52 protein-coding genes, 1 rRNA gene and 1 pseudogene (1 of these 54 running past the window's edge) are annotated in these 57,671 nt (G+C 32.6%); 28 read left to right on the forward strand and 26 right to left on the reverse strand.

Annotation, left to right across the window (positions count from 1 at the left end):
- Both rrf and BUB42_RS06270 read left to right on the forward strand, forming a co-directional pair.
- Positions 1-96 (forward strand): 5S ribosomal RNA (gene rrf / locus BUB42_RS06260); the annotation flags it as partial.
- Between the two features lie 500 nt (positions 97-596).
- A complete protein-coding gene (locus tag BUB42_RS06270) occupies positions 597-2,222 on the forward strand; it encodes an amidase (RefSeq protein ID WP_073018765.1) in 1,626 nt (541 codons plus the stop codon).
- Positions 2,223-2,340: 118 nt separating this feature from the next.
- Here the strand turns inward: BUB42_RS06270 and msrB are convergent, their stop codons facing one another.
- Entirely contained in the window at positions 2,341-2,736 is a 396-nt protein-coding gene (gene msrB, locus BUB42_RS06275; RefSeq protein ID WP_073018257.1) for a peptide-methionine (R)-S-oxide reductase MsrB, read from the reverse strand.
- 74 nt (positions 2,737-2,810) lie between these two features.
- Positions 2,811-3,674, reverse strand: coding sequence for an alpha/beta hydrolase (locus BUB42_RS06280; protein WP_073018259.1), 864 nt, complete (start codon positions 3,672-3,674; stop codon positions 2,811-2,813).
- Between the two features lie 173 nt (positions 3,675-3,847).
- Between BUB42_RS06280 and BUB42_RS06285 the strand changes: the two genes are divergently transcribed.
- The 6 genes from BUB42_RS06285 (at position 3,848) to BUB42_RS06310 (ending at position 13,716) form a co-directional block, all read left to right on the forward strand.
- Positions 3,848-5,269 (forward strand): glycogen synthase, encoded by a 1,422-nt coding sequence (locus tag BUB42_RS06285; protein WP_073018261.1) that lies wholly within the window; start codon positions 3,848-3,850, stop codon positions 5,267-5,269.
- Positions 5,266-6,546, forward strand: a complete 1,281-nt coding sequence (locus tag BUB42_RS06290) for a glucose-1-phosphate adenylyltransferase (RefSeq protein ID WP_073018263.1) — start codon at positions 5,266-5,268, stop codon at positions 6,544-6,546. The genes BUB42_RS06285 and BUB42_RS06290 overlap by 4 nt, the downstream gene beginning before the upstream one ends.
- Before the next feature lie 70 nt (positions 6,547-6,616).
- Positions 6,617-8,524: a 1,4-alpha-glucan branching protein GlgB gene (gene glgB, locus BUB42_RS06295; protein WP_073018265.1), complete on the forward strand. Its 1,908-nt coding sequence runs from the start codon at positions 6,617-6,619 to the stop codon at positions 8,522-8,524.
- A gap of 375 nt (positions 8,525-8,899) precedes the next feature.
- Positions 8,900-11,299, forward strand: coding sequence for a glycoside hydrolase family 31 protein (locus BUB42_RS06300; protein ID WP_073018267.1), 2,400 nt, complete (start codon positions 8,900-8,902; stop codon positions 11,297-11,299).
- A gap of 86 nt (positions 11,300-11,385) precedes the next feature.
- Complete coding sequence (locus BUB42_RS06305; RefSeq protein WP_073018269.1) at positions 11,386-12,198, forward strand: M48 family metallopeptidase; 813 nt, start codon at positions 11,386-11,388, stop codon at positions 12,196-12,198.
- A gap of 192 nt (positions 12,199-12,390) precedes the next feature.
- Positions 12,391-13,716: an MFS transporter gene (locus tag BUB42_RS06310; protein WP_073018271.1), complete on the forward strand. Its 1,326-nt coding sequence runs from the start codon at positions 12,391-12,393 to the stop codon at positions 13,714-13,716.
- A 36-nt stretch (positions 13,717-13,752) separates the two neighbouring features.
- On the opposite strand, the gene BUB42_RS06315 is transcribed toward BUB42_RS06310, so the two are convergent.
- The 4 genes from BUB42_RS06315 to BUB42_RS06330 all read right to left on the reverse strand — a co-directional run bounded on the left by BUB42_RS06315 (position 13,753) and on the right by BUB42_RS06330 (position 16,739).
- On the reverse strand, positions 13,753-14,487 hold the full coding sequence (locus tag BUB42_RS06315; RefSeq protein WP_073018273.1) for a head GIN domain-containing protein: 735 nt from the start codon (positions 14,485-14,487) through the stop codon (positions 13,753-13,755).
- Between the two features lie 18 nt (positions 14,488-14,505).
- Positions 14,506-15,591, reverse strand: coding sequence for a hypothetical protein (locus tag BUB42_RS06320; RefSeq protein WP_244533891.1), 1,086 nt, complete (start codon positions 15,589-15,591; stop codon positions 14,506-14,508).
- Positions 15,551-16,087 (reverse strand): anti-sigma factor, encoded by a 537-nt coding sequence (locus tag BUB42_RS06325; protein WP_073018276.1) that lies wholly within the window; start codon positions 16,085-16,087, stop codon positions 15,551-15,553. The genes BUB42_RS06320 and BUB42_RS06325 overlap by 41 nt, the downstream gene beginning before the upstream one ends.
- 97 nt (positions 16,088-16,184) lie before the next feature.
- The gene (locus tag BUB42_RS06330) at positions 16,185-16,739 is read right to left on the reverse strand and encodes an RNA polymerase sigma factor (RefSeq protein ID WP_073018278.1); all 555 of its coding nucleotides are present in this window, start codon (positions 16,737-16,739) and stop codon (positions 16,185-16,187) included.
- A 298-nt stretch (positions 16,740-17,037) separates the two neighbouring features.
- Here BUB42_RS06330 and lon point away from each other — a divergent pair, with 298 nt between their 5' ends.
- The 5 genes from lon to acs all read left to right on the forward strand — a co-directional run bounded on the left by lon (position 17,038) and on the right by acs (position 24,972).
- Positions 17,038-19,488 (forward strand): endopeptidase La, encoded by a 2,451-nt coding sequence (gene lon, locus BUB42_RS06335; RefSeq protein ID WP_073018280.1) that lies wholly within the window; start codon positions 17,038-17,040, stop codon positions 19,486-19,488.
- 139 nt (positions 19,489-19,627) lie between these two features.
- Complete coding sequence (gene porQ / locus BUB42_RS06340) at positions 19,628-20,647, forward strand: type IX secretion system protein PorQ (protein ID WP_073018282.1); 1,020 nt, start codon at positions 19,628-19,630, stop codon at positions 20,645-20,647.
- 47 nt (positions 20,648-20,694) lie between these two features.
- Positions 20,695-21,390 carry a (d)CMP kinase gene (cmk, locus tag BUB42_RS06345; RefSeq protein WP_073018284.1) on the forward strand — a complete coding sequence of 232 codons (696 nt, stop codon included), beginning with the start codon at positions 20,695-20,697 and terminating at the stop codon, positions 21,388-21,390.
- Between the two features lie 69 nt (positions 21,391-21,459).
- Positions 21,460-22,836 (forward strand): nucleoside permease, encoded by a 1,377-nt coding sequence (locus BUB42_RS06350; RefSeq protein ID WP_073018286.1) that lies wholly within the window; start codon positions 21,460-21,462, stop codon positions 22,834-22,836.
- Between the two features lie 228 nt (positions 22,837-23,064).
- A complete protein-coding gene (gene acs, locus BUB42_RS06355; protein ID WP_073018288.1) occupies positions 23,065-24,972 on the forward strand; it encodes an acetate--CoA ligase in 1,908 nt (635 codons plus the stop codon).
- A gap of 9 nt (positions 24,973-24,981) precedes the next feature.
- Here the strand turns inward: acs and BUB42_RS06360 are convergent, their stop codons facing one another.
- Positions 24,982-25,704 carry a hypothetical protein gene (locus BUB42_RS06360; RefSeq protein WP_073018290.1) on the reverse strand — a complete coding sequence of 241 codons (723 nt, stop codon included), beginning with the start codon at positions 25,702-25,704 and terminating at the stop codon, positions 24,982-24,984.
- 105 nt (positions 25,705-25,809) lie between these two features.
- On the opposite strand from BUB42_RS06360, the gene BUB42_RS06365 reads away from it, so the two are divergent.
- The 7 genes from BUB42_RS06365 (at position 25,810) to BUB42_RS06395 (ending at position 31,621) form a co-directional block, all read left to right on the forward strand.
- On the forward strand, positions 25,810-26,940 hold the full coding sequence (locus BUB42_RS06365) for an NAD(P)/FAD-dependent oxidoreductase (protein ID WP_073018292.1): 1,131 nt from the start codon (positions 25,810-25,812) through the stop codon (positions 26,938-26,940).
- A complete protein-coding gene (locus BUB42_RS06370; RefSeq protein WP_073018294.1) occupies positions 26,941-27,654 on the forward strand; it encodes a methyltransferase domain-containing protein in 714 nt (237 codons plus the stop codon).
- Positions 27,651-28,703: a type III polyketide synthase gene (locus tag BUB42_RS06375; protein ID WP_073018296.1), complete on the forward strand. Its 1,053-nt coding sequence runs from the start codon at positions 27,651-27,653 to the stop codon at positions 28,701-28,703. Before BUB42_RS06370 ends, BUB42_RS06375 begins: the two co-directional genes overlap by 4 nt.
- Positions 28,704-28,746: 43 nt before the next feature.
- Positions 28,747-29,175, forward strand: a complete 429-nt coding sequence (locus BUB42_RS06380) for a 3-hydroxyacyl-ACP dehydratase FabZ family protein (protein ID WP_073018298.1) — start codon at positions 28,747-28,749, stop codon at positions 29,173-29,175.
- A gap of 276 nt (positions 29,176-29,451) precedes the next feature.
- Positions 29,452-30,726 carry a beta-ketoacyl-[acyl-carrier-protein] synthase family protein gene (locus BUB42_RS06385; RefSeq protein ID WP_073018299.1) on the forward strand — a complete coding sequence of 425 codons (1,275 nt, stop codon included), beginning with the start codon at positions 29,452-29,454 and terminating at the stop codon, positions 30,724-30,726.
- 125 nt (positions 30,727-30,851) lie between these two features.
- Entirely contained in the window at positions 30,852-31,109 is a 258-nt protein-coding gene (locus tag BUB42_RS06390) for an acyl carrier protein (RefSeq protein ID WP_073018767.1), read from the forward strand.
- 17 nt (positions 31,110-31,126) lie between these two features.
- Entirely contained in the window at positions 31,127-31,621 is a 495-nt protein-coding gene (locus BUB42_RS06395) for a 4'-phosphopantetheinyl transferase family protein (RefSeq protein WP_073018301.1), read from the forward strand.
- On the opposite strand, the gene BUB42_RS06400 is transcribed toward BUB42_RS06395, so the two are convergent.
- Together BUB42_RS06400 and BUB42_RS06405 are read right to left on the reverse strand one after the other, a co-directional pair.
- Entirely contained in the window at positions 31,622-32,218 is a 597-nt protein-coding gene (locus tag BUB42_RS06400) for a 3'-5' exonuclease (protein WP_073018303.1), read from the reverse strand.
- 2 nt (positions 32,219-32,220) lie between these two features.
- Entirely contained in the window at positions 32,221-34,137 is a 1,917-nt protein-coding gene (locus tag BUB42_RS06405) for a DUF294 nucleotidyltransferase-like domain-containing protein (protein ID WP_073018304.1), read from the reverse strand.
- Between the two features lie 182 nt (positions 34,138-34,319).
- On the opposite strand from BUB42_RS06405, the gene BUB42_RS06410 reads away from it, so the two are divergent.
- Entirely contained in the window at positions 34,320-34,826 is a 507-nt protein-coding gene (locus BUB42_RS06410) for a DUF2911 domain-containing protein (protein WP_073018306.1), read from the forward strand.
- A 151-nt stretch (positions 34,827-34,977) separates the two neighbouring features.
- On the opposite strand, the gene BUB42_RS06415 is transcribed toward BUB42_RS06410, so the two are convergent.
- Positions 34,978-35,415 carry an Lrp/AsnC family transcriptional regulator gene (locus BUB42_RS06415; RefSeq protein WP_073018308.1) on the reverse strand — a complete coding sequence of 146 codons (438 nt, stop codon included), beginning with the start codon at positions 35,413-35,415 and terminating at the stop codon, positions 34,978-34,980.
- Positions 35,416-35,521: 106 nt separating this feature from the next.
- On the opposite strand from BUB42_RS06415, the gene BUB42_RS06420 reads away from it, so the two are divergent.
- On the forward strand, positions 35,522-36,241 hold the full coding sequence (locus BUB42_RS06420) for a sulfite exporter TauE/SafE family protein (protein ID WP_073018310.1): 720 nt from the start codon (positions 35,522-35,524) through the stop codon (positions 36,239-36,241).
- Positions 36,242-36,258: 17 nt separating this feature from the next.
- On the opposite strand, the gene BUB42_RS06425 is transcribed toward BUB42_RS06420, so the two are convergent.
- From BUB42_RS06425 to BUB42_RS06500, 16 genes and pseudogenes are all read right to left on the reverse strand, one after another.
- Complete coding sequence (locus BUB42_RS06425) at positions 36,259-37,266, reverse strand: DNA topoisomerase IB (RefSeq protein ID WP_244533892.1); 1,008 nt, start codon at positions 37,264-37,266, stop codon at positions 36,259-36,261.
- Between the two features lie 81 nt (positions 37,267-37,347).
- A complete protein-coding gene (locus BUB42_RS06430) occupies positions 37,348-37,905 on the reverse strand; it encodes a DinB family protein (protein WP_073018312.1) in 558 nt (185 codons plus the stop codon).
- 72 nt (positions 37,906-37,977) lie between these two features.
- A pseudogene (locus BUB42_RS16905) lies at positions 37,978-38,480 on the reverse strand (Crp/Fnr family transcriptional regulator).
- Positions 38,481-38,839: 359 nt separating this feature from the next.
- Positions 38,840-41,197, reverse strand: coding sequence for a multicopper oxidase domain-containing protein (locus tag BUB42_RS06440; RefSeq protein ID WP_073018314.1), 2,358 nt, complete (start codon positions 41,195-41,197; stop codon positions 38,840-38,842).
- A complete protein-coding gene (locus tag BUB42_RS06445) occupies positions 41,187-41,669 on the reverse strand; it encodes a DUF305 domain-containing protein (RefSeq protein WP_073018316.1) in 483 nt (160 codons plus the stop codon). Before BUB42_RS06445 ends, BUB42_RS06440 begins: the two co-directional genes overlap by 11 nt.
- Positions 41,670-41,687: 18 nt before the next feature.
- On the reverse strand, positions 41,688-44,213 hold the full coding sequence (locus BUB42_RS06450; protein WP_073018318.1) for a heavy metal translocating P-type ATPase: 2,526 nt from the start codon (positions 44,211-44,213) through the stop codon (positions 41,688-41,690).
- A gap of 218 nt (positions 44,214-44,431) precedes the next feature.
- Positions 44,432-44,734 (reverse strand): heavy metal-binding domain-containing protein, encoded by a 303-nt coding sequence (locus tag BUB42_RS06455; RefSeq protein WP_073018320.1) that lies wholly within the window; start codon positions 44,732-44,734, stop codon positions 44,432-44,434.
- Between the two features lie 59 nt (positions 44,735-44,793).
- A complete protein-coding gene (locus tag BUB42_RS06460) occupies positions 44,794-45,111 on the reverse strand; it encodes a four-helix bundle copper-binding protein (RefSeq protein WP_073018322.1) in 318 nt (105 codons plus the stop codon).
- Positions 45,112-45,216: 105 nt separating this feature from the next.
- Positions 45,217-46,026, reverse strand: a complete 810-nt coding sequence (locus BUB42_RS06465; RefSeq protein ID WP_073018324.1) for a hypothetical protein — start codon at positions 46,024-46,026, stop codon at positions 45,217-45,219.
- Positions 46,026-46,523 carry a heavy-metal-associated domain-containing protein gene (locus BUB42_RS06470; RefSeq protein WP_073018326.1) on the reverse strand — a complete coding sequence of 166 codons (498 nt, stop codon included), beginning with the start codon at positions 46,521-46,523 and terminating at the stop codon, positions 46,026-46,028. The genes BUB42_RS06465 and BUB42_RS06470 overlap by 1 nt, the downstream gene beginning before the upstream one ends.
- 3 nt (positions 46,524-46,526) lie before the next feature.
- Positions 46,527-47,000 carry a TlpA family protein disulfide reductase gene (locus BUB42_RS06475; RefSeq protein WP_073018328.1) on the reverse strand — a complete coding sequence of 158 codons (474 nt, stop codon included), beginning with the start codon at positions 46,998-47,000 and terminating at the stop codon, positions 46,527-46,529.
- 63 nt (positions 47,001-47,063) lie between these two features.
- Positions 47,064-47,924, reverse strand: a complete 861-nt coding sequence (locus BUB42_RS06480) for a DUF3347 domain-containing protein (RefSeq protein WP_073018329.1) — start codon at positions 47,922-47,924, stop codon at positions 47,064-47,066.
- 184 nt (positions 47,925-48,108) lie between these two features.
- The gene (locus tag BUB42_RS06485) at positions 48,109-48,477 is read right to left on the reverse strand and encodes a hypothetical protein (protein ID WP_084118297.1); all 369 of its coding nucleotides are present in this window, start codon (positions 48,475-48,477) and stop codon (positions 48,109-48,111) included.
- A 148-nt stretch (positions 48,478-48,625) separates the two neighbouring features.
- Entirely contained in the window at positions 48,626-49,963 is a 1,338-nt protein-coding gene (locus tag BUB42_RS06490; RefSeq protein WP_073018331.1) for a DEAD/DEAH box helicase, read from the reverse strand.
- Positions 49,964-50,096: 133 nt separating this feature from the next.
- A complete protein-coding gene (locus BUB42_RS06495) occupies positions 50,097-51,641 on the reverse strand; it encodes a DEAD/DEAH box helicase (RefSeq protein WP_073018333.1) in 1,545 nt (514 codons plus the stop codon).
- Positions 51,642-52,015: 374 nt separating this feature from the next.
- Entirely contained in the window at positions 52,016-52,543 is a 528-nt protein-coding gene (locus BUB42_RS06500) for a DUF6155 family protein (RefSeq protein WP_073018335.1), read from the reverse strand.
- A gap of 102 nt (positions 52,544-52,645) precedes the next feature.
- On the opposite strand from BUB42_RS06500, the gene BUB42_RS06505 reads away from it, so the two are divergent.
- The 6 genes from BUB42_RS06505 to BUB42_RS06535 all read left to right on the forward strand — a co-directional run.
- The gene (locus BUB42_RS06505) at positions 52,646-52,924 is read left to right on the forward strand and encodes a DUF3817 domain-containing protein (protein WP_073018337.1); all 279 of its coding nucleotides are present in this window, start codon (positions 52,646-52,648) and stop codon (positions 52,922-52,924) included.
- Positions 52,917-54,176, forward strand: a complete 1,260-nt coding sequence (locus BUB42_RS06510; RefSeq protein ID WP_073018339.1) for a mechanosensitive ion channel family protein — start codon at positions 52,917-52,919, stop codon at positions 54,174-54,176. The genes BUB42_RS06505 and BUB42_RS06510 overlap by 8 nt, the downstream gene beginning before the upstream one ends.
- 460 nt (positions 54,177-54,636) lie before the next feature.
- Positions 54,637-55,023: a glyoxalase gene (locus BUB42_RS06520; RefSeq protein ID WP_073018343.1), complete on the forward strand. Its 387-nt coding sequence runs from the start codon at positions 54,637-54,639 to the stop codon at positions 55,021-55,023.
- 301 nt (positions 55,024-55,324) lie between these two features.
- A complete protein-coding gene (locus BUB42_RS06525) occupies positions 55,325-56,038 on the forward strand; it encodes an esterase family protein (protein ID WP_073018345.1) in 714 nt (237 codons plus the stop codon).
- Between the two features lie 18 nt (positions 56,039-56,056).
- Positions 56,057-57,004 carry an ATP-grasp domain-containing protein gene (locus tag BUB42_RS06530; protein ID WP_073018347.1) on the forward strand — a complete coding sequence of 316 codons (948 nt, stop codon included), beginning with the start codon at positions 56,057-56,059 and terminating at the stop codon, positions 57,002-57,004.
- Positions 57,005-57,107: 103 nt separating this feature from the next.
- Positions 57,108-57,671 carry the 5' portion of a carboxylate-amine ligase gene (locus BUB42_RS06535; protein WP_073018349.1) on the forward strand. Its footprint extends 543 nt past the window's final position, so only the first 564 of its 1,107 coding nucleotides appear in the window; the start codon lies at positions 57,108-57,110; its stop codon lies beyond the right edge, outside the window.

The following is a 57,671-nucleotide window of genomic DNA, read 5'->3' on the forward strand; positions in this document are numbered from 1 at the left end:
CGGCGGGGCTCACCTCTTCCCATCCCGAACAGAGTAGTTAAGCCCGCCTGCGCAGATGGTACTGCAGTTATGTGGGAGAGTATGTCGTCGCCTTTCTTTGAAAAACCCTTCATCTAACGATGAGGGGTTTTTTGTTTTATGCAGTGATATGGGAACCACGATAGCTATTTATCCAAAAGCTCTTCACTTGCGTGTGTTTACTGAAAAAGTTTTTTTAAAATTGTTGTCACTAAAAACGATGCTGAGCAATTATACTGTTTCTTCAAATCTTAGTAGATCAAAAAATACGGGATCGATCATTTATACAATATCTAAATCATTTTCCAATTTTTTTTAATCATGCCTTTGCGATCTACAAAGTTATTGACGAATTCAGATTTGTTTCCACATAGAATTAAGTAACAGGAAATTATCTTTAACTATATTTCATAAAAGTATCCATGCGACTTATAATTCAACTTACACACTACTAGAAAATGGAAAGCCTTTTTTGCTAATTTTTTTGATAGAATAAAATCTTGATGAATTAGGGAAAAATTCGTTTTTAAAAAGTACTTTAGTTGCAAGCTATTTTCCCAAAAAAAATTACTTTATTTATGAAAAGAAGATCTTTCTTAACCACTGCAACCTTAGCGTCTGCAGGTCTTACCACAATGTTAATTACAAGTTGCACCTCTAATTCTAAAAAAGACGAAGATGTAGTGCCTGGTACAGATTCAAATACAGTCTTTGAACTAGATGAAGAAACAATCAGTAGTCTGCGGAAGAAATTAAACTCTGGAGAATATACTTCACAACAATTAGTGCAATTATATTTAAAACGCATTGAGTCTATTGATCAAAACGGAGCGAAATTAAACTCAATTATTGAAATCAATCCTGAAGCAATTGCAATTGCTGTTGCAATGGATAAGGAATTAAAAGTAGGTACTAATCGAGGTCCTCTACACGGAATTCCAGTGCTAATAAAAGATAATATAGATACAGCCGATAAGATGCAAACTACTGCAGGATCTCTTGCTATGGTTGGTAATATTGCGTCAAAAGATGCATTTCTAGTCTCAAAACTTAGAGAGGCTGGAGCAATAATTATTGGAAAAACAAATTTGAGTGAATGGGCTAATTTTAGATCCACGCAATCGTCGTCTGGATGGAGTAGCAGGGGCGGACAGTCAAAAAATCCATATATTTTAGATCACAATCCATGTGGCTCTAGTGCAGGATCAGGTGTTGCAGTTTCGGCTAATCTTTGTGTAGTAGCTATTGGAACAGAAACAGATGGATCTATCGTTTGTCCGGCTTCAGTTAATGGAATAGTAGGCATAAAACCCACTGTAGGACTTGTCAGTCGGTCGGGAATCATTCCGATATCAAAAACACAAGATACCGCGGGGCCAATGGCAAGAACAGTTAGCGATGCGGCAATATTGCTAGGAATAATTGCTGGTGTTGATAAAGATGATGACGTCACTCTTGAAAGTGCGGATAAAGCAAAAAAAGATTACACGGTATTTTTAGATTTAAATGCCTTAAAAGGCAAACGCATTGGAATTGAAAAAAAACTACAAGGCACCAATAAAAATATTAATTTACTATTAGAAGATGCTATAAATTTATTAAAAAAACAAGGGGCAACTATCGTTGAGATTGAATACATCGAAAAAATTAATGCCTTAGGTCAAGCAGAATTTGAAGTACTGCAATATGAATTTAAAGATGGATTGAATAACTATCTTGCAATTAGTAATGCCAAAGTTAAAAATCTGTCCGAAGTTATCAACTTTAATAACGCTAACGAAGATAGTGCAATGCCATATTGTAAGCAAGAAACTTTAGAAAGTTCTAATGAGAAGAAAGGGCTTAATGATCCAAAATATGTGGAATCATTAATTGCTAGTTTTGAAGGTAGTAAAAGTATTCTAGACACTGTTTTTCAAGAGAATAAATTAGATGCTATCTGTGGAATCACGATGGGACCATCTTGCAGTATCGATGTAATTTATGGCGATAAATGGGGCAGTTATTCCTTAACATCGCCAGCAGCAATGAGCGGTTATCCGCACATTACTGTTCCATGCGGTCAAGTCTATGATTTACCTATCGGATTATCTTTTTTTGGAACACCTTATTCTGAAGGTGAGCTGATAGGTCTTGGATATGCTTATGAACAGGCTTCTCAGAAAAGGACAAAACCTTCCTTTAAAGCTTCGTTTTTGTCTTAGCTTCTATATAATTAAACTAGAATGGGTGAAAAGAATAATACTTTCACCCATTTTGATATTGTAGAAATTTATTTAAAATTTTTCAGCACTAAATGTCTGATAAACTTTTATTTTTAAATTATTCCTCTTCTTTAAAATCAACTGACAAAGAATTTACGCAGTACCTTTGCCCCGTTTTTGTCGGACCATCATCAAACACATGTCCTAAATGGCTTCCGCAGTTTGCACATAAAATTTCAGTTCGTTTCATTCCAAGAGTGACATCCGAGATGTATTCTACTTTTCCTGGAATTGAGTCATCAAATGAAGGCCAACCGCAGTGCGCATCAAATTTACTGTTACTTTCAAATAAATTTTCGCCACATGCTCCACAACAATAAGTTCCTTTTTCAAAATTGAGATTATATTTACCAGTATGCGGATATTCAGTTCCTTTCTTTCTAAGAATTCGGTATCGCTCTTCCCCTAATTCTGTTTTCCATTGCTCATCGGTTTTTGTGACAGGATATTTCATTTTTATTTTATTTTTAAGTTATGCTTTTACAGATAAAAGTACGAGCAGTTGCATTTAAATCAAAGTTTTAATTGTTATTTATTTGTAAACTGAACTATTTTTTTAATTACTGCGTCATTTCCTAATATTTTTCGGTGTCCTAACGCCTCGGTAAGCATGAGTTCACCATTTTTTAAATGCTTATGAATATTTATCCCAGCTTTTACCGGAACTTCAGGATCATTTTGATCGTGAATTACTAATACTGGAACAGTTGCTTGTGCAGCTGCTAAAAAAGCAGAATAATTGTTCATTTTTTCGTCATATTTTTTCTCGAAATGCAGACGCAAGAGAGTACCAATATTTGGATGTAATTCTAATTTTGCAACAAAATCATCAATTATATCTTCTACCACATCGCCACTTCCGATAACAATTGCTTTATTTACTTTTAAACCTTTTTTCATGGCGTTTAAAACCGACATACCTCCTAATGAATGACCAATCGCAACATCAAATGGCCCTGATTGTTTATTAATCTCTAAAATTATCGAAATAAAATCAGTCATAATACTCATTTTACCTGGTGACTTTCCATGGCCTGGAGCATCAAAGCTTATAGTTGAATATCCCATCTTGATCAGCTCATCGGCTATTTTATACAATTGCGTTCCTCGTCCTGACCAGCCATGCACTAGCAAAATTTTTTTTTCGCTAATTCCGTACTGATATATATTAATTTGTTTGTTTATTGCAGGAATATTGATCATTTTTTGAACGCTTTTGTGATCCATTCCCAATTCTCTTTTGGGAATTTTATGTCTTATGGGAGTAGTAAATAATTTTGCTGCAAAAAGAGTTACTAGCTTAGGCGAAATAAAAGAGATTAATTTACTAGTAATTATAATAATTTTCGGAATCTTTAATGATTGGGTGTGTATAGAGGTTTTTTTTGTCATTTTGATAATTTTTTTAACATGTATTTAAGTTGGATTTTTTTTACTAAATTTAGAAAACATAAAAGTAGTATTTTTTCGTAAAGATTTTTGTGAGCACTTGTATAATGTGCAAAATTTTAAAATTGAAAGAAAGAATACAATTGGAATTAATGATAAATAATATACTTTAGAAAATGGAAATATTTCATATTAGTGCCGAATGTTATCCAGTTGCTAAGGTAGGAGGTTTAGCAGATGTTGTAGGAGCCCTGCCTAAATATCAAAGCAATGCTGGACATCGAGTGCGGGTAATAATCCCTTGTTATGAAACGAAATTCAAAAAAGAAAATGAATTTGAATGTGTGCACTGGGGAGAAGTGAAATTAGGTAATTTTAATTTTCCTTTTAGCGTTTTAAAAGAGAAAACTGATAAATTAGGCTTTGAACTATACTTAATTGCAATTTCAGATTTATTTGATCGAAATGAAGTTTACGGTTATCAAGATGATATTGAGCGGTTCGTATCCTTCCAAATCGCAGCATTAGACTGGATCATTGGTCGAGAAGATAATCCAGATGTTATAAATTGTCATGATCATCATACAGGACTGATCCCTTTTATGATGTTGTACTGTAATAAATTTCGTAGATTAAAGAATGTACCATCCATGATTACAATTCACAATGGATTATATCAAGGACAATTTGGTTTTGATAAGTTGTATTATTTACCTGAATTTGATTTGGCTAATGTAAAAGTATTGGAGTGGGATAATTGCATTAATTCATTGGCTGTAGCTATCAAATGTGCTTGGGCAGTAACTACGGTTTCTCCTAGCTATTTAAATGAAATTAATTATTCTTCTAACGGTTTGGAATCATTATTTAATATGGTGCGCTACAAATCTAAAGGAATTTTAAACGGTATTGACATCGAAGTTTGGGATCCTGCAAATGACCAAATGCTGAAGAAGGGTTACTCAATTAAAAATTTTGAAAAGGGAAAACAAGAAAATAAAGAAAAATTGTGCAAGCTTTTTGATTTAGATCCTACCAAACCTCTTTTTAGTTTTATTGGCAGATTGTTAGAAGAAAAGGGAGCTGATTTATTACCACAAGCAGCTGCTTTGGCACTATCCGAGAATTATAAACAGATTAATATTTTAATTTTAGGTTCTGGTAATACTCCTATCGAAAATCAATTGAATAGTTTACTTCAAGATTATAAAGGCAATTACAATACGTTCATTGGTTATAATGAAGAATTAGCGCATGTAATTTATGCCGGTTCTGATTTTTTATTAATGCCATCAAGAGTGGAACCTTGTGGCTTAAATCAAATGTATTCCTTGCGTTATGGAACTATTCCTATTGTAAGAAGGACAGGCGGATTAAAAGACACTGTATTTGATTTTGGTGATGATGGTAATGGGATTTGTCATGACCAGGCAAGCGTGGGAGATATTTGCTACTCTATTCAACGGGCCACGAAGTTGTATGACGATAAAAAACTGCTTAGTACAATAAGAATAAAAGGAATGAAAACTGACCATTCATGGGAGCATGTATGCCAGGAATATATAGAAATGTATAAACTAATAATCAACAAAAAATGAAAGCTAAAAAGAAAAATGTAATTGCAATTATCCTTGGTGGTGGACAAGGATCAAGATTATATCCTTTAACCCAAACAAGGTCGAAACCTGCGGTGCCAATAGGGGGAAAATATAGATTAGTAGACATTCCTATTTCTAATTGCATGAATTCAGATATTTATAGGATGTTTGTTTTAACTCAGTTCAATTCAGCTTCTTTGAATGCTCATATAAAAAATACTTACAATTTCAGTATTTTTAGCCATGCTTTTGTTGATATTCTTGCTGCAGAACAAACTCCAGATGATCCAAGTTGGTTTCAGGGCACTGCCGACGCGGTAAGGCAATGCATGCCACACTTCCTTAATCATGATTTTGATTATGCTTTGATTCTTTCTGGAGATCAATTGTATCAAATGGATTTTAACGACATGTTAGAAGAACACATTAAAAGAGAGGCCGATATTACTATTGCGACTTTGCCAGTTAATGCAAAAGATGCTCCTGAATTTGGGATTCTAAAAACAGACTCAGATAGCTGTGTTAAATCGTTTATTGAAAAACCCAAAAAAGAATTACTGCCAGATTGGGAATCAGATGTTAGCGAGCAGATGAAAAGTGAAGGGAAACACTATTTAGCTTCAATGGGAATATATATATTCAACAAAAAACTATTGATAGATATTATGTCCAATAAAGACACCAAAGATTTTGGTAAAGAAATTATTCCGCAAGCCGTTGGTCATAAAAAAATCTTGAGCTATCAATATGAAGGATATTGGACCGATATCGGAAATATTGAATCCTTTTTTGAGGCAAATATTGGACTTACAGAGGATTTACCTAAATTCAATTTATTTGATAACGACAATAAAATATTTACCAGACCACGATTATTACCCCCGTCCAAATTTCAAAAAACAATCATTGATAAATCGTTAATTTCTGAAGGTTGTATCCTAAATGCCAAAGAAATAAATAACTCTGTAATTGGGATTCGATCGAGAATAGGTGAGGGAACTATTATCCAGAATTGTTACATAATGGGTAATGATTTGTATCAAAATATCGATGAAATGACCGAAGATATTAAAAATGGACGCTATTTAGTAGGTATTGGTGAACGTTGCTTTATAAATAATGCGTTGGTAGATAAAAATTGCAGAATTGGTAATGATGTGTACATTGATGGAGGAAATCATTTGGAAGACTTTTCAAATGAATTGTATGCTATTAAAGATGGTATCGTGGTCATCAAAAAAGGAGCCATAATTCCAGATAATTACATGATAAAATAAATTTCTAAACTATTTTCTCATCAATTACTATTTTGTTTATTAAATAAGAATATAATTATACGATTGTTATATGGCTACAGTTATCCCTCATTCCTTATTTACCAACTTTGATATTGATTTATTTAAGTCGGGAAAACATTTCCGACTATATGAAAAGCTGGGAGCGCATCTTATTACCGTTGATGGAGTAGAGGGCGTTTACTTTGCGGTTTGGGCTCCTACAGCACAGTCGGTTTCTGTGGTTGGAGATTTTAATTTTTGGACTTTTGGCGATCATCAATTGGAAGTTCGATGGGATTCCTCAGGAATATGGGAAGGTTTTATTCCAAATATAAAAAAAGGAACTATCTACAAGTATAAAATTCAGTCAAATAACGACGGAATTATCACTGAAAAAGCAGATCCATTTGCTTTTTATTGCGAAAAGCCGCCGTATACGGCATCAGTGGTTTGGGATTTAGAGTACAAATGGAAAGATTCTAAATGGATGGAAAAGCGACAAGATCAAAACGGACTTGGTAAACCTTTTTCTGTTTACGAGATACATTTAGGGTCTTGGAAACGCCATGGGGAAGACAATCGGTTTTTAACGTATTTAGAATTTGCTGAAGATTTAGTAAATTATATTACGGAGACTGGTTTTACACATGTTGAGTTTATGCCTATTATGGAATATCCTTACGATCCTTCCTGGGGTTATCAACTAGTAGGTTATTTTGCACCCACATCACGTTTTGGCAATCCACAGGAATTTATGTTTTTAGTAGATCAATTGCATAAGGCAGGAATTGGAGTAATTTTAGATTGGGTTCCTTCCCATTTTCCCGATGACGCACATGGTTTAGGATTTTTTGATGGCTCTAATTTATATGAACATCCAGATAGAAGAAAGGGTTATCATCCTGATTGGAAAAGTTTAGTTTTTAATTATGGACGAAATGAAGTTCGGTCATTTTTGATTAGTAATGCTCTTTTTTGGTTGGATTATTACCATGCTGATGCATTGCGTGTAGATGCTGTTGCATCAATGCTATATTTAGATTATTCTCGAAAGGAAGGAGAATGGGAACCAAATATTTATGGCGGAAGAGAGAATCTAGAAACGATTAGTTTTTTGAAGGACTTTAATGAAGCTGTTTACTCTAATTATGAAGGGGTGCAAACTATTGCCGAAGAAAGTACTTCTTTCCCGATGGTTTCGCGGCCTACCTCTATTGGGGGTTTAGGTTTTGGAATGAAATGGATGATGGGCTGGATGCACGACACTTTAGAATATTTTCAGAAGGACACGGTTTACAGAAAGTATCATCAAAACGATCTAACCTTCTCGATGACCTACATGTTCTCAGAAAATTTTATGTTACCACTTTCTCATGATGAAGTTGTTTATGGAAAAAAATCAATTGCTGGTAGAATGCCAGGCGACGAATGGCAGAAATTTGCCAATTTAAGATTACTGTATGGCTATATGTTTATGCATCCTGGGACAAAATTATTGTTTATGGGAAGTGAATTTGGTCAAAGTAGCGAATGGAATTTTGAAGGTAGTTTGGACTGGCATTTATTACAATACCCTATTCACGAAGGTGTTAAAAAATTAATTACTGATCTCAATTATTTGTATAAAAACCAGCCTGCGCTTTATGAAAAACAGTTTAGTCCCGAAGGTTTTGAATGGATCAATTATTCTGATCATCAAAATGCAGTAATTTCATTTATTAGAAAGGGAAATAATTCTAAAGAGGATATTATTGTAGTTTGCAACTTTACGCAAATTACTCGAGAAAATTATAGAATCGGAGTACCTAGAAACGGAAAACTGACTGAAATTTTAAATAGTGATGCAAAGGTTTACGGCGGAAGCGGCGTTTTCAATGTTAATGAAATTTTGATCGAAGCATTGCCTTACGACGGAAGAGATTATTCAGCGGCATTGATTTTAGCACCTTTAAGTGTAAGCGTTTTTAGAATTAAATAATTTCTTCAGGAAGATATTTTTTTTAAATAAAGAGATTCTAAGCTTAGAGATTTTTAGTAAATAAAAAGGTTTGGGTTTTTTGAGGATTGTTTCAATGCTATTAAAGTAAATGTAATCTCTTAAAATTGATATTAATTGCTCATATCATTTAAATCTCAATGTTATAAAAACAAAACAATTTGTTACAAGGCTAAATCTTCTTCTTTCCAGATAACTACTATTGACAGTAATGACATAAATAAAACAATTTTATTATTGATTTTGTCTTATAAGCTGCTAAAACGTTTTCGTTAATTAAATACTGTTAAACCACTGTGCACGAAGTATTTTTGTATTTTTGACAACTTAAATTTAATAAAAATAACATCAATAATAATGATCACAAATACTGAATTAGAATATAAAGGTGATTTATATCCCTCAAAAATAGTTTCATTTGAGCATGACTCCGATTCCATTAGTTTTTACACCAATAAAAGCGTAATATTAAAAGTGACTGTACTAAGAGATAGTTTGATACGATTCAGGTTTACAACTAAAGGCTATTTCAGCAAAGATTTTTCTTATGCTATTGATAAGGGCCACAGTCATGGTTACAATTTTTTAGAAGTAACAGAAGAGGACGATTATTATCAGATCCAAACAAGTAAAGTAAAGTGCAAAATTCAAAAGGCAGATATGAGACTCTGTATTTATGATTTGGAGGAGAATATTATTTTAGAAGATGAACTGGGTTTTCACTGGGAAGAAAGTTACGAATATGGTGGGAATATTGTAAAAATGAGTAAAGCTTCAAAAGAAGGCGAGTGCTTTTACGGACTTGGTGATAAAGCAACTCAACTAAATCTAAAAGGAAAACGACTAGAAAATTTTGCGACTGATCAATATGCGTATCAAAAGGATCAAGAACCGTTGTATAAAGTAGTTCCGTTTTATATTGGTCTGCGTAACAAAAAGTCTTATGGGATTTTCTTTGATAACACCTTTAGAACCTATTTTGATTTTTGTCATGAAAGACGAAATGTAACAAGCTTCTGGGCTGAAGGTGGTGAAATGAATTACTATTTTATTTACGGTCCTCAAATGGAAGATGTTGTTACAACCTATACTCACCTTACTGGAAAACCAGAGCTACCGCCACTTTGGGCTTTAGGTTATCACCAATGTAAATGGAGCTACTATCCAGAAAGTAATTTAAAGGAAGTTGCAGCTAAATTTAGAGAACTAAAAATTCCTTGCGATGCACTGTATTTAGACATTGATTATATGGAAGGTTTTCGATGTTTTACATGGAACAAAGAATATTTTCCAGATCCAAAAAGAATGGTAACTGAATTAGCCGAGGATGGCTTTAAAACCGTGGTTATTATTGATCCAGGAATAAAAATTGACAAGGGATATTCAATTTATAAAGAAGCTTTAGAAAAAGATTACTTCTGTAAAAGAGCTGATGGACCTTACATGAAAGGAAAAGTATGGCCTGGAGAATGTAATTTTCCTGATTACACAAATCCAGAGGTTAGAGAATGGTGGGCTGGATTATTTAAGGAATTAATTTCAGATATTGGTGTAAAAGGAGTTTGGAATGATATGAATGAACCAGCTGTAATGGAGGTTCCAAATAAAACATTCCCTATGGATGTGCGACATGATTATGATGGAAACCCTTGTAGTCATAGAAAAGCGCATAACATTTATGGGACTCAAATGGCAAGAGCTACGTATCATGGTGTTAAAAGATTTGCTTATCCAAAAAGACCTTTTGTAATTACAAGATCAGCGTATGCGGGTGCTCAACGTTACACATCCTCTTGGACAGGTGATAATGTGGCCACTTGGGAACATTTATGGATAGCAAATATTCAAGTGCAACGTCTGTCAATCTCAGGAATGGGTTTCACTGGCTCCGATATAGGTGGATTTGCGGAGCAGCCTTCCGGCGAATTATACGCGCGATGGATTCAATTAGGTGTTTTCCATCCCTTTTGTCGAACGCATTCTTCCGGCGATCATGGTGATCAAGAACCTTGGGCCTTTGATGAAGAAGTAATTGATATCACTAGAAAATTTGTCAATTTGAGATATCAATTATTACCCTATTTATACACTATGTTTTGGCAATATATTGAAAAAGGAATTCCGATGCTAAAACCGTTGGTTTATTTTGACCAGGACGACATACAAACTCATTATCGAAATGACGAGTTTATTTTTGGAAACCAAATTTTAGTTTGTCCTATTTTAGAACCTAACTCACTAGGACGTAGAATGTATATTCCAAGGGGCGAATGGTATAACTATTGGACAAATGAAGCTGTAAAAGGTGGGAAAGAAATTTGGGTAGACACGAAATTTGATGAAATTCCAATTTTTATAAAAGCGGGAGCGATCATTCCAAAATATCCCGTTCAACAATATGTAGGCGAATTGGAATTTGAAGAATTAACATTAGATTTATATTACAAACACGGTCAAGAAAAGTCAGAGGTTTACGAAGATGCCCAAGATGGTTACGATTATAAAAAGGGACGATATAGTTTTTTATCATTTAAAACGACAGGGAAAGAAAACGAACTTTTTATCCAGTTGCATAAAGACGGAAAATTTGATACTAATTATTCGAAATATAAAATTAATCTGATTGGATTACCCTTTAAAATACAAACGATTGAAATTGATAATGTTGAAGTTGCTTTTGATAAAAATACTTTAGAAAATGAAAATTATTTGTTAGTTAATAAAGACTTTAATGCCTTACACTTCATGGGAGAATAACAATAAAGTTTAAACATTTACTTGTAATTATGTAAAATGTTAGGTTTTTAAAACTTGTATATTTGTTCTTAATTTAAATTAAAATCATGAAAAAACAGATACTATTGGGAATAGTTACAATTAGTGTACTATTCTCTTGCGCAACAAATCCGATAACAGGTAAAAAAAGTTTGAATTTTGTTTCAAATAACGAATTGTTTCCATCAGCATTTCAGCAGTATGGTGCCTTCTTAAAAGAAAATAAAGTTGTTACAGGAACTGCCGATGCTAAGAAAGTTGAGATTATTGGTATAAAGATTAAGAACGCTGCTGAAAAATACTTAACTTATTTAGGACAGGCAGAATATTTAAAAGATTATCGCTGGGAATATAAATTAATTGATAGTAAAGAAGTAAACGCTTGGTGTATGCCAGGAGGAAAAATAGTAGTATATTCTGGTATTTTGCCTATCACTCAAAATGATGCAGGATTAGCAACTGTAATGGGACATGAAGTTTCTCATGCATTGGCAAACCATGGAGCACAAAGAATGAGTGCCGCGCAATTACAGCAATTAGGTGCAGTGGGAGTTGCTGCTGCTACCGGAGGTAAAAGTGCGCAGACACAACAAATTTGGAATCAAGCTTACGGATTGACTTCGCAATATGGTGCGATGCTACCTTTTAGTAGAGGTCACGAGACAGAGGCTGATAAAATAGGTTTGACATTAATGGCAATTGCAGGATATAACGTAGATGAATCTATTAATTTTTGGTCAAGAATGTCTTCACAATCAGGTGGTCAAGCACCGCCAGAATTTATGAGTACGCACCCATCTGATGCTACAAGAATTGCAAATTTAAAATCATTAATTCCAGAAGCTAAGGCAATGGCTGCTAAAGTTGGTATACTCAGATAATACTTTCCTGTTTTAAGATTTACAAAGGACTATTTTCGAAAAGAAATAGTCCTTTTTCCGTAAACAGAATAAAATATAATTATTGTAATTCATAAAACGTACAATTATTTATTATAACGTTGTCTTTTAGCTAACAAAAAGATCTAATTATTTAGATTAATTTAGATAAATTCGCACCATAAAAAATAACTTATGGCTGATTTACCGAAAGGGAGTAAAAAATTATTAAATGCATGGGCCTTTTATGATTGGGCTAATTCTGTTTATACACTTACAATAGCATCAGCAATTTTCCCAATTTTTTATGAAGCATTATTTTCAGATAGAAGTCATTACATTGCTGTTTTTGGTTTTAATTTAAAAAACTCCGCATTAATCAGTTTTGTTACCGCAGCAGCATTCCTACTAGTTTCAATTTTATCTCCTTTACTATCAGGAATTGCCGATTATGTTGGTAACAAAAAATCATTCATGAAATTTTTCTGTTACATAGGTGCATTATCATGTGTGGCTCTATACTGGTTTAATCTTGAAAATATATATGTTGGCTTGTCTTTCTATTTCTTTGGATTGATTGGATATTGGGGAAGTTTAGTATTTTATAATTCCTATTTACCTGATATAGCTTTTGTAGAACAGCAAGATAAAATTAGTGCCAAAGGATATTCAATGGGATATATTGGAAGTGTTCTACTTTTGCTTATTAACTTATCGATGATAATGAAACCAAAACTCTTTGGAATCACAGGTACAGACGGAGAAGCTGCCATGAAAGCCATGCGATATTCATTTATAATGGTAGGTGTCTGGTGGGTTCTTTTTAGTCAATATTCTTACTACTTTTTACCAAAAGGAAATAAAAAAACCGATAATAAAGTAACGCATCATGTCATTTTTAATGGATTTAATGAATTAAAGAAAGTTTGGACTTTGCTTAAAGCAAATATTCCTCTTAAACGTTATTTAGGAAGTTTTTTTGTTTCAACCATGGCGGTACAAACTGCGATGCTCGTTGCGACCTACTTTGGAGCTCAAGAAATTTCATGGTCGTCAAAAGAGGAAAGCACAATTGGTCTAATCGTATGTATTTTATTAATACAACTAGTTGCAGTTTTAGGAGCTTTTTTGACGTCTAGAGCTTCCGCAAAATTTGGAAATATACCAACCTTGATTTTCATAAATAGTTTTTGGATCATACTTTGTGCTGGATCATTTTTTATTACTAAACCTATTGAGTTTTACATTATGGCAAGTTTAGTAGGTCTTGTGATGGGAGGAATTCAATCGTTGTCTCGTTCCACTTATTCTAAACTTTTACCTGAAACTAACGATACTGCGTCCTTTTTTAGTTTTTATGACGTAGCCGAAAAAATAGGAATTGTTATAGGAATGATGGTTTACGGAATAATTGACCAAGTGACGGGCAGTCCTAGATTTGGAATCGCATCTTTAGCGTTATTTTTTATCGTAGCAGTGATCCTTTTAAATAGAATACCAAAAAAAGCTGTTTTAAATTAATAAAACAGCTTTTCTAAATTATAAATGTTTGAATATTTACGATTTTGTAATACTACCTGAACCAGTGACTTTAGTGTCTTTTTTTTGTGGTTCCCCATTGTATTTAATTCCACCAGAACCAGTAACTCTAGCATAAAGACTTTCAGAGCACGAAACTGCATTATCTCCTGATCCAGACACACTCGCATTAGCATTTTTGGACATCAACTTTGAAGCATCTATATCTCCTGAACCGCCGACCTCACTTGAAATATTTTCTGTTTTTCCAGAAAGATTAATATCTCCAGATCCAGTCAAATTTGCATTCACATCAGTTGCTTCTATTTCTAAATCCATATTACCTGAGCCAGTTAATTTAGCAGTGAAGCTTTTAGACCTTATTGCGTTTTTTGTAATCACATCACCTGATCCGGTCAATGAAACTTGATTAATACTTTCAAACGGGACAACTATTACAATACCTTTTCCTATACTTGTGCTGATGGACTTGTTTTTTTCGGTGTAGATTTTTAGAATCTGATCAATAACTTCGATTTTGATAAAAGGTAATAAATTTTCTTCTCCTTTTACAGTTATTGATCCTTCAGTTCCAGCAATTAGCTCTACATCAAAAAAACCAGTAACAGCAATTTTTTCATAAGTTGCCGTAACTCTTTTTTCAGAAATAACATTTCCATTTCCCTTGATCTTTTGATTTGAAGACCATTGCGCCCGAGTAATATTTGATACCAATAAAGTACAAATAATAATTAATTGAATTGATTTTTTCATGATGAAATTAATTAATGATTAGTGATTTTTAGTTAATGTTACATTGCCGTAGTCTGAAACGATAGTAAGATTGTTAAGACCTTTCTTTTTATAAAATCCGTTGTATTTTTTAGAGTTTGAAACTTCTTCTTTTGAATAAAAGTCTAATTCATTATCAAATTTAAAATTCGCATATTTCAACGATATATTGAAATCAAAAGCGAAATTGGGAGCAAATCCTATAGTAATTCCTGTATATTCTGAAGTAATTGCTACTTTGTTTGCGCGCGTATTGATTGAATCAATTTTTAACGAACTGTATTTTGTATTTAGTTTTAAAGAATTAAAAATTTCTCCTAATCGAATGGTCAGATAATTTCCAGATGCATCTAAAGTTTTAATATTTTTAATATTAATTTTGCCATACTTGCTGTTATATTTAAGGAAATCACATTCCATTATTTCTACATCTGTATAATCGGAAATTAAATCAAGCTTATCGATTTCGATGATCTTTAAATTTGAATATTTGGCATTGATTATTCCAGTTTTTATAAATGCAATGACCGAATTAGAACAATAATCCATTTGGATACTGCTACTATTCCATAATTTACCTAAAGTCACTTTTCCATATTTACATTTTATATCGACATTTCCATAAAGATCAGTTGTAATTATATTGCCATATTTATTGCTGAGTTGAACACTCCCATTTTTTGGGATTTTAAGAATATAATTGATCTCGAAGCTATTATTTCGACCTTGATTTTGATATCCCGAATTTCCTAAAATAGTGGTTGCAGAAATCATTGCTTTCAGTGCATTGATATCAACATCAATATCATCTAAACGTTGATTGACCCACTTTTCATTATTACCACTAACTTTAATAATAATGTCAAGCTCTATTTTATCTTCGTTCCATGTTGTAACAGTAATGCTACCATAAGAATTGTTTACAGCAACGGTCGCATCCGAATTAACTATGTAAGCTTTATTGATACTTTTTTGCTTTGAATAATTAAAATCATTTTCAACTGAAAATCCTAAAATTGGAATTAACAGAAACAAAATCAGGTCTTTATATTGTCTTTTCATCAGGTAAATGCATTGATTGTTCATTTTTTTCAATATGTTGCAGCACGGTTTGCAAGAAAGATATTCGAGTTTGAAGATTACTTAGCATTGCAAAAATGATTTGTTTGTTTTCCCCATTAGTTTCCAATTCTTTTATTATTTTTTCATAATCTTGATCCAAGACCTTCATTTGCTTTAAAGCGTCAACAATTATTCTTTTGTTTTCCGGACTTTTTTTACCGTTTAATTTTTCTAATTCTTTATTGATTATAACTGTAAAAATTGAATCGGTTTGCTTTGTTTCTTTGGAAGCAAATTGAAGTTCGCTTGATTTATCATCTTCATTGTAAATCAATGAAATTCCTAACAAAAGTACTATTGAAGCCGCAATTGCCAATGGTAATAACTTTGAAATGGATCGCTTTTTAACTATTAATTTACTTTGAAAACGTTGCTTATGACCGGTACTAAGTTCTTCAATGTCCCACTGCTGGTTAAACTTTTCAAATAAAGTATCTAATTTTTCATTGTCTTTTTTCATCTGTAAATAATATTTGTTTTTTATTGGTCCCGGAGGATTCGGGAGGAATTCGCATATCTTCATCGGTGTTTGCGACCAAATTTAGGTGATACTCATTTCATAATTCCTCTAATTTTTTTCGTAACGATTCTTTAGCTCTGCTCAATGTTGTTCGACAATTTGCATAGCTAATATTCAAAATTTCACTAATTTCTTGTGAGTCGTAGCCTTCGATGTAAAACAATGTCAAAACCATTCGATAATTGTATTTTAGTGCATTTATGCTCTCTAAAATTTGTTTAATTTTTAATTCATTAAACGAATTACTTTCTGTTACATCAGCAGTCACTTCTTCAATTTTATAAACTGCAGATTCAAAGTCTTCTGACTTAAATCGGTTGTTTCTTTTGTAAAAATCAATACTACAGTTCACAATAATTCGTTTTAACCATGCTCCAAAAACTACTTCTTGTTTGTAATCATTGATCTTAGTAAATGCTTTCAAAAAACCTTCCTGCATGACATCCTCAGCAAAATGGGCGTCTTTTACAATTCTAAATGAAACATTGTACATTGATTTTGCATAGCGATTGTAAATCTCGCCTTGCGCTTTTTGATTTTTCTGCTTGCAAAGCAAAATCAGTTCGTCGATATTATAATGGTTTGGATTCAAGCAGTTATTACTAGTTTATTTTAAAGACTGGGTTTTATTTCTTTTGTTACAGTTTTTAAAATTAAACTTTATTTTCTGCAATAAGTAAATCTTTAAATCTATTGTATTTGAAGTTAATACTGTACGATTTTCTTACTGCCAATTATTAAAGCTCGTATTTTGGCACAGTGATTGAATCTTTCACAAAACAGTAAATATTCAATTTTAATCAAAGAGTTTGTAGTCAACAATTACTTTGAAACCTTATATTTGCTCCACTATTTATAATTTTTAATGACAAAAAGACCTAATACAATATATGTCAAATCATAAAATACTTACCCTTGACAATCTGTCACTTCAAGAATTTGATTCAGAAGCAGATTTAATTCCACTTTTGACTCCTGAAGATGAAGAGGAAATGAATAATGAAGAATTACCTGAATTATTAGCAATTTTGCCTTTACGAAACATGGTTTTATTTCCAGGTGTCGTAATTCCTATTACCGCGGGGCGTGATAAATCAATAAAACTGATCAATGATGCTAATGCTGCTGGTAAAAATATAGGTGTTGTAGCTCAAATCAATGAGGAAGAGGAAGATCCAACTAAAAAAGACATCCACAATATAGGAACTATTGCGCGAATTTTACGTGTTTTAAAAATGCCTGACGGAAATATTACCGTAATTCTTCAAGGCAAAAAACGTTTTGAAATTGATGCTGTTATTGAAGAAACGCCCTATATCACTGCGAAGATCAAAGAAGTAGCTGAAAAAAGACCAAAGAAAAATGATACTGAGTTTTTAGCAATTCTTGATTCAGTAAAAGAACTTGCAATCCAAATTATTAAGGAAAGTCCAAACATTCCTAGTGAAGCCACTTTTGCTATAAAAAATATTGAAAGTCAGTCTTTCTTGATAAATTTTGTCACTTCAAATATGAATTTGTCGGTGAAAGAGAAACAAGATTTATTAGCAATCAATGAATTAAAAGTTAGAGCACTAGAAACACTGCGCTACATGAATATCGAGTTACAAAAACTCGAATTAAAAAATGACATTCAGTCAAAAGTTCGTTTTGATCTCGATCAACAACAACGGGAATATTTCTTGCAACAGCAAATGAAAACGATCCAAGAAGAACTTGGTGGCGTTTCTCAGGAAGAGGAAATGGACGAAATGTTGCAAAAGTCTTTAAAAAAGAAATGGGACGATAAAACCAAAAAGCATTTTGACAAAGAGCTTGCAAAAATGCGTCGCATGAATCCACAAGCTCCTGATTTTGGTATTCAAAGAAATTACTTAGAACTTTTTTTAGAATTACCGTGGAACGAATATTCTAAAGATAATTTTGATTTAAAACGCGCTCAAAAAATTCTTGACAAAGATCATTTTGGTCTGGAAGAGGTAAAGAAAAGAATGATAGAACATTTAGCAGTTTTAAAATTGCGGAATGATATGAAATCGCCAATTATTTGTTTGACAGGACCTCCAGGTGTTGGAAAAACTTCTATTGGTCGCTCTGTAGCGGAAGCATTAGGTCGAGAATATGTGCGCATTTCTCTTGGTGGTTTGCGTGATGAGGCAGAAATTCGCGGACATAGAAAAACCTACATTGGAGCAATGCCAGGGAGAATTATTCAAAGTTTAAAAAAAGCTGGAACTTCAAATCCAGTTTTTGTATTGGACGAAATAGATAAATTATCAAGTAGCAATAGCGGTGATCCTTCATCAGCCTTGTTGGAAGTTTTAGATCCAGAGCAGAACAATGCTTTTTATGATAATTTCCTGGAAATGGGATATGATTTGTCTAAAGTGATGTTTATTGCCACTTCTAATACGATGGCTTCGATCCAGCCAGCTTTGCAAGACCGAATGGAAATTATCAGAATGTCTGGTTATACAATCGAAGAAAAAGTTGAGATTGCACGTCAACATTTATTTCCACGCCAATTGAAAGAGCACGGAATGACTTCCAAGCATTTAATCATTGGAAAAAAACAATTAGAAAAAATTGTAGAAGGGTACACCCGGGAATCTGGAGTTCGTGGTTTAGAAGCTAAAATTGCTCAAGTGATTCGGCACGCAGCCAAATCAGTTGCAATGGAAGAAGAATATAATAAAAAAGTTACTGATGACGATATTATAAAAGTGCTTGGTGCTCCCAGATTAGGCAGAGATAAATATGAAAGTAATGATGTTGCTGGTGTTGTAACAGGATTAGCTTGGACATCTGTAGGTGGCGATATACTTTTTATAGAATCGCTACTTTCTCCAGGTAAAGGAACTATGACTATTACTGGAAACTTGGGAACTGTGATGAAAGAATCGGCAACAATTGCATTAGAATACATAAAAGCTAATACCGTACTTTTAGGATTAAATCCTGAGATTATTTCAAAATACAACATTCATTTACACGTTCCAGAAGGTGCTACTCCTAAGGATGGTCCAAGTGCAGGAATAGCAATGTTGACTTCCTTAGTTTCTTTGTTTACTCAAAAACGAGTTAAAAATAACTTGGCCATGACTGGCGAAATCACTTTACGTGGAAAAGTTTTGCCTGTGGGCGGAATCAAAGAAAAAATTCTAGCAGCAAAAAGAGCTAATATCAAAGAAATTATTTTGTGCCAACAAAATAAAAGTGATATCGATGAAATAAAACCCGAATATTTAGAAGGTCTTGCTTTTCATTATGTAAAAGAGATGAGCGATGTATTAAAATTTGCATTAACAGATCAAAAAGTTAAAAACGCAAAAGATTTATAGATAAATAGGTTTTCAATATAAAAATCCGATTTCCAAAGCTTACTTTTTAAGACTTGGAATTTGGATTTTTTTTGATTTATATTAAATTTATAATTTTATCTTCGCATCTTCGTTTTCCTTACAAACTTTCCTTTAAAACATGCTTAAAAAACTTTTATTTATCTTTCTGTTTTTTATTTGTGCTGTTTCTCACAGCCAAATAGGAGGAAGGTACACTTATCAGTTTTTGAACTTAGTTACTTCCCCACGGCAGGCAGCACTTGGTGGAAAAGTAATTACAATCTATGACAATGATGTCAATCAGGCTCATTTTAATCCAGCAACTATAAACGCAGAAATGGATAATCAGTTAGCTCTCAATTATGGAAGTTATTTTGGAGAAGTGACTTATGGAACAGCTTCGTATGCTTATACCTATGATCGTCATCTTCAAACTTTTCAGGCTGGAGTCAATTATGTTAACTATGGCAATTTTGATGGATTTGATGAAAATGGTCAAGCAACAGCATCATTTACTGGTAGCGAGATAGCAGTCAATCTAGGCTACTCTTATAATGTTCCTTTTACGGATCTTCATATTGGGGCTTCTGCAAAACTGATTTCTTCAACATTAGAATCGTATCAATCTTTTGGTGGAGCAGTAGATATTGGAGCATTATATATTGATGAACGAAATGATGTAAACTGGGCATTATCAATTCGAAATATTGGAACTCAGTTTTCAACTTACAATGGAATTCGGGAAAAATTACCACTAGAAATCATTGCAGGTGTTTCTCAGGAATTAGAAAACGTACCTATTCGGTGGCATCTTACTCTCGAAAACTTGCAGCAATGGAATATTAGTTTTTCAAATCCTACAAGAGCACAATCTTCATTTAATGGAGAATCGACTGAGGAAAAAGTCTCATTTGTGAACAATGCTTTGCGACATGTAATCATGGGCGTGGAGCTTTTCCCTAAAAAAGCTATAAATTTGCGGGTTGGTTATAATTTTAGAAGAGCTGAGGAATTGCGAATTGAAGAACAACGTAATTTTTCGGGAATTTCATTGGGTTTTGGGCTTAAAATGAATAAACTCAAATTTAACTATTCCTATTCAAGATACACCTTAGCAGCAAATACGAGTCTTTTTGGCTTGACGGTCAATCTACAATAATAATAATAATAATAATAATATTTTTAGACAAACTTTAACTTTACATTTTGAACAAAAAAATCACTATCGCAATTGATGGATTTTCATCAACCGGAAAAAGCACTTTGGCAAAGCAACTAGCCAAACATTTAGGATATGTATTTGTAGATACGGGAGCAATGTACCGTGCAGTGACATTATTTGCTATGCAAAACGACTTTATTGCAATTGATTTTTTTGATAAACAAAAACTGATAAAAAGTATGTCATATATTAAATTACAATTCCAATTTAATGCTGATTTAGGTTTTGCCGAAATGTATCTAAATGATATAAATGTTGAAAATGAAATTAGAAAAATAGAAGTCTCTAATTTAGTCAGTAAAGTTGCAGAAATTTCTGAGGTTCGGGTCAAATTAGTTGAACAACAGCAAGCGATGGGAGAAGATAAAGGAATTGTAATGGACGGTAGAGATATAGGTACAGTGGTTTTTCCTGATGCTGAACTCAAAATTTTTATGACTTCAAGTCTGCTTACAAGGGCGCAAAGACGATATGATGAACTGATTGCAAAGGGAGATAAGATCACATTCGAGGAAGTTCTTAAAAATGTGCAAGACCGCGATTTTATTGATTCGCACCGCGAAAATTCCCCGCTAAAAATGGCTGATGATGCTATTGAAATTGATAATTCGGACTTGAATAGGGAAGAGCAATTTCAACTCGTTTTAGATTTAGTAAAAGAGCATACTAAATCGATGTAAAAGGTTGCAGATGTCATTTTAAATAGTAGTTTTACGCTTGTTATTTTTTAAAATAAAACAATTCATCACATGGGAATTAAGAATAGATTGATCATAATGAGTTTTCTTCAATTTTTTGTTTGGGGAGCTTGGTTGATTACAATTGCAAATTACTGGTTTGGTACTAAAAATTGGGACGGAACTCAATTTGGATTGGTGTTTGGAACTATGGGAATTGCGTCATTATTTATGCCAACACTAACTGGAATAATGGCCGACAGATGGATTAACGCAGAGAAATTATATGGATTTCTTCATATTTTATATGCTGGAGTTTTGTTCTACATCCCACAAGTTACAACTCCTGAAAACTTTATTTACATTATGCTTTTAGCAATGTGTTTTTATATGCCAACGATTGCTTTGAGCAATTCTATTTCTTTTTCGGCTTTAAAATTAAATAATAAAGACGTTGTAAAAAACTTTCCACCCATACGTGTTTGGGGAACTATAGGCTTTATTGTTGCCATGTGGATCACTAATTTGACTGGAAATAAAGCTACAGAATATCAATTTTATATTGCTGGCATAGCTGCATTGCTACTTGGAATCTACGCTTTTACATTACCAAAATGTGAACCACAACGTTTGTCAAAAAAGAACGCTTCCTTAATGGAAACCTTAGGTTTAGAATCTTTTAAGTTGTTTGCTGATTATAAAATGGCGTTGTTCTTTATATTTTCTATGTTTTTAGGTGGAGCTTTACAGCTGACAAACGCTTATGGCGATGTTTTCTTAGATGAATTTAAACATTTTCCCAAATATGCCGATTCTTTTGTTGTTGAATATTCTACAATTATAATGTCTATTTCACAAGTTTCAGAGACTTTATTCATTCTCGCAATTCCCTTTTTCTTAAAGCGTTTCGGGATTAAGCAAGTGATGTTGATTAGCATGCTTGCCTGGGTACTACGATTCGGATTATTTGCTTACGGAAATCCAACAACGGGTTTATGGATGATTATTATGTCTTGCGTTGTTTACGGAATGGCATTTGATTTCTTTAATATTTCAGGCTCTCTATTTGTAGAAACGAATACAGATCCTAAAAATAGATCCTCAGCGCAAGGATTATTTATGATGATGACCAACGGTTTTGGAGCAGTCTTAGGAAGTTTTACCTCAGGATGGGCGATTGATAAGTACTTTACAAAATCATTTAGCAATACATCAGAACTTGCAGGTTTTTTAGAAACAGAAACCACAAATCCTAAAATGTTAGAATTTATTACTAGCCAAGGAAATTCAATTGCTACTGACGGTCTATTTAGCAAAGCGGTTTTGATGAAAGACTGGCATACCATCTGGCTGGCTTTTGCGACTTACGCTTTAGTCATTGCAATAGCTTTTGCACTGTTGTTCAAACATAAACATGATCCATTAGAGGTTGAAAAAATAAGTCATTAAAATAATTTTTTAAATTAAGCCCGATAAATTTGTAATTCATCGGGCTTTTTTATGGGTTTTTATTATTCGAATTAAGAATTCTAAAACCTTTTACAAGTTTTAGAATTTTATATATAATCCGATTTAAATGGCATCTTTATTGCCGAGTTTATTTTTTGACTACTGATTATTAATTTAAATAATTTTAAGAATAGCTTGAGATTTAATACTTTTATAAAAAAAATAATCATGAGCTATTATAAAATTGAAAATTTAGAACAATATTTCAAACACTACAATAAATCAGTTCGTGAACCTAGGAAGTTCTGGGGAAAAATTGCAGAAGAAAATTTCACTTGGTATCAACAATGGGACAAAGTTGTCGAGTTTGATATGGTTGAAGCCAATATAAAATGGTTTGCTGAAGCTAAAGTTAATATTGTTAAAAATTGTATCGATAGACATTTAGCGAAAAGAGGTGAAAAAACTGCAATAATTTTTGAGCCAAATAATCCATCTGAAACAGCATTACATATCACTTATAATGAGCTGCATCAACGTGTTTGCAAAATGGCAAATGTACTGCGAGAGCAAGGTATAAAAAAAGGGGACCGTGTTTGTATTTATTTACCAATGATTCCTGAGTTAGCGATTACAACTTTAGCTTGTGCCCGTATTGGTGTAATCCATTCTGTTGTATTTGCTGGATTTTCCGCATCGGCGGTTGCTAGTCGAATAAATGATAGCGAATGTAAGATGGTCATCACATCCGATGGTGGATTTAGAGGGAGTAAAACGATAGATTTAAAAGGAATTATAGATGAAGCATTAGAAAAATGTTCCTGTGTAGAGAGCGTTCTCGTTGTTAAAAGAATTAATTCAGAGATAACAATGAAAGAAGGTCGCGACCATTGGTTACAGCCACTTTTAGACGAAGTTTCAGATAATAACGTTGCTGAAATAATGGATGCCGAAGATCCTCTTTTTATATTGTATACTTCGGGCTCAACTGGAAAACCAAAAGGAATGGTTCATACCACTGCTGGATATATGGTTTACACAGCGTATACTTTTAAAAACGTATTCAATTATCAAGAGAATGACGTTTTCTGGTGCACCGCCGATATCGGTTGGATTACCGGTCATTCTTACATTTTATATGGTCCTTTATTGAACGGAGCCACAACGGTTATCTTTGAAGGAGTTCCTTCTTACCCAGATTTTAGTCGTTTTTGGGAAATAATTGAAAAACACCATGTCACACAATTTTATACAGCACCTACCGCTATTCGGGCTTTGGCCAAAGAAAATATAGAATACGTCCAAAAATATGAATTAAAGTCTCTTAAAGTTATTGGCTCGGTGGGAGAGCCTATAAACGAAGAAGCTTGGCATTGGTACAATGATCATGTTGGAGCAAAAAAATGTCCGGTAGTTGATACTTGGTGGCAAACAGAAACTGGAGGAATTATGATTTCTCCAATTGCATTCGTAACTCCAACAAAACCCACTTACGCATCTTTACCCTTACCAGGAATTCAGCCCGTGCTTATGGATGAAAAGCGCAACGAAATTGAAGGGAATCAAGTTGCCGGAAATCTATGTATAAAGTTTCCATGGCCAGGAATTGCGAGAACTATTTGGGGTGATCATCAGCGCTATAAAGACACTTATTTCTCCGCATTTCCGGGTAAGTATTTTACTGGTGATGGAGCTTTAAGAGACGAAGTTGGCTATTATAGAATTACCGGCAGAGTTGATGATATTGTAATTGTGTCTGGTCATAATTTAGGGACAGCTCCCATTGAAGACGCGATCAATGAACACCCTGCAGTTGCCGAGTCCGCTATTGTGGGATTCCCGCATGATGTAAAAGGAAATGCATTATACGGTTTTGTTATTTTGAAGGAAGCTGGAGAATATCGTGACAGAGAAAATCTTATAAAAGAGATTAACCAACATATTTCTGATCACATTGGACCGATAGCCAAATTAGACAAAATTCAGTTTGTTTCAGGTTTACCAAAAACACGTTCAGGAAAAATCATGCGCAGAATACTACGGAAAATTGCTGAAGGAGATTATTCTAATTTTGGTGATATTTCAACGTTGCTCAATCCTGAAATTGTAGATGAAATAAAGGATCAAAAAGTATAGTTAATCAGTTTAAATTTGAGTGATCACTATAGTTTTATCCTCCTTCTTTCTTTTAGTAATGACAAACAGAAAAATAAGATAAAAACAAGCAAAATGCAGAACTCTATCTAAGGTGTTTAAGAAAATATTCCCTACAAAGTAAGTTCCGATAGCAGCAAACACATCATTAAATATTAATGCAAAAGCACCAAAGAAGTAATAGTATGCTTTACTATCACCAAATTTACCAAGATAAAGAACTGCCGTAGCACCTAGGACAATAGTACTGATGGCATTAAAAATAATTATAATATTTATATAGTCATCGGTAATAACAGATGCTAAAAGATAAATTATCGCAAATAAAAAAACACAATTTAGAGCTAAAATAAAAAGTGTATAACCGCTTGGTATTGTTTGAACATCTGCATTTTTAATAGACTTGTAACCTAAAAACGCAAGTGTAAAGTAGCCGCAAAAAGAGGCTATCAATGCCGCTCTATAAAGTTGTAAGGAATGCTCCCAAAGCAAAAGAAGAGCCTCATTTAAATAAAAGAAAAAAACAAACAGCAAATAATATTTAGATAATTTTTGACTGTTGCTTTTTATCGCATAAATCATAAATGATGGAATGATAAAAGGTTTTATATAAACAACTAGAACCGGTTCGAAAAGAATTCCCGCACAAAAATAAACTGCCAGCAATATCCCAGGCAGAAACAATAGTGATTTTGTTTGATTAATTTTTTCCATACGTTAAACAAAACTAGTTCTTTAAATTTTTTATTACAAAAATTTCGTAAAAAATTTATGAAATGTTGAAAGTGACTATTAAACTAAATTATTAAATTTACATAAATGATACAAAAACCTATAGTTATCGTTGGTGGAGGTTTAGCAGGTTTAACTGCCGCTATACATTTGTCAAAAGTTGGATTGAGAGTTATCGTAATCGAAAAAAATGAATATCCTAAACATAAAGTTTGTGGTGAGTACATATCTAATGAAGTTTTACCGTATTTTAATTATCTTGATATAAATATTTCAGATTTGCTTCCGACAGCAATTACCGATCTCGAGTTTTCAACAGTTTCTGGGAAGCTCATTGAGAGTTCTTTACCGTTGGGTGGTTTTGGCGTAAGCCGCTATACTCTAGATGAATACTTGTATAAAAAAGCAATTGCAAATGGATGCGAAATAATTAAAAACAGTGTTGAGTCGATCGTTTTTAAAAATGATGAATTTATAATAACTACGATAAATAATCTTGTATTTAATGCTAAAACCGTTATTGGTGCCTTTGGGAAACGCTCGAATATTGATCAGAAACTGAATCGGAATTTTATAGAAAAAAAATCACCCTGGTTAGCAATTAAAGCGCATTATTCTGGAAATTTTCCAAAAGATTTAGTCGGTTTGCATAATTTTAAGGGCGGTTATTGCGGCGTTTCTAAGGTAGAGAATAACAGCATTAATATTTGCTATTTAGCTGATTATAAAACATTTAAAAAATATAAGAACATTGATGAATATCAGCAAAATGTCCTTTATAAAAATCCCTATCTAAAATCTCTCTTTCTAAATTCTAAACTTATTTTTGAAAAACATTTGACGATAAGCCAAATTTCATTCGAAAAGAAAGATGCTGTAGAAAATCATATTTTAATGATCGGTGATACTGCTGGATTGATTCATCCTTTATGTGGTAACGGAATGGCAATGGCTATTCACAGCGCAAAAATTGTATCCGAATTAATAGTAAAGTTTTACAACAAGGAAATTATTTCAAGAAATGAATTAGAAAATAAGTATATTGAGCAATGGAATTTTAATTTTAAAGACCGCCTCAAAATGGGCAGATTTTTATCTAATATTATGCAAAAGCAAAAATTGTCGGCTTTAATGATGCATATATTAATTACATTTCCATCTTTATTGCCATTAATAATTAAAAAAACGCACGGCAAACCAATAACTATAAATTCATAAATGGCATTAAATACCGATTATAGAACAGACAAGCCCGAAATAATGGACGATTTCGAAATGGAAGGTGAATTGTTGCGAAATGCATTAGATAAAATTGCCAAAATTAATCAGCTTTTAGGAGGAAATAAGCTTACGTTACAAGGTGTTCAATATTTGCTAAAATCATTTTCTAAAACGGATGAAATCGTGATTGTAGACGTAGGTTGCGGTAACGGCGACATGTTACGCAATTTAGCAGACTTTGCATTGGAAAATAAATTAAATTTTCGTTTGATAGGAATTGATGCAAATAATTTTACTGTTTCACATGCAAAAAATTTATCAAGTAATTATTCTAACATCAGTTATAATTGTCAAGATATTTTTAGTGAATCTTTTCGAGAACTAAATTACGATATTGTTCTTTGCACCTTGACTTTGCATCATTTTAAAGAGGAAGAAATTAATGAGTTATTGCAAATTTTTTATTCGAATGCAGCAATTGGAATTGTTATAAATGATTTGCAAAGAAGCGCGCTTGCTTACCGTTTATTTCAAGGTTTATGTTTTGTTTTTCAATTGAATGAAATGTCAAGAGAAGACGGATTAACTTCTATATTAAGAGGTTTTAAAAGAAATGAATTAGAAAGCTTTTCCAAAAAATTAAAATTTAATAATTATAAAATTCACTGGAAATGGGCTTTTCGATATCAGTGGATAATTTCAAAAATATGAGTGTAAAAATTAAAACGGTAACTAAACAGTTACCCAAATATTCCAGAGCGACTGACGAAATCATTCCTTTTTTAGATTCGTGGTTAGTCGGACAAGACGAGCGGTTCATAAGAAAAGTTAAAAAGATTTTTGAAGGTGCATTGGTTGATAAACGCTACTCGATAATGGATCCTATAGAGGTTTTTACAAAAACATCCTTTGAGGAACGAAACGATATTTATGTTCGTGAAGTCATCGATTTAGGCGAAAAAGTATTAGAGAAAGCACTGGAAAAAGCCAACTGGAATCCGCAAGACTTGGATTATATCATTACTGTGAGTTGTACCGGAATTATGATTCCATCTCTTGATGCTTATTTAATCAATAAATTGAAACTGCGTCAAGATATTGTCAGACTTCCAGTTACGGAAATGGGTTGTGCCGCAGGAATATCGGGTATTATTTATGCTAAAAATTTCTTGCAAGCCAATCCTGGAAAACGTGCGGCTGTGATTGCTGTCGAAAGTCCAACTGCAACATTCCAATTAGATGATTTCTCGATGTCCAATATCGTTAGCGCAGCAATTTTTGGCGATGGAGCGGCATGCGTATTACTTTCCTCCCATGAAGATGATGATGGACCAGAGATTGTAGCTGAAGAAATGTATCATTTTTATGATAATATTCACATGATGGGTTTTAAGTTGACTAACTCAGGGTTACAAATGGTGTTGGATATTGAAGTTCCAGAGACTATTGCTTCCCATTTTCCAGATATTATTCATCCTTTTTTAGAAAAAAATAATTTGAAAATGGAGGATATAGATCATTTGATTTTTCATCCTGGCGGCAAGAAAATAGTTCAAACTGTAGAAAGTTTATTTTCTGATTTAGGAAAAAATATAAAAGATACAAAAGAGGTTTTGCGTCTTTATGGTAATATGTCGAGCGCAACAGTTTTATATGTTTTAGAGCGAATTATGGATGACAGTCCTAAAAAAGGAAGCAGAGGATTAATGCTAAGCTTTGGACCAGGATTTTCAGCTCAAAGGGTTTTATTGCAATTTTAGAACAAAAAATTATTGACCGGTGCTTAATCATAATATTTCATGAATGAAGTTTGAAGAAATTATATCAAAATTACCGTATTTGAAACCATTTTTATTTGTGGATGAAATCATTCATATTGATGAAAATGGAGTAGAAGGAATTTTTACTTTCGATGAAAATCTAGAGTTTTACAAAGGACATTTTAAAGATAATCCAGTAACTCCAGGTGTTATTTTAACAGAAACGATGGCGCAAATTGGTTTAGTTTGTCTGGGTATTTTTTTATTAGATACTACATATAAAAACGAAACGGTAATAGCTTTAACATCAAATGAAATAGAATTTTTAAAACCTGTTTTTCCGACGGAAAAAGTAACTGTTGTATCAGAAAAAATGTATTTTAGATTTGGAAAATTGAAGTGTAAAGTTTTAATGAAAAATCAAAAAGGCGAGGTAGTTTGTTCCGGTACAATTGCGGGAATGATAGTGTAATAATTTATTGAAAGTGTAAAGTTTGTGAATCAATTTTTAATTTTAACGGCAAATTTTTCAACTTAATAGATTGAATTACAGATAATTGAAGGGCAAATAATATTTTAGAAAAAAGTTTACAAAATAAATAGTTACTATTATAAATTTGATTGTTTATTCATCAGTCGTCCCTTTGAATGTTTTTGGCCTTCTTTGGTTGTAATTGTGAAAAGATTAGCCCGATGCTAAAAATTTAATGAAAATTTTTAATTTATCTCAATGCTTTAAAGAGTTTAAATGAATAAAAGAGTAGTAATAACGGGTCTTGGCGTAGTTGCACCAAATGGAGTAGGGCTCAATGCATTTACTCATGCCATTAAAAATGGAATCTCAGGAATAAAGCATGATGCCGAATTAGAACGACTGCAATTCTCTTGTCAAATTGCAGGGAAACCGGAAATTTCAAATGAATTATCGTTAAATTATTTTTCCGAATTAGAACTTCGAAATTTCAATTCATCTGGAATTTTATACGGTGTTATTGCGGGAATGGATGCTTGGAAAGATGCGGGTTTAACTGTGGAACAAAACAAAAATCCAGATTGGGACAGCGGAACTATTTTTGGTTCGGGAACTTCTGGAATTGACAAGTTTCGTGAAAGCATTTATAAAATTGATGATTTTCAAACGCGTCGTTTGGGAAGCAGTGCTGTAGCGCAAACAATGAATAGTGGTGTTAGCGCATATCTTGGTGGAAAATTAGGATTAGGCAATCAGGTTAGCACAAATTCTTCCGCATGTACCACAGGTACCGAAAGCATTATGATGGCTTTTGAACGAATCAAATCGGGGCATGCCAATCGAATTTTAGCTGGAAGCACAAGCGATTCCGGTCCTTATATTTGGGGTGGATTTGATGCTATGCGAGTTTGTACTTTCAAACACAATAACTCGCCTGAACAAGGTTCAAGACCTATGAGTGCAACAGCATCAGGTTTTGTTCCTGGAAGTGGAGCGGGAGCGCTGGTAATTGAAGAATTAGAAACGGCTTTGGCCCGAGGAGCAAGGATTTATGCTGAAATTTTGGGAGGAAATATTAATTCTGGTGGACAAAGGGGATTAGGAACAATGACAGCTCCAAATCCAGTTGCTGTTCAAAAATGCATAATTGATGCTGTAGCAAGTTCGGGAATTCACTCAAACGATATTGACGTCATTAATGGACATTTGACCGCTACATCCAAAGATAGTTTAGAAATTCAAAATTGGAGTGAAGCTTTAAAGCGAAAAGGCGATAATTTTCCATATATAAATTCACTTAAATCAATGGTTGGGCATTGTTTATCAGGAGCCGGAAGCATTGAAAGTGTCGCATCAGTTTTGCAGGTGCATCATGGATTTATTTTTCCAAATATTAATTGTACTGATGTGCATCCAGAAATAAGTAGTATCATTGATGAAGCTAGAATTCCACAAAAATTAGTTGCAAATGACATTCAAATCTTGGCGAAAGCCAGTTTTGGCTTTGGAGATGTAAACGGTTGCGTGATTTTTAGGAAATTTAACCAATAAAAAAATATGATTAAAGTGATTTATTAAAATAAATTTTATCTCTAGAAATTAAAATCCTTAATTTAAAAATCAAAATTTGTCAAAAAATTTCTAAAAAATAAGTTACAATAAAATAAAATTAAATGATACAAAAACAAGAAATAATTGAGCAGTTAAAAGAAATTATTAAACCGTATGTAAATGATAAGTTAGCGCTAAATTCGCTGACAGAAACAACAGATTTTATTAATGATTTGAAAATAAATTCGGCTAATTTAGTTGACGTTGTTTTAGATATTGAGGAAAAATATAATATTGTAATTGATAATGAATCGATGGAACGCATGGTTAATGTTCAAGCTGCTATCGAAATTATTGAAACTAAAGTAGGCGAAAAAAACTAACTTTTTTGTAACAGAAGATGATTGGGAATGACATTGTGGATTTAGCCCTAGCAAAAAAAGAAAGCAATTGGCAACGTAAAGGTTTTTTAGAAAAAATTTTTACGCAAAAAGAGCAATTGCTAATTAAAAATGCCAAAAACTCAGAGGAGATGGTTTGGAATTTATGGACTCGAAAGGAAGCAGCGTACAAAATTTACAATAGAGAAACGGGTTTTCGGGGATTCAATCCAGTTAAATTAGTTTGCTTTTATGAAGATCAAAGTAAAGGCACCGTAAGTTGTGAGGGTTTTTTGTATTACACGCAAACCTTTGTTTCGAAGGAATTTATATATACGATCGCAGTTCTTGAAAAAGAGTATTTTAAGTATTTAGAAAAGATAGACGTAGCCACTAAAATCAGTAAAATAAACGGAATTCCTTCTATTTTTGATAATGTATCATTAGTTGTAAAACCTGTTTCTATTTCGCACCATGGACGATTTTGGGAGGCTGTGACAATGTTGCCCTTTTAATTATCTAAGATTTAATTTCGACTTTAATTTCAAGAATAAGATCGCAGTTTTGTACGCATCAGTCGCCGCAGAATTTCGGTCGCTTACTGGAACATTATAAATTTTGCAAAGTTCATCTAGCGAAAATTGTTTCTCGCTGATATCATGCAGTTTACGGTGCATAACGTCAATATCTAAAGCTTCATTTTTTAACCGACCGCAATTTAATCTTTCTAATGCGGCGTTAATGATTTCTACGTCAAAGTTTACATGATGTCCAACCAAAGTGGAACTACCTATAAACTCAATAAAAGATTTAATTGCTTCTGGCTCGCTTTGTTTTTTCAACTTACTTTCAACCATAAATTCATTGGTTAATCCATTATCATGAAAATATTTATATTGCAGTAAATTAGCTTCAAAACTATCGCCTATTAAAATACTATTGTTTACCACGGCAAAAGAGCCAACAGATAAAATAACATCCTTTAATGGACTCAAACCTGATGTTTCTGTTGATATAATTACATATCGCGAAGATTTATTTTCAAATGTAGAAATGTAATTTTTCCAAAATTCAGGATAATCTTTATTAATATATTTTAACCAGTCCATCATATTTATGAAAATTGAGTTAGTTGAAATTTGCTTTTAATTAAATCTTCTAGTTCTTTCATAGGTAAAAGCGCATTTTTTAGCTTTTCACGATCAGTTTTAGTAAGTTCTTCTAAATTAATATATTGACCTGAATTATCATTTTTTAAGCCTTCTAAAGTTCTAAATTTTGATAAAGTTAAAAAGGCTTCAGCACATTTCAGGTACACCTCAGAATGTTTAGGATCGGTGATGGCAAATTGTTTAAACCGCTGGAAAGTATTGTTAATTCCTCTTATTTCGAAATATAAAGCAAACAATCTCGCACCGTCAATTAGTGGTAACAATGCTCGGGTTTTTATATCGAATTTATTTTTATTGGGTTCATCATCTTCCACATTAAAATTTTTGAAAAAACTCAGTGGTGAATTTTTTCTAAGGGCGTCATTTCCCAGAAAATCAAACAACAGTGTATTGTTTTTAGCATTTTTAAAAATAATGTTTGTAATGGCATCTTCAATTTTTTGTTCACCAAAAGCAATCTCATAGTCAAAGAAAATACTACTAATTTCGTTACTGTTTTCACCTGGGGTATTCATCCAACTATCGTATTGCTTAGTCCAATCAGTTAGTGATTTACACCAAATTAGATTGCTTCCCATGTGACCATTTGGACAAAATTCATATCCAATTTTCTCTAAAATGGAAGTTGTTTTTTTTGCTAATTTTAGAAAATAGTCTTTTACATCACGATATTTATCTGCAGCTACATCTTCAAAAATCAAAATACTGTCTTGATCTGTCAAAAGCAATTGTTCCTTTCTACCTTGACTTCCTATACTGAGCCATGCAAAACGAGCGGGAGGAGAGCCTAATTCAAAAATTGACAGCTCAACAGAGCGCTTGATAATTGCTAAATTAATTTCGCTGGCAATATTAAAAATATGAGAAATAGGAATGTTTTTGGTAATCGATGTTTGAATCAAATCGGTTAGTCGATCCCGAATTAGTTTTATTTCCTTAGATGTTTGACAACGTTTAATTTCTTTAATTAAAACGCCTGGATTATTGGCTTGAGCGATAATCAAATCGTGCTCATTAATAACTCCCTTAATGGCCGATTTATCTGTTCCATCAAGGGTAACACATAAATGAGTAACATTGTGCTTCAACATTAGCAATTGAGCCTCTGCAAGAGAGATGTTTTCCATAACGGTGATAACCGGTGAAGACATTATTTTATCTACTAAAACAGTTAGTGGATAACGACCGGTGGCGATTTTTGAGCGCATATCAGTGTCAGTAATTATGCCAACAGGTAAATCATTTTCGATGATAAGAATGTTGTTTTTTAAGCTTTCGGTCATTAACAAAGAAGCTTCTTGAGCAGTAGTACTTTTTTTAGTTATTAAAGGACTAACGGTATATGACAAGGATTGAAAATATTGCATTTCTGACTGCTGATCAGAATAATAAACGGTGTCAGATATTAGTTTTCCAAATAAATTCGCTTTGTCTTTTGGATTTCTGGTGTTTATTGCAAAGCTCTCTAACAAATAATTTAATACTTGTGAATTGTTTGCAACAAATGGACGAAACGTAACAATTGGAATCGCGTAAATGATAGTTTCCTCTCGAGCCTTAGCCGTCATCATGTAATTGTTTTTGGCAAAAAACGGACGTAAACCAAAAATATCACCTGCATTACATTTATTAAGCAACGTTTCTTCGGCATCAGCAATAACAGATAAATTAATAACTCCCGAAGCAACCACATAAAAACTGTCATGTAAAATATCATTTACCTGAAATAGCTCCTTATTTTTATCAAGATTAATAACGCGAATGCTATTAGCAATTTCTGACAATTCTTCAAATGTCAAATGATTGAAAGGTGAATATTCCTTTAAGAAATCAGCGATTTGTTCGGCAATTGTATTCATAATTTATTACAAAATAAGTATAGTCTGTAAAAATAAGAATTTTAAAAATATTATTGTCACCAATGTGATTTCAAAATTATGAAATTACAAAATACTTAATTTATTCATAAAATAAGTGCGATATTCAGTTGATTTTGTACAAGTTGTGTTACTTTTATTAGATAACTTAAAATATTTTAATCATGAATTTAAGAAAAAAAATACTTTTATCATTTATCACGTTATTTATCGTAGCTATCTCAACAGCTCAAGAAAAGCCTAAAAGCACAAAAGAAGTTGCTACAGGTAAAATTAATGATGCAACAATTACCATTAATTATGGCAGTCCATCTGTGAATGGAAGAGAAATTTGGGGAGGATTGGTCCCTTTTAACCAAGTTTGGCGTGCTGGTGCAAATGAAGCGACAACATTTCAAACAAATAAGGATTTAATGATTGAAGGTTCGAAATTACCTGCAGGAACATATTCATTTTTTGTGATTCCATCTGAAAAAGAATGTACAATCATTTTTAATAAAGAAACCAAATTATGGGGTTCTGGAAAATACAAAGAAAAAGAGGATCAACTAAGGGTAACTGTAAAACCAGAAGCTACTAAGACGATTACTGAAAAATTAGTTTATAAGGTAGAGAAAAGTAAAGTTGTTCTAGATTGGGCAAACTGGAATATTCCAATGTCAGTAAAATAAAAGAGAATATAATTTTTTACTTATAAGCATTGCCAGTAGGTAATGCTTTTTTTATGTTTAAATTTCTAGGTGTTACAAAAACTCTATTTTACATAATATAAATTATAGTTCAAAATGATAATAGCATATTCATGTACTTTTTATTAGCGTCCTAACGATTTCCATTTAGTTTATCATCTTTTAGATTCGATAGTATTAAGTGCGTTGTTGGTTCACCATAAATTAAGAGCTGGTCTATAAATTGTTGCAAATGCAATTGATCTGTCAAAATTACTTTCATAAAAATATTATGTGCCCCAGTAATGCGATAAATTTCAAGTATTTCTGGAAAATCTTGTAGTACATCACAAAACAAGTTTAACTTTCCACTATATAGTTTAAAGAGTATTACAACTTCTAGCCCGTAACCCAATTTTTTACTATTGAGTTCAATACTGTAGCCTGTTATCACTTCTAAATCTTCCAACTTTTGTACACGTTCTCTAACACTTGATGGCGAAAGTCCAATATGTTTACCGAGTTCTACAAACGAAATTCTAGAATTTATTTTCAATTTTTCAATAATCTTCAAATCAATTGTATCAGCCATGAATAAAGTTTTAATATGGCCAAATTTACTTTTTTAATTTGGTAAATAACACATTACACCGCTATATAAATTTTAGTTTTACTTGATGCAACATTACTTTTGCATTATGGATTTAATGCTTGTTTTGCTAATTTTAGGAATATTTTTTGGATTTTTTGTTCAAACTATCACCGGTTTTGCTGGAGCCCTAGTCGCGTTGCCCTTTCTACTTTTCGTAATGCCTTTAGTTGAGGCAGTTTGTTATATTTCAATATTTTATTCGATTTCCACGCCAGTGTATTTTTATCGAGAATGGAAAAATATGGATAAATTATTGTTACGAAAACTTTTAGTAACTTCAGTTATAGGATTAATTATTGGCTCAATTATTCTGGTGTTTGGTCAACCAACAATTTTAAAAAAAGCACTTGGTTTATTTATAATTTTTTTTGTTTTAAATACGTTGATAAATAAAAATCCAAAACAATTAAGCTCAAATATTCAATTTGTTTTAGGCATTTTTGGCGGTTTTTTCTCTGGAGTTTTTTCAACTGGCGGTCCGCTGTATGCCATTATTATTAGAAACGAAACAAATGACGTTAAGGTATTTCGCGCCACCATGTTTGGAATTTTAGGCGTCGTATCTATAATGAGAATTTCAGTATTGATTGCTGAAGGCGCTCTAACAACTATTGAATTGCACAATTCATTATATGTATTGCCCTTCTTTGTCGCGGCACTGTATTTAGGAAAAAAGGCTTATTTAAAATTAGACGAAAAAATTTTAAGAAAATTAATTTTATCGCTTTTATTTATCTCTGGTATCATTTTGATCGTTAAAAATTAATTCATTACAATACTATTTTACAAATGCTTCATTACTTCCCTCTCTGATGCTGTGAGTTTGTATTGCGAAATTCCAGAGTCTATATATGTTGTATTAGGTAAGCTTTTTGATTCTATTTTTTGTAGTATGTTAGGATGCACGTAATAAGATCGGCAAACCATTGGTGTGTTGCCAAGTTCGTCAGCAACCATCCGGATAAGAGCATTACTAAATTTTCCTTTTTTGGACTTTCCTATGGCTTCAATGGCAAACGGATATAGTTCGACCGCTAATCTGCTTGCGACCCAAGTCCTGAAATCTTTACTACTAAATTTTTTGCCCATAAAAGCATGAATATATTGATTTACGTCTTCGCTATCAACAGCTTGAAACTGCCCATTGCTATCTTTATATCTAAAAATTTCAAATCCTGGCAGTTCAGCTGACTTCTTAATTAATTTGGCCAACTGAGAATCATCAATTTCTACATGGAGCATTTTACTACTTTTACCTTTATATTCAAGTACAACTTGATTATTCTCAAAAGTCAAATGTTTTCGCCTTAGTGTGGTCAAGCCAAAAGTTCCATTTTGATTCGCATATTGCTTATTTCCAATTCGGATTCCAGTTTCATCTAAAAGGAGAATGATCAATGCTAATATTTTATTTTTACTCCATTCTTTTAATGCAATATCTTCAGCGACTTTTTTTCTAAATTTAGGTAATGCTTTTCCAAAATCTTTCATTTTTGCAAACTTCTCCTCCTGCCTAGCCTTCTCAAATATAGAATGATAAATATATTGTTTTCTACCCTTCGCATCCCTACCAATAGCTTGTATGTGACCATCGTCCCATTTGCAAATATAAACATCACTCCACATTGGCGGAATAACTATTCTTCGGAATCTACGCAAGATTAATTTATCATTAATTTTATTACCTTCCTCATCAAAATATTGATAGCCTTTGCCTCTCTTCCGCTTATGAATTGACATAGCTTCATCATCGACATGCTTAATTTCAGTGGAAGTTTTGGTATCTTTCATATCGCTTTAAATATACTGAATAAAAGTAAAGTAAATATCAATTTTTGTATTTTAGAATTTTCGAAGAGCGTTATATATTCATTATGTGTTGACGTTTTTCATTTCAAACTCAATTTTTTCAATTTGATTAATATGCCTAATAATATGGTTACAGTAGAATTGTAGTGTATCGCCCAATTTTAATCGTATAAATCTGGAAATTGAAATTTTAACTTTCGTTTTATTTAAACTTACATATCGTGCTTGATTTAACAACTCTAAAAAAATAATTTGCTGGTTGATAAAGTTATCAATAACTATTTTATCAAGCTTCAAATCAATTGGATTCTTGCCCTTGAAAGTCTTCATTTTATTAATTTTGCCTTTCGGTAACATAGTGATAGAAAAATAATTACCTAGATATCCACTTTTAAAATATTCATCATTTTTATTTTTAGAATTTTTTATGCAATATCCAAATTCAGGTAGATAATATTCACCATATAAATTCAAATGTTCTAAACATTCGAGAATAGTCCATGAATCACGATTTTCTCTCCACGTCAAAGTTTGTAAATCATATTCTTTAAGCGGTTCAACTTTTGTAATGATTTGTTTTGTCTTCTCCATCAAGGATTCTAAAATTTTTTCTGATTGCATTTTTTTTTTTTCTATTTAAGCTAAATTCAGTAAAATTTAATTTCTAAACATTGATTTAAATCAAGAATTTTTTCAACGTGATAAAGTTTCTGGACTCATTCGCAAATAATTAGCTATGTGTCGATCTGGAATTTCTTGAAAAGTTGCGGACTACGTTTTAGTACTCTGTGGAATCTATCTTTAGGTGAACGTGTCAATATATCTATTTCTCGTTCCATTTGTTCAATAACTAATTTTTCTAAAATAGCAGTCCACAAAAATACATTAGATCACGTATTTATGAGTATATCAATTTGTGTTTTAGGTATTACTTTAATAACAGTTTTTTTAAGCGCCTGAATAAAAAGATTTGAAGGTTTTCCTGTAAAAAAGGAATCTAATGAAACAATTAAATTTTCTTTGTAACCAAATCGAATAATTTGTTCCTCTTCACCGTCTAAAGCAAAAACTCTCAAACTACCACTTACTACGTAATACAAGTTAGTATCAATGCTTTCTTTGGTTTTTAGAATCTGATTTCTATTTACAGTTATTGTATTACCAGAAAGTTTTATCAGTTCTATCAATTCTTCCATTATTTTGTTTATTTAATATTACAGTATAAATGTACTTGGAAAAATTTATTTTCATCGCATTTTATGTCATTCTGATCCTATAATTTATTTCTAAAGATAAAAGCATGATGATTAGCGACCAGATAATTCTAAAAAAAAGATTTGTAATCTCTTTTTATCCTCTAAATATTATTTTAATTCATTTAGATTTATAAAATGCAGTTGTTTTAAAAATATGTACCGCTGGAAATACTAATCTTCTATTCAAAATAAAAAATAAAGACCTCAATCATTTTATTGATTGAGGTCTTTTGCTGACAGAAGTTTTTTAAAGGAAACAAAAATTTATTAAAACTATGAATTGATTTTTATAATTCTGTTTAATAATTCACATTCACACCAAAACCAATTCCCATATCACTATCATAATGAGTTGTCACCCCAATGTTTTTTCCTAAAATATATTTAAAACCAGCCATGTATTCCTTATCAGTATTGACCATAAATGCTCCTCTTAATCTAGGAGTTAGTGGAATATCTTCGCGCATCAATTGCAATCTTAAATTCCCATCATGGTACATTTCTGCTTGAAAAATAACCAACATTGGCAGCGTATAAGCAAATCCTAAACTGGCTTGAATTCGTTTATCTTTTGTACTTTTTTGACCAAACAAATTTTGTTCTATTTCTCCGCTTTTTAATTTTCTATACCTCACATCAAAACCTACAAATGGCATAAACCATTGATTTTTGCCAATGTATCTCCCAATATGTGTTTCTGATTCGTAACCATTTGCATCATTATATCCCAATCGCCATTCGGTTCCAAAACTCCATCTTGCATTTTGAAACATAGCTTGACCATCGTTTCCATTGGTAGCAAAATCGTTTTCGGCCATAAAATGTAGTTGATTGCTTTCGGCTTGTAGTTTTTTATAAGCCTTTTCTTTGTTGGGCAAATATGGATTAGGTTTTGAATCTTCATAACTAAAAACACGGTTCATTCCAGCCATCATGTGGTACAAAACATGACAATGAAAAAACCAATCGCCATCTGCATTGGCTTCAAATTCGATCACGTTCGTTTCCATTGGCATAATATCAATAACATTTTTTAAAGGCGAATATTCACCTTGCCCATTCAAAACTCTAAAATCATGACCATGCAAATGCATTGGGTGACGCATCATTGAATTATTGTAAAGCGTGATACGAATAACTTCCCCTTTTTTAATTAAAATTTTATCGACTTCTGAAAGCACTTTATTATCCATGCTCCAGACATAACGGTTCATATTTCCGTTCAATTCAAAACGTATTTCGCGAAGCCCCGGAACCCCCAAAGGAGAAGCTGGAAGCGTAGTTACAGTTGGCGATTTCAACATCGAATAATTTAAGGTTACAATATCAGAATTCATGGAATGTTTTGAATGATCCATACCTTCCATTTTCATATCTTCTTTTTTAGGGTCTATTTTTGAATGATCCATACCTTCCATTTTCATGTCACGTTCTTTCATGTCCATGCCATTTCCTTCCATTTTCATGTTATCATCTTTCATATCCATTTTTCCTTTCTTCATGTCCATGGATTTCCCTGATATTTCTGGATACATAACCGTATTCATATCCATTTTTTGCATGGACATATCCATTCCCATATCGTTCATAGAACCGTCCATATTCATCATGCCGTTCATCATTTTCATGCCTTCAAAATACTTTAATTTTGGCATCGGGCTTATCAATTGTTTAATGCCTTGGCCAATATAAATTGAAGCGGATTTAGATCTGTCTTCAGGTGTAACTAAAAACTCATAAGCAGTGTTTTTAGACGAAATAGTAACAATAACATCGTAAGTTTCGGATACACCTATAATTAATCGATCTACTTCTACAGGTTCTACATCATTACCGTCATTAGCAATTACAGTGATTTTTCCACCCGCATAGTTTAGCCAGAAATAAGAAGATGCGCCAGCATTTGAAATTCGCAAACGAACCTTGTCCCCTGCTTTAAATTGCGACAGTTGGCTCTCACTTTGTCCATTAATTAAAAATTTTTCATAATAAATATCACTCACATCCATCGCTAACATTCGTTTCCATTCGTTAGTTATTTTAGTTTTGAAATGACCAGCTTTTATCGCTTCTGCATAACTTTGGGTTGTTCCTTTTTTGATGGCAAACCAATCGGAAGCGTTGTGCAGCATTCGATGTACGTTTTTGGGATTTAAGTCTGTCCATTCGCTTAAAATAATTGGAATTTGAGGAATATCATCAACCCCTTTTCTGAAATTTGGATCATCTGATTTTTTCTTGAGAATCATCGAGCCATACATTCCAATTTGTTCTTGTAAACCGGAATGCGAATGATACCAATGTGTACCGTTCTGAACAATTGGAAATCGATAAGTGAAGGTCTCACCAGGTTTAATTGGCATTTGAGTCAGATAGGGAACACCATCATATTGATTGGGTAATATTAACCCGTGCCAGTGCAAAGATGTACTTTCTTTAAGTTTATTATGTACAACAATTTCGGCAATATCGCCTTCTGTAAAAGTTAAAGTGGGCATTGGAATTTGTCCGTTCGCTGCAATAGCTCTTTTATCTTTGCCCGAAAAATTTACAATTGTGTCGGTTATGGTTAAGTCATATTTTACAACGTTTTGAGCGTTTATATTAAAAAAAATAAATTGGACGGCAATAACAAGTATTATTTTATTATTTTTCATTTTCTAATCGTTTAATCATTACTTTCATTTGTTCTATTTCTTTTCTTTGTGCTTCAATAATGGCCTCTGCTAATTTTCTAACTTCGGCATCTTTAATATCGGCTCGTTCACTGGTTAATATTGCAATAGAGTGATGCGGTATCATTCCTTTTAACCACAAAACATCACCAATAATAGGTCTTTGCATACGAACAAGAAATAAAGCCGAACTAAATAAAACAAGACTTCCGAGTAAAATTGCCGTATTTTTTTTCTTGTTTTTATACATTCCCAACATAAACAATAGCATGATTACCGCCATTGTTGAAATTCCCAAAGAGACCATATAGAAACGAGTCATACTGAAATAAACGTGGTCGATTGCATACGTATTTAAATACATCGTGATGTACATCGCAGCAAACGACAATCCTATCATCAAGAAAAAAGTAGTGTACGGATTGGTTTTTTTATGTGAATTTGAATGTTCCATTTTGTATAATTTTCAGGGTTAAATTTTAATTGTTCTTAATCGCAATGCATTTGCAATCACTGAAACTGAACTAAAACTCATCGCCAAAGCTGCAATCATGGGCGATAACAAAATTCCTAAAATAGGAAATAAAACTCCTGCTGCAATTGGAATTCCAACGACATTATAAATAAATGCAAAAAACAAGTTTTGCTTGATGTTTCTCATAACAGCATGACTCAAATTTTTAGCTTTCACAATTCCTTGTAAATCGCCTTTAACTAATGTGATTTTAGCACTTTCAATAGCCACATCGGTTCCAGTTCCCATGGCAATTCCAATATCAGCTTGAGCCAAAGCCGGAGCATCGTTTATTCCGTCTCCTGCCATTGCGACCACTTTACCTTGTGCCTGTAAATCTTTGATGTATTGTAATTTATCTTGCGGCAAAAATCCAGCTTTGAAGTCGGTTAAATTCAATTCAGCGGCAACTGCTTTTGCCGTATTTTCATTGTCACCAGTTATCATAATAACTTCAACACCTTGTTTTTTTAATTCGGTTATGGCTTCAACACTTGTTTTCTTTATCGCATCAGTAATGGTTATAAACCCAACGACCTTATTATTACTGGCAATGTAAGAAACTGTTTTTCCCAATTGTTGTTCGGCAATGACTTCTTTTTCAATAGCCGAAAAATCAGCAACGCCTTCTTGTTCCATTAAACTTTTATTTCCCAACAGAATCAATTCTTGATTGATACTGCCTTTTACTCCTTTGCCAGTTACAGAATCAAAGTCAGCCACATTAGAAAATGCAACTTCTTTTGTTTTGGCAAAATTAACTACGGCTGTAGCCAAAGGATGTTCGCTACTTTGATTGAGCGATGCTATTTTTCCTAAAACGTCTTTTTCATCGCCGTCTTTCACTACAATTTTTTCTACAGAAGGTTTTCCTTCCGTGATGGTTCCTGTTTTATCCGTAATTAAAACGTCAATCTTGTCCATTTTTTCAATGGCTTCGGCATTTTTGATTAATACGCCCAATTTAGCTCCTTTTCCAACACCAACCATAACAGACATTGGTGTAGCCAAACCTAAAGCACACGGACAAGCGATAATCAAAACCGCAATAGCATTAACAAATCCATAAACCAATTTCGGTTCAGGTCCAAATTGCCACCAAACTATAAATGTGATAACCGAAATTACAACTACAATGGGAACAAAATATTTAGCTACTTTATCAACCAGATTTTGAATGGGTGCTCGAGAACGACTCGCATCGCTAACCATTTGTACAATTTGTGATAGTAAAGTTTCGGACCCCACTTTTTCGGCAATCATCAAAAAAGATTTTGTACCGTTGATTGTTCCGGCACTTACTTTATCTTCTTCTTTTTTATCTACAGGAATCGGTTCTCCCGTAATCATAGATTCATCAATCGTACTGGTTCCTTCCGTGATTTTTCCATCAACTGGAATTTTCTCTCCCGGTTTTACACGTAAAATGTCGTCTTTTTTAATATTGTGAATTGAAATTACTTTTTCAACACCATCAACAACTACAGTAGCTTCTTTTGGTGCTAATTTCAGTAATTCTTTAATAGCGCCACTGGTTCTACTGTGTGCTTTTGCTTCTAACAGTTGTCCCAATAAAACCAATGTTAAGACAACTGCCGTAGCTTCAAAATATAAATGAACTGTTCCGTTTTCTGTTTTAAATTGAGCGGGAAATACCTCTGGAAAAAGCATGCCGACAATACTAAATAGAAAAGCAACTCCGGTCCCAATCCCAATTAAGGTAAACATATTCAAATTCCAATTCACTATGGATTTCCACGCTCTTTCAAAAAACATCCAACACGCATAAAAAACAACAGGCAGCGTAAAGGCAAACTGAATCCAATTCCAATACTCCAATTCCATTATCTGATATAACGGATTATTGGGAATCATATCCGACATGGAAATAATGAAAATCGGAATAGTAAACAGCATCGCAATTTTCATTTTGTGCCAAAGCCTTTCGTAAGTTTTGTTGTCTTCAGAATCCGAGGGTTCCATAGGTACTAAATCCATTCCGCAAATCGGACAACTTCCGGGCTCATCCTCCACAATTTCAGGATGCATCGGGCACGTATATTGCGTTATTTGATTAGAAGTTGGTTCTTTGACCAAATCCATTCCGCAAACCGGACAATCTCCTGCTTTATCATACGTTTTGTCGCCTTCGCAACGCATGGGGCAGTAGTATTTACCTGCTTCGTTTGAATGATTATGTTGATGCGTTGTACTTTCTCCTTTATCTGAAGAACAACAACTTTCTGCTTTTATTTCTGATGTGGGTTTAGAGTTGGGAAGCGAAATTTGATACTTACTATTTTTTCCTCCAAGAGCTTTTTGTAAAGTTTCTAATTTTACGTGTTGTGACATTATGATTACAGCTTGATTATTTTCTTTTGAAATATCAACTTTTGTGATGTGTTCAACTTTGGACAAATCGTCTTTCACTTTAGCTTCGCAACCCGAACAAGTTATTCCTTCAACAGTGTATGTATAATTCATTTTTAAGTTTTTTTGCGTAATAAATGATGATAGAGCTCATTTTTTATTTAGCTCATAGTACTTAGATGGATAATTTATCAATTTAAAAAAAGTAAATTAAATGCGTCAATATTCACCACAGCAAATACTCCCAAATTGAAATATTAAAACCAACTTCACATAAATACTGTGAAGTTGATTTGTTATTTAGGAATGAAAGATACTTATTTAGTATGTTTTTATGCAACAGGTACAGTCAACTTCATGCCACATTTAGAACATTTCTCGTTTAATTTTCCGTGAATATCAGGATGCATTGAGCACGAATACATTTTGCTATTGTTCATCATTTTATCATTATGATTCGCCATTGTAGAGTCAGTGTGCATCATTGTGGAGTCATTTTCCATCATTGTGGAATCATTCAGCATAGAATTTGTATCGTTTAACATTTGAGAATCATTTGTAGTTTCTTGATTCTTTTGGTTGCAAGAAACGATTATCAGTACCATTATTATGGTTACAAAAATTGTTTTTTTCATTTTATTATTATTTAAAAATTTGAAATACACGATAAATCAAACGATTTATCCTGCTTTTTTTACATTTTTGAGCAAGTATCTGCACATTTTCTGCACGCGGCAGCACATTTTTTACAATGATCTAGATCGGTAAATTTTTCACATTCAGTGGCGCAGGCGGTACAGATTTCAGCACACAATTTGCAAAGTGCAGCTGCAAAAGTCGAACCTCTTTCTTGGAATTTTGCGCACAATTTACAAATGTCTGCACAATCCGTACAAAGTCCAATACATTTTTGGTGTTCATCATTATTAGATTTTTTGCATTCTTCCGCACAATTTTCACATACGGTTGCACATTCTAAACATGCATCAATACAATCTTCAGCATTTTCCATAATAAGAATTATTTAACATGAATATAGTTATTCATATTATAAATTTAATATGAATTTAAAAACGCAGTGTTGTAAAATTAAGTTTTGGATTTGTAAAATTTTTGTTTAATTTTTTAAATTAAAAAAAGTATAATATAAATTCAAATAAACCCCGTTTGGAGCGGTGCGTATCATTGAGCTCATTAATTCTCTTCGATAAGCCAAATCTAAACGGGCTTGACTATTAAAAATAAATTGAATAACAGGAACTATGTCTAAATAAGATTTTCCGTTTTCGTTAATCGTTTGACCTATAAACTCTACCATCAGATTTATATTTGTCTGTTTTAAACTCGTATATTTTTTAGGGTACATCAATTTCCCAAACGATAAAGTATAGTTTGTTGCATTGTCTCCTAAAGTAGCTGGGAAAGAATTATTTGGCTTATTATCAAAAGCTTTTTCAAAACTAACGGTCGAACTTATTGCTAGTTTTTTAATTAATTTAGTCGCCACGATTCCAGTTTCAAAACCACTATTTTGTCCCATAATTTCAATTTGCTCTTGATGAATATTCGCATTATTAGAGCTATATCTTCCAAAAGCAGCTAAACGAAAATGGCTATTTAAATCATCCTCAGAGTAGAAACGATATTTAGCTAAAAAATTTCCACCTTCAGCAACCAATTGACTATTTCTATTACTTAAAAAAGCCGATGCCCTCACCATTAGATTTTTATTGATTCCATAAGTTACTTCGGGCATAATGCTATACATATAGCCCGATGTCATTTCTCTTTCAAAAGCCGATTGTAATATATTTACTCCTAGAGAATTAGCAGGCACATTACTTGCTGGATCCGTTAATAGAAATAATTCCTGCGAAGAACCTATTTGAAAAATAAATACTACAATTATTAATACCAAATTTCTCATTAATTTAATATTTGAATATGAAAATCATTTTCATTACTATTGTTATAAGTCAAACTATTTTTATATGACTTTGACAATTTTTTAAACTCTTTATCGGTTACATATCCCTTATCTAAAATTTGTATTTGAACTTCTTTACTATTGTTTTCTTTACCATTTACAATAATGTAGGAGCTTTCTTTTATCGTTTTAGAGTTTGTGGTTAAAACTAGAGACCCAATAAAGAACCCTGCATTTTCTACTTTTTCTTTAAATACCGATGGTTTTAAAGAATTGTTTTCTGATAATGAAACGACAAATGTATTTGTGTTTAAATCAATGTCGACATTTTTAACCTCTGGCATTGATTTTAATTGCTTATTAATCGCATTCGAGCACATCGAGCAAGTCAAACCGGTCGCTCTTATTTCTGCTTTTGAAATCTGTGCGTTACTTGCTGTTGTAAATAATGTTATTAGTATTACTATTAGGACTGATTTTTTATATAATGTTTTCATATCTTACTTTATTAAATTAATTATTTCTTCTTCTGTTGGGTTTTTCTTTATCAGAATACCTTTTTCATTAAAAAGGTACTGCGATGGTAACTCTTCAACTCCAAAAAGAAGTGCTGCTTTTGCATCAAATCCTTTTGAATCTATCAATTTTAAAAAGCTAATTTTGTCTTTTTCAATTGCCTTCATCCATTTATTTGGATCAGTATCGATCGAAATTCCAATGATTTCAATTTTATCGGGATCCAGTTCTGCGTGAAGTTTTACCAACTTTTTATTGCCTAATCTGCAAGGTGCGCACCACGAAGCCCAAAAATCGATTAAGACATATTTATCTTTAAATTGATTGATATTTGTTTTTTCATTCGAACTATTCTGTAATTCTAGCGATGGAAGTCTATCTCCCACTTTGACTTGTGCATTTGCATTGATGCTAAAAATTAACAGCAAAAATGCAAGTAGATTTATTTTGATATTCATTTTTTCGATGAGTTAATTTTAAAAGCAAAATCCTTTACTTGTAAAAGGATTTCGCTTTAATAATTATTTAATAGTTTCAACGGTTTTACCACAACTCAACATTTGAGCTCCGTAATAAGGATTTTTAATAGAGCTATCTTTACTCAACCAATTAGCACCTTTACCTTTGTTAGCCATTGGACAAAACTGGTAATAAGTTGGTGTTGCGTCTTTTGACACTTTTATTAAATCATACATATTTTTTGACAACGTCATAAAATGATCTCTTTGATGAGTAACATCCTTAGTATCTGCAATATGCTCCGCATCTTCTTTTAACTCTTTGGTAACTTCCATCCAAACCATGTGAACATCCATTTCTAATTGATCCATTTTTACGGCATTAATCGCAGTCAGTAATGTTGCTGATTTTTTAGAAGCTTCTACTCCATCGGTTTGGACTAATGCCTCTTTTACTTCAAAATAGGTATCAAAAACAGTATTTAATACGTTGTTTTCTTTTGACATTGTCTTATTGTCTTCCATTTCAGTACTTGTAGTTCCCTCATTAATGGCTGGGGTGCTTTCATTTGACGCTAGTGGGCTTCTATCATATTGACAACAACCGTGTAGATTAGCATAAACATCGTTTGGTGCAAGAAATTTATCGCTATCATAACCAACTAATGCTACTCTCTTTAAGATCTCATCCTGATTTGTCTTTGTAGCATCGTATTTTAGTGTTGCCATTTTAGTGTCTTTGTTCCAATCTACGGCTGCTATATTTTTTAGATTGGCTGCTTTTTCGATAGTTGTTTTACACATACCGCAGTTTCCGTAGATTTTTACAGTTTCAGTTTTTGCATTTTTTATTTGTGCACTAGTGAATGTAATAGTTAGCAACATAGTTATTGCCAATCCTATTTTTGATATTGAATTTTTCATTTAATAAAGATTTGTTCCAAAAGAATTGTTTCTTTTGAATTTGTTTTAGGAATATTTTTTAGAGAAATAACAACTTATAAATATCAAATAGGTTAATCCAAATTGGATTCTATTTATTTTATAGTTGTAATAAATTTAGCGAATGCTATAAAAAAGCCACAACTGTGGCTACAAAAAATTGAATTTAGCTTATTTTAGGAATAAGCCATATTGAGGTATAACCTGATGAAACAAAGGTTGTGGTATTATAAAAATTTTGTTTAATTGTCGGAAAATCAAAATTATTGTGAGTGAAATCAAAGTCGTTAAACACAACTGAGCTATAATTAGCATTTACAGAGGTACAATTTGCATGCCCACATTTACCGTTGCAATTATCGTTTTGATTTTTAGAATGACTTTCTTCAGAGCATTCTTTATGTTCCGATTTAGATGTCACTTCTTTTTTGCAACATTCTTTTGTTGATTGAGTTCCACACGCATAAGTCAAACTTGGCAATAGTAATAAGCCAAGAGTTAGAATTATGATATATGCATGTAACTTTTTATTCATAGTGCAAATTTAGGAAATGTTTTTTTTAACATTTTAGTTTTTAACTTTTTGTTTGGTTTAAAAAGTTAAAAAAAATACTATCAAAAAAAATCTATTACAGAAAGCCTTGGTTTCTGTAATAGATTAATGAATCTATAAAAATGAATCACTACTTCATTTTCTGTCTTTTAACCGGTTTTTCGGTTGGTTCATTTTTATTTTGCAGTAAATAATTAGCCAACAGTTTTTCGATCAATTCGTCTTTAGTTAAGTGATGAAAAACAGTTTTTATTTTTGTTTTCAACTCCGCATCCACTTCGTGGTTGGGTTTGGTTTTAAATATTTGCTTTGCCCATAAAAGGGTATTATTTTCTTCGATGCTTAATGCCGTTGGTTTATTAAATAGTGTAAATTTAATTCCCAACTCTTTTTCGAAATCAGCAATTTCAGTTACTTCTTCCGGTTGTAAAACCGTTAAAGAAAGGCCCTTTGCTCCTGCTCTTGCCGTTCTTCCGCTACGGTGAACATAGGCTTCATAGGCATCTGGCAAATGGTAATTGACAACATACGAAATTTCTTTTACATCTATTCCTCTTGCAGCAAGATCAGTTGCGACTAATATATTGATATGTCCTTCACGAAATTGCTCCATAATTCTATCTCGTATTCCTTGTGACAAACTACCATGCAACGCTCCTGATGAAAAACGATTGATCGCTAAATTTTTAGCCAATTTATTGACAGCAGCTTTAGTTTTGCAAAAAATAATTCCGCGTTCTCCTTCTTTCGAATTTAGGAAATGCATTAAAACATCTAGTTTTTCAATAGGATCAACAACAATATATTGATGATCGATTCCTTGATTTCCTACTGTTTCCATGTTAGCACTAACTTGAACTACATTTTTGTTCAAATAGTTCTGAATCAGTTGTTTTATTGCTCCAGGCATCGTTGCCGAGAATAAAAAGGTTTTATGCTCTTTAGGTAATTCAGCTATTATTTCATCTAAGCCTTCTTTTAATATCGTAACCATTTCATCGGCTTCGTCGAGCACAAGGAATTTAGTTTCTTTTAAATTGATCGCTTTGCGCTGAATCAAATCAATCAAACGACCTGGAGTAGCTACAACAATGTGCGTAGGTAAAGCAAGGCGTTCTATTTGTGGTTTTATAGGAATTCCTCCACAGGTTACTGCTATAGAAACTTCTGGTAAAAAAGCCGCAAAAGATTCTAAATTTTTGAATATTTGCTGGCCAAGTTCTCTGGTTGGCGCTAGAATTACGGCTTGTACAACTGCAGAATTAGTATCAATTAATTGTAAAATAGGCAATCCAAAAGCAGCTGTTTTTCCAGTTCCAGTCTTAGCAAGTCCCACTAAATCGGTTTTGTTTGCTAACAATAACGGAATGGTTTTTTGTTGAATTTCTGTTGGTACTACAATTTTCAATTCGGTAATTGCTTTTACTAGAGGTGCTGAAATTCCTAAATCAGAGAATTGTTTTGACATTGGTATTGGATTTTGTATTATAATAATGTTTTTTGATTACCGTGATCCATAGCCTCGATAGTAGCGACATCCTATTGTGGCGGGGTTCGCCGCAATAGATATAGCGAATAGCGGGATTAGCTCCTAATAAAAATTAATCTTCATCAGGTTCGTTCATGATTTTCTCACGATATTTTTTACCTGTCAACAAAATTAATTTTAATTTATAATCTTCAACAAGCCATTCGCGGTAGTTTTTACTGCACTGGCTCAAGCATTTAGAATAGCGCTTGATTCGGCAATCAATATCGTCTTCAAGCATTTTTCCTAATGTTTTTGCTTCTTGCAAAGTTTCAGAATTGTCAACACACATCGCAGCATGTTGATCGAGTGATTTATCTAAAACTTCCTTAGAGCGCAAATTTTGTTTGATGATCAATTTGTGTTCTTCATCTACATCAAAAGTAACAACAGCAGTTTTACTAAATTTTTCACGCAATTCTGGCGGCATGCTGTATTTAAAATATAGCTCAATTTCAGTATCGTCACGTAAATTTTCTAAATAAAATTCAGGTGATTTGAAAATATGTTGCCAATTTACGGGTTCACTCCACAAACCAAAACGTGCGGCGTTATTCCCTAAATCGATAACGTTGAAGCTATTTTTATTGGGTAATTTTCGAGAGCCGCGACCAATCATTTGGTAATACAGAGTCAACGATTTAGTTGCTCGATTTAAAATAATGGTTTCTACTGTAGGTTCATCAAAACCTGTTGTAAGAATTCCTACTGAGGTCAAAATAGCATCTGGAGTATGTTTGAACCAAAATAAAATCTCTTTTCGTTCTTCGGTGCTGCTGGTGTTGTCCAAATGGCGAATTTCATAACCTGCTTCTTTGAACGTTTCGTACACATACAAAGAAGTGTTGATTCCGTTATTAAAAATCAAGGTTTTTTTACCAATAGATTTCTCGGTGTAGGCATGCAGTAACTTTTCTTGCATGGCCATATTGGTATATAGATCATCAGATGATTTCACCGTGTAATCTCCGTTAATTCCAACTTTCAGCGACGTTAGACCTACATCGTAACTGTAAGTTATTGCTTTCGCCAAAAAACCTTTGTCAATCAAAGAACTAATGGTGTCTCCCACAATTAGTTCATCATAGCTTTCGTGCATTGGCAACTTTATGTTTGAACTCAAAGGGGTTGCAGTAACTCCAAGAATAAAAGCATTTTTGAAAGAACTCAGTAATTTTCTAAAAGAATTATAATGCGCCTCATCGATAATTACGAGACCAATGTTGTCCAAATGTAATTTTTCATCATTGATACGGTTTTTCAACGTTTCTACCATGGCTACAAAACAAGAATAATCGTTTTGATCCGGGAGTTCTTTTACTTTGCTATTGATGATTTTGTTTTTGACATCAAAACCTTTCAACATTTTTGAAGTTTGCTTACAAAGTTCAATCCGGTGTGTTAACACCACTACTTTTTTATCGTGTTTTGATAAGTAGCGACGAACGATTTCTGAGAAAACAACTGTTTTTCCGCCACCGGTGGGCAATTGATATAATAAATGATGTTGACGAGGGCCATTATCGATACGTTCAAAGATGGCATCTATGTCTCCTTTTTGGTAGGCATAAAGTTCTTTTTTGTCTTCGATTTCAATTTCTATACTGTTTTGCGACATTGCTTCTTATTGGATTTTTGCAAAAATACGCCTAAAAAACAGTTTAAGTCTAATTTTTAATTAAAAATATAGTGGAATCATTAAATAATTTTAATTTATGCAGCTACATGCTATTCGATAAAAGTAAATAAATTTTGTTTTTTTGTCTAATCTAAAAAATCTGTTTTGCTGTGTATCATAATTTTAAATTATTTTATGAAATAGTTGATACCATTTATGTTTTGAATTTACTGTTAAAAAGAATTGAAATTTGTCAGGTTGTACACATCATCATGATTATAGTAAAACACGAAACGTTGTTTGTAAGTCGTTCGTAATCTCGACTGCGCTCGATTTGAAAAAAACATGACAGTAATTTCAAAGACTATTTAGTATTAGTATTCAAATCGCTCTATAACCGCATTAAATTCAGATTCATTAGACCATTTTTGAGAGATAGTTTGATTGTGAATTTCAATAATTCTTGGTTTAAATTCTGCAAGTATTCCATTAGCAATTAAATAGATTACAGCTTGTTCAAAGGAATTAAACATGCTTTTGTAAAATAGTTCGTGCTTGATTATATTTTCTGAGGCAAAGGTTTGTGCAATTTCAATATTATACAACATTACATCAGCGATTAAAAAAGGATCCACACCAAGAACAATAAAATGTTTGATATATTTTTGAGCAACTGAACGTCTCATCTTTGGTTTACTCCTTCTTCCTAATTTTTTAAAAGGAAAATATTCCTGTGAAATTTTTAATTTGCATTGCTGCAAAAGCGTTTCTTCCTTTGGATTAAAAACAAAATCATAATAGACTTTCACTGGACTAAATTTCTCGTACAATTCGACGATCTGTTCTTCGAGTTGTTCTTTATTTAATTCTGCTAAATATTTTTTTAAATCGCGTTTGCTCATTATCAAAGTTTAAGAATACAAAAGTAAATTACTTTAGTAATCCGTGCACTTAAAATCAATGTTAATACTTATTTTTGCAGATTAAAATTAAAAATAATTAAAATGCTTAAGATTTTTAAAGTTACCGCAATTGTAGAAGGAATCTCTGCCATTCTATTATTTTTCTTTGCTATGCCAATGAAATATATTTTTAATGATCCTTATTATGTTAAACATATTGGAATGGCCCACGGAGTATTATTTACTTTATATATTGTTCTAGCAACAATCCTTTATTTTAAAGAAAAGTGGGATTTTAAGAAATATTTTATCATTTGTATTGCGTCAATTCCTCCTTTTGGTACTTTTTACATAGAACGAAAATATCTTAAAAATGTATAGTTATGTGGAGAAGTTATTTCATCTTCTATATCCTATTTTTAGAAAATGGGGATTAGGAAGTAGCTCTGCTTCGTACTTAAGTTTGCTGTTAAATATTGTATTACTATGCTTCTTAGCGTACGGTATTTATATAATTTTCAGGCTCACTCTAGTTACCATAATGGTTTTAATTGCTCAAAAAACTAAAACAAAATTTGATGATTTACTAGTAACTAATAAGACTGCAAAATATATTGCACATTTAATTCCGTTGCTATTTATTTATAAATCAGTACCAATAATTTTAGATCGATATCAATACTGGGAGGATATATTTGGAAAATTTGTTGGTATCTATATCGTCGTATTGCTTTTATGGATCGTCCGAACTATTTTCAATGCGTTACGTGACTATTTAAAACTAATGCCGCGCTATAGCGACAAACCTATTGACAGTTTCATTCAGGTTATTATGATTGTGTTATGGGCTTTTGGGATTGCAGTAATTATTTCCAAATTATTTAATATCAATCAAAAAGAACTTTTAACTATTTTAGGAGCTGTTTCGGCAGTAATTATTTTAATATTCAGAGACACTATTTTAGGATTTGTTTCAAGCGTTCAAGTTTCTATCAACGACATGGTTCGCATAGGTGATTGGATTACAATGGATCGCTTTGGTGCTGATGGTGATGTAATTGAAATAAATCTAGCTACCGTAAAAGTTCGAAATTTTGATAATACAACTACTACTATTCCTACTTATAGTTTGAGTTCTGATTCCTTTCAAAACTGGCGAGGAATGCTTAATTCTGATGGAAGACGAATTAAAAGACATATTCTTATAAAAACAAGTAGCATTCGATTTTTAGAAGAAGCGGAATTAGAAAACTTAAAAAAAATTCAACTGTTATCGACTTTTATCGACACTAGAAAAGTAGAAATTAACAATTATAATTCAATCCATAACATTGACAAGTCTTTGCCTATCAATGGTCGGAATATGACTAATTTGGGTTTATTTAGAAAATATATCACCGAGTATTTACACCAGCATCCATCATTGAATAAAGATATGTTAATGCTGTGTCGTCAGTTACAATCAACCTCGCATGGAGTTCCGCTTGAAGTTTACGCATTTTCGAGCGATAAACGATTTGAAAATTACGAATATATTATGTCAGATATTTTTGATCATGTTATTGCTTCGGTGCGTTATTTTGACCTAGAAATTTTTGAAACTTTAACAGAAAACCACGATTTAACAACTTAGTTGAGTTTGAAAGGTGTCTTATTTTTTTTATAATCGATCTTTTTACAAAGTCGATACTTAATTTTCCTTGAGCTTTTGGTTTTCCATTTTCATCTAAATTTACTATTGTAGTTTGTGCATTCATCATATTTCTAGCCGCACTTTTTAAAGTTATTGAGGTATTTCCAAATTTTATAATATCAATCCCAATTTCTATAATTTTTACTTGTTGTTCGGAACTTACAAAATTAATTTCCGTCAACTACTTTGCGAGAGCTTTAGTATTTTAAAGTTGGATTATGTTATGCCCATTGAGTTCTTGATCAATCCGAGCTGATAACTTATCCTAATTTAAAGTTCCATTGGAATTCAAATCGTCGAGTTTAATCGATTTTCGGATTTGAAATCTCATAATTTTTTTTTCAAAGTCATAATTTTAATCTTTTTCTATTGCATTTTTTTTTACTTTTAAAGAAAAAAAATGAACACACGCGATACTTTTATTTCACAACTCCGAGGACAGGCAATTGGTACAATATCTTTAGAATCCACAATGGAAGAATCGTTCCAAAATGAAACTCTTAGACCGATTTTAAAATTACAAAATGATCTTTTTACCGCCGCCTTTGCAAGTTATATTGAAAAAAATAAAATTGATTTTGAGACTAAAACTGTTGAGGCTAAATTAGTAGTTATTGATAATGCAATACAAAAAGATATCAAATTCAGTAATACAATGAGAGGTATTATTATTGGCTTATTCACAGCAGAAGAGTATGCTATCTATTCAAAAAACACTTCAAGTATCAATAAAAGAATGATGAGTATGTTAATGGAACGATTAAAAAGCCAAGTGCAACTTTTTTAAAAATTAGCAAAATTTGAGAAATAGCATTTCGAGCTAAAATATTATTTTTTAAACTTAACTATTCATTTCTTAACAAACAGATCGTTTTTAAGCAATATTATCTTCTTATTTTGCAGTATCAAATCGCTTACGATAGATTTTGCTTTATTGATAATATTAAAATTAATAAATTCCATAGAACTATTTTATCAATTTTTTATATTTTAAGATTGTTTGTCTTTTATCTAATAATTATCAATGTAAAGTTTAAAATTATCATTTTATCATATTTATTTTCATTACACTTGTTAAAACTAGATATATGAAGGAAGAGTATTTTAAGTGGCATTCACCATATTTAAATCGAGAAATTGAAATGCTTGTTTTTGGACATGCTGGATATCCTGTTGTATTATTTCCAACTTCGATGGGATCGTACCATGAAAACAAAGATATGGGATTGATCGAGTCGGCAAAATGGTATATTGAGCAAGGGCTTATCCAAATTTTTTGTCCGGATAGTGTCGATAAAGATAGTTTCTATAACAAACAAGTTCATCCCCTTCATCGTATCAAGAATCATGTTCAATATGACAAAATGATTTGTCATGAAATTGTTGAAAGAGTAAAAAATAATACCCCTTCAGGAAAAGTTGCTGTTGCAGGGTGCAGTTTTGGCGGTTATCACGCTGTTAATTTTGCGTTTCGACACCCTGGTTATATAAGCCATGTTTTTTCTATGAGTGGCGCATTTACAATAAAAAATTTCATGGATGGTTTTCATAATGATGATGTATTTTACAATAGTCCAGAAGATTATTTATATGGATTAAACGATCATGAAATATGGAAAATGGATATTGTTCTAGGAACTTCAAACTGGGATATTTGTTTTGATGCGAATCTAAAAATGAGTAAAGTATTAAACGAAAAAAATCTAGATCACTGGCTGGATATTTGGCAAGATCAAAAACACGATTGGCCGGTATGGAAGGAAATGTTTCCTCATTATTTATCAAGAATTAATTTTTTTTAAAAATATAAACTAACAAAGATGAAAAAAATAGGAATTTTATTTGGAATGGAAGATACTTTCCCACAAGCATTTATAGATAGAGTTAACTCAAAAAATGAAAAAGGAATTATTGCTGAAGCCGTTTCTATTGATAAGGTTGTGCAGAACCAAGGTGGCGAATATGCCGTTATTATTGATAGAATTTCGCAAGATGTTCCGTTTTACCGTGCTTATTTGAAAAACGCAGCTTTGACGGGCACAAATGTGATCAATAATCCTTTTTGGTGGAGTGCTGACGATAAGTTTTTTAATAATGCACTTGCGGATACTTTAGGAGTCCCACTTCCTCATACCGTGATTTTACCTTCGGCTGAACATCCTACAGATACGACTGGAAAATCTTTTAGAAATTTAAAATACCCAATGGACTGGGAAGGAATATTTGATTACATCGGATTTCCTGCATATATGAAACCGTATGCTGGAGGTGGCTGGAAAAATGTGTACCGCCTAGAAAACAAAGAAGAATTTTGGGAAAAGCATCAAGAAACGGGACAGTTGGTTATGATGTTACAAGAAGAAATTGTTTTTACTGAATATTTTAGAGTGTATTGTTTAGGTGGAAAAGCAGTCCGAATTATGCAATATGAACCCAGAAATCCACATCACTTGCGTTATGTTATTGATGGCGCAGCTACTGATAAAAAATTACTTGCAACGGTAAAAGATTATACGTTACGTCTTTGCAAAGGATTGGGATATGATTTTAATACCGTAGAATTTGCAGTACGTGATGGAATTCCTTACGCTATTGATTTTGGAAATCCAGCTCCGGATGCAGAATTAACTTCGGTGGGTGCTGAAAATTTTGAATGGGTTGTTGAAGAAGCGGCTAAAATGGCTATCGCTGCTGCAAAAAAGCAAAAAGCTGGAAAAATGAATTTAACTTGGGGAACATTTATAAAAGATGCTGCCGCTGGAAAATGATGTGGATTTATTATCCTATTTCCTTTAGCCCAAATAGTTTCGATGCATCGGGAGAATAGCGACGCGAACTGACCAAGTATAAAGCGCCTAAAAAAATATACTAATGAAAAAGCTACCAATATTTACACTTGGTGTAGAAGAAGAATATCAAATTATAGATCCAGAAACTAGAGATTTGCGCTCGCATTTGTCTAAGATTGTTGATGGTGCAAAGATAATTTTGAATGAGCAGGTAAAAGCTGAAATGCACCAGTCGGTGGTGGAAGTGGGTACTAATATTTGCAATAATGTAAACGATGCTCGAAATGAAATTCGGTTTTTGCGCTCTAAAATAGTTGAATTAGCTGATAAGCAAGATTTAATTGTTGGTGGCGCGGGAACGCATCCTTTTTCAAAATGGCAAGATCAGCCTATTACTGATGATCCGCGTTATCACGATATTGTCAATGAACTGCAAGATGCTGCTCGTTCTAACCTAATTTTTGGAATGCATTGCCATGTGGGAATTGAAAATAGGGAAATAGGTTTGCAATTAATGAACCAAGCTACTTATTTCTTGCCTCATATTTTTGCTCTTTCTACTAATTCGCCTTTTTGGGAAGGTAGACAAACCGGGTATAAATCATTTAGAACCAAGGTTTTTGATAAATTTCCTAGAACCGGTTTA

This window comes from Flavobacterium micromati (assembly GCF_900129585.1).
Lineage (GTDB): Bacteria > Bacteroidota > Bacteroidia > Flavobacteriales > Flavobacteriaceae > Flavobacterium > Flavobacterium micromati.

Excerpts from the sequence above, each read along its gene's own strand:
- BUB42_RS06480 (WP_073018329.1), bottom strand. The coding sequence starts at position 47,924 with ATGAAAAATTCAATATCAAAAATAGGATTGGCAATAACTATGTTGCTA.
- BUB42_RS06505 (WP_073018337.1), top strand. The coding sequence starts at position 52,646 with ATGCTTAAGATTTTTAAAGTTACCGCAATTGTAGAAGGAATCTCTGCC.
- BUB42_RS06475 (WP_073018328.1), bottom strand. The coding sequence starts at position 47,000 with ATGAATATCAAAATAAATCTACTTGCATTTTTGCTGTTAATTTTTAGC.
- BUB42_RS06300 (WP_073018267.1), top strand. The coding sequence starts at position 8,900 with ATGATCACAAATACTGAATTAGAATATAAAGGTGATTTATATCCCTCA.
- BUB42_RS06450 (WP_073018318.1), bottom strand. The coding sequence starts at position 44,213 with ATGAATTATACATACACTGTTGAAGGAATAACTTGTTCGGGTTGCGAA.
- acs (WP_073018288.1), top strand. The coding sequence starts at position 23,065 with ATGAGCTATTATAAAATTGAAAATTTAGAACAATATTTCAAACACTAC.
- BUB42_RS06520 (WP_073018343.1), top strand. The coding sequence starts at position 54,637 with ATGAACACACGCGATACTTTTATTTCACAACTCCGAGGACAGGCAATT.
- BUB42_RS06320 (WP_244533891.1), bottom strand. The coding sequence starts at position 15,591 with ATGAACAATCAATGCATTTACCTGATGAAAAGACAATATAAAGACCTG.
- BUB42_RS06490 (WP_073018331.1), bottom strand. The coding sequence starts at position 49,963 with ATGTCAAAACAATTCTCTGATTTAGGAATTTCAGCACCTCTAGTAAAA.
- BUB42_RS06500 (WP_073018335.1), bottom strand. The coding sequence starts at position 52,543 with ATGAGCAAACGCGATTTAAAAAAATATTTAGCAGAATTAAATAAAGAA.
- BUB42_RS06510 (WP_073018339.1), top strand. The coding sequence starts at position 52,917 with ATGTATAGTTATGTGGAGAAGTTATTTCATCTTCTATATCCTATTTTT.
- BUB42_RS06315 (WP_073018273.1), bottom strand. The coding sequence starts at position 14,487 with ATGAAAAAATCAATTCAATTAATTATTATTTGTACTTTATTGGTATCA.
- BUB42_RS06280 (WP_073018259.1), bottom strand. The coding sequence starts at position 3,674 with ATGACAAAAAAAACCTCTATACACACCCAATCATTAAAGATTCCGAAA.
- BUB42_RS06495 (WP_073018333.1), bottom strand. The coding sequence starts at position 51,641 with ATGTCGCAAAACAGTATAGAAATTGAAATCGAAGACAAAAAAGAACTT.
- BUB42_RS06465 (WP_073018324.1), bottom strand. The coding sequence starts at position 46,026 with ATGAGAAATTTGGTATTAATAATTGTAGTATTTATTTTTCAAATAGGT.
- BUB42_RS06290 (WP_073018263.1), top strand. The coding sequence starts at position 5,266 with ATGAAAGCTAAAAAGAAAAATGTAATTGCAATTATCCTTGGTGGTGGA.
- BUB42_RS06400 (WP_073018303.1), bottom strand. The coding sequence starts at position 32,218 with ATGATGGACTGGTTAAAATATATTAATAAAGATTATCCTGAATTTTGG.
- BUB42_RS06430 (WP_073018312.1), bottom strand. The coding sequence starts at position 37,905 with ATGCAATCAGAAAAAATTTTAGAATCCTTGATGGAGAAGACAAAACAA.
- BUB42_RS06410 (WP_073018306.1), top strand. The coding sequence starts at position 34,320 with ATGAATTTAAGAAAAAAAATACTTTTATCATTTATCACGTTATTTATC.
- msrB (WP_073018257.1), bottom strand. The coding sequence starts at position 2,736 with ATGAAATATCCTGTCACAAAAACCGATGAGCAATGGAAAACAGAATTA.
- BUB42_RS06425 (WP_244533892.1), bottom strand. The coding sequence starts at position 37,266 with ATGAAAGATACCAAAACTTCCACTGAAATTAAGCATGTCGATGATGAA.
- BUB42_RS06270 (WP_073018765.1), top strand. The coding sequence starts at position 597 with ATGAAAAGAAGATCTTTCTTAACCACTGCAACCTTAGCGTCTGCAGGT.
- BUB42_RS06530 (WP_073018347.1), top strand. The coding sequence starts at position 56,057 with ATGAAAAAAATAGGAATTTTATTTGGAATGGAAGATACTTTCCCACAA.
- porQ (WP_073018282.1), top strand. The coding sequence starts at position 19,628 with ATGCTTAAAAAACTTTTATTTATCTTTCTGTTTTTTATTTGTGCTGTT.
- BUB42_RS06470 (WP_073018326.1), bottom strand. The coding sequence starts at position 46,523 with ATGAAAACATTATATAAAAAATCAGTCCTAATAGTAATACTAATAACA.
- BUB42_RS06375 (WP_073018296.1), top strand. The coding sequence starts at position 27,651 with ATGAGTGTAAAAATTAAAACGGTAACTAAACAGTTACCCAAATATTCC.
- BUB42_RS06350 (WP_073018286.1), top strand. The coding sequence starts at position 21,460 with ATGGGAATTAAGAATAGATTGATCATAATGAGTTTTCTTCAATTTTTT.
- BUB42_RS06525 (WP_073018345.1), top strand. The coding sequence starts at position 55,325 with ATGAAGGAAGAGTATTTTAAGTGGCATTCACCATATTTAAATCGAGAA.
- lon (WP_073018280.1), top strand. The coding sequence starts at position 17,038 with ATGTCAAATCATAAAATACTTACCCTTGACAATCTGTCACTTCAAGAA.
- BUB42_RS06360 (WP_073018290.1), bottom strand. The coding sequence starts at position 25,704 with ATGGAAAAAATTAATCAAACAAAATCACTATTGTTTCTGCCTGGGATA.
- BUB42_RS06305 (WP_073018269.1), top strand. The coding sequence starts at position 11,386 with ATGAAAAAACAGATACTATTGGGAATAGTTACAATTAGTGTACTATTC.
- BUB42_RS06455 (WP_073018320.1), bottom strand. The coding sequence starts at position 44,734 with ATGAAAAAAACAATTTTTGTAACCATAATAATGGTACTGATAATCGTT.
- BUB42_RS06395 (WP_073018301.1), top strand. The coding sequence starts at position 31,127 with ATGATTGGGAATGACATTGTGGATTTAGCCCTAGCAAAAAAAGAAAGC.
- BUB42_RS06380 (WP_073018298.1), top strand. The coding sequence starts at position 28,747 with ATGAAGTTTGAAGAAATTATATCAAAATTACCGTATTTGAAACCATTT.
- BUB42_RS06440 (WP_073018314.1), bottom strand. The coding sequence starts at position 41,197 with ATGAAAAATAATAAAATAATACTTGTTATTGCCGTCCAATTTATTTTT.
- BUB42_RS06460 (WP_073018322.1), bottom strand. The coding sequence starts at position 45,111 with ATGGAAAATGCTGAAGATTGTATTGATGCATGTTTAGAATGTGCAACC.
- BUB42_RS06415 (WP_073018308.1), bottom strand. The coding sequence starts at position 35,415 with ATGGCTGATACAATTGATTTGAAGATTATTGAAAAATTGAAAATAAAT.
- BUB42_RS06420 (WP_073018310.1), top strand. The coding sequence starts at position 35,522 with ATGGATTTAATGCTTGTTTTGCTAATTTTAGGAATATTTTTTGGATTT.
- BUB42_RS06385 (WP_073018299.1), top strand. The coding sequence starts at position 29,452 with ATGAATAAAAGAGTAGTAATAACGGGTCTTGGCGTAGTTGCACCAAAT.
- glgB (WP_073018265.1), top strand. The coding sequence starts at position 6,617 with ATGGCTACAGTTATCCCTCATTCCTTATTTACCAACTTTGATATTGAT.
- BUB42_RS06325 (WP_073018276.1), bottom strand. The coding sequence starts at position 16,087 with ATGAAAAAAGACAATGAAAAATTAGATACTTTATTTGAAAAGTTTAAC.
- BUB42_RS06485 (WP_084118297.1), bottom strand. The coding sequence starts at position 48,477 with ATGAATAAAAAGTTACATGCATATATCATAATTCTAACTCTTGGCTTA.
- BUB42_RS06285 (WP_073018261.1), top strand. The coding sequence starts at position 3,848 with ATGGAAATATTTCATATTAGTGCCGAATGTTATCCAGTTGCTAAGGTA.
- BUB42_RS06365 (WP_073018292.1), top strand. The coding sequence starts at position 25,810 with ATGATACAAAAACCTATAGTTATCGTTGGTGGAGGTTTAGCAGGTTTA.
- BUB42_RS06310 (WP_073018271.1), top strand. The coding sequence starts at position 12,391 with ATGGCTGATTTACCGAAAGGGAGTAAAAAATTATTAAATGCATGGGCC.
- BUB42_RS06405 (WP_073018304.1), bottom strand. The coding sequence starts at position 34,137 with ATGAATACAATTGCCGAACAAATCGCTGATTTCTTAAAGGAATATTCA.
- BUB42_RS06370 (WP_073018294.1), top strand. The coding sequence starts at position 26,941 with ATGGCATTAAATACCGATTATAGAACAGACAAGCCCGAAATAATGGAC.
- BUB42_RS06445 (WP_073018316.1), bottom strand. The coding sequence starts at position 41,669 with ATGGAACATTCAAATTCACATAAAAAAACCAATCCGTACACTACTTTT.